Raw genomic sequence first — 57,671 nt, 5'->3', positions numbered from 1 at the left:
CGACCTGCCGGGTGAGCTGCGCCAGCAGCCGTACCGTACGGCCCACGACATCGTCGAGGTCGACGGCGCCGTCCAGGAAGTTCTGGATGGCACGGCGCTCGGGTGAGGACAGCGGCTTGACCCCGGCCAGCTTGTCGACGAAGAGCCGGTAGCCCTTGTCGGTCGGGATGCGTCCGGCGCTGGTGTGCGGCTGGGCGATGAAGCCCTCGTCCTCCAGCACCGCCATGTCATTGCGGACGGTGGCCGGGGACACCCCGAGCTTGTGGCGCTCGGTGAGCGCCTTGGAGCCGACCGGCTCCTCGGTGCCCACATAGTCCTGGACGATGGCGCGCAGCACCTCGAGTCTGCGTTCGCTGAGCATGGCGCACACCTCCAGCTACGGTCGTCGTTCCGGGTCGTTCCGCGGTCGTTCCGGTCCTGATGCTCACTTCTTGGCACTCGCTCACGGGGAGTGCCAACACTCCCCCCGTCAGTGTACGGCCGTGGGGTACGCCCGGAGCAAGGGCGGCCGAACACCGTACCGCCCGATCGCACCGGTCGGCGGCGGCGGTGTTTCCGTAGCGTCCCGTAGCGTCCTGGTATGGACGTCTGTTGGGAAGAACACGGGTGGGAGCGGCTGGCGCCGGGGGTGGGCCGGCGACGGCTGCCGGGCTGGGACGCGACGGCCGGACTGGTCGTCGGAACGGACGCGGTCCTGCTGTACGACACGGGCTCGACGGTCCGTGAGGGCGCCGAACTCCGGGCCCAGGCACGGGCGCTGCTGGGCGGCGGGAACGTGACGCACATCGCACTCAGCCATCCGCACTTCGACCATGTGCTGGGGACGGCGGCGTTCGCCGGGGCGGAGGTCTACGGGCCGGTGGGGATGGCCCGGCTGCTGGCGGCCGCCGGCCCGGAACTGTACGAGGAGGCCCTACGCCTCGGGGCGGACGCGGAGGAGACGGCGCGGTCGGTGGAACTGCTGGTGCCGCCCCGGCACGAGGTGTCGGGGCAGCTCACGCTGGAGCTGGGCGCTGGCCGCCGGGCGGTGCTGGTGAACGCGGGCCCGGGGCACACGGCGCACGATCTGGCGGTGCTGGTGCCGGTCGCGGACGGGGCACCGGGATCGGACGGGGCACTGGGGGCGGAAGGGGCACCGGGGGCAGGAGGGACGGCGGGGGCGCGCACCGTGGTCTTCTGCGGCGATCTGGTGGAGGAGTCCGGTGAGCCGCAGGCGGGTCCCGACGCGATCCCGGCGCGCTGGCCGGCCTCCCTGGACCGGCTGCTGGCGCTGGGCGGCGAGGACGCCGTGTATGTGCCGGGGCACGGGGCCGTGGTGGACGCGGCGTTCGTACGGGCGCAGCGGGACGCGTTGGCCGAGCGGTTCGGGGGGTCGTAGCCGTACGGGCCGGTGCGGCCTATCGTCTTGCGAATGCGTAGCTACAGCCCCGATCTGACGCCGCCGTGGAAGAAGTCCGCGCCCGCGCCCGAGGTCCCCGCGGAACCGGATCCGGATCTGGTGGTCGAGGAGGTGTCGACGGGCTTCTGCGGTGCGGTGGTCCGCTGCGAGAAGACCGCGGAGGGCCCGACGGTCACCCTGGAGGACCGGTTCGGCAAGCACCGGGTGTTCCCGCTGGTTCCCGGCGGGTTCCTGCTGGACGGCCAGGTGGTCACCCTCGTACGCCCGACGGCGGCGGGACAGGCCGGGCCCACCCGTACGGCCTCCGGCTCCGTGGCCGTGCCCGGGGCCCGTGCGCGGGTGGCGCGGGCGGGCCGTATCTATGTCGAGGGCCGGCACGACGCCGAGCTGGTGGAGAAGGTGTGGGGTGACGATCTGCGGGTCGAGGGCGTGGTCGTCGAGTATCTGGGCGGCATCGACGATCTCCCCGCCGTGGTCGCCGAGTTCGGCCCCGCGCCGGACGCCCGGCTGGGGGTGCTGGTCGACCATCTCGTGCCGGGCTCGAAGGAGTCCCGTATCGCGGCGGCGGTGACCGGCCCCGACGTCCTGGTGGTGGGGCACCCGTACATCGATGTCTGGGAGGCGGTGAAGCCGTCCTCCGTGGGCATCTCCGGCTGGCCCTCGGTCCCGAGGGGCGAGGACTGGAAGACGGGCGTCTGCCGCGCGCTGGGCTGGCCCCCCAACACGGGCGCGGCGTGGCAGCACGTGCTGTCCCGGGTACGGACCTACCGGGACCTGGAGCCGGCGCTGCTGGGCCGGGTGGAGGAACTGATCGACTTCGTCACGGCCGGGTGATCAGTCCACCAGGTCCGGGGGATCAGTCCACCAGGTCCCTGACGACCGCGTCCGCGAGCAGCCGGCCCTGGAGGGTCAGGACCGCGCGGCCCTCCTCGTACGGGCCCGGTGCGAGGAGGCCGCCGGCCAGGGCGCGGCGGGCGGCGGCCAGACCGTCCGGACGCAGGAGCGACAGCTCGCAGCCGTCCGCGAGACGCAGTTCCAGCAGGACGCGTTCCACCCGGCGGTCCTCCACCGAGAGGATCTCCCGGCCCGCGCCCGGCGAGCGGCCCTGCGCCAGCGCCGCCGCGTAGGCGCCCGGGTGCTTGACGTTCCACCAGCGCACCCCGCCCATATGGCTGTGCGCCCCGGGCCCCGCGCCCCACCAGTCCGCGCCGCGCCAGTACAGCTCGTTGTGCAGACAGCGGGCGGCCTCCGAGGTGGCCCAGTTGGACACCTCGTACCAGGAGAAACCCGCCTCGGCCAGCACCGAGTCCGCGATCAGATACCGGTCCGCGTGCTCGTCGTCGTCCGTCATCGGGACCTCGCCGCGGCGGATCCGGCGCGCCAGTCCCGTGCCCTCCTCCACGATCAGCGCGTACGCCGAGACATGGTCGGGCCCCGCCCCCACCGCCGCGGCCAGGGAATCGCGCCAGTCGTCGTCGCTCTCCCCGGGCGTGCCGTAGATCAGATCGAGATTCACATGCTCGAACCCGGCCGCGCGGGCCTCCGCCACACACGCCTCGGGCCGTCCGGGGGTGTGCGTACGGTCCAGGATCTTCAGCACGTGCTGCTTGGCGCTCTGCATCCCGAAGGAGATCCGGTTGAAGCCGCCCTCCCGCAGCGCCGCCAGATACGCCGGACCGACGGAGTCCGGATTCGCCTCCGTGGTGATCTCGGCATCGTCCGCGAGCCCGAACTCGTCCCGGACCGCCCCCAGCATCCGCACCAGGTCCCCGGCCGCGAGCAGGGTCGGTGTGCCGCCGCCGACGAACACCGTGCGGACCTGCCGGGGATCGTCCCCCAGGACCTTCCTGGCCAGCCGGATCTCGTCCACGAGTGTCCCGGCGTAGTTGTCACGGGACGCCAGCACGCCCCCCGAGCCGCGCAGCTCGGTCGCCGTGTACGTGTTGAAGTCGCAGTAGCCGCAGCGGGTCGCGCAGTACGGAACGTGCAGATAGAAGCCGAGGGGCCGGTCCGCCGCGCCCGCCAGGGCGTGCGGGGGCAGCGCGCCGGTCTCGGGCATGGGGTCACCGTCGGGCAGTGCGGAAGGCATACCCCCAGTGTCCCGTACCGGACGGGTCGCCCGGACGCGCCCGGACAGGTCGCCCGCCGGTCGGGTGCGGGACACCGGCCGATCGGGTACGGGACACATGCCCGATCGGGTACGGGACACCGGGGTGGGCGTTCCCTCTCCGGTCTCCGGGATCACTCGCCCTGGAGCACCAGGGGTCACTCCGCCTGGAGCACCAGCAGCGCCAGATCGTCCCCCGGCGGTGTGTCCGCGAACTCGTGCACGGTCCGCCGTATGCGCTCCGCGACGCCCTGCGCCGACAGCCCCACGCACTCCGCCAGCGCCCGTGCGAGCCCGTCGCCGTCGTCGAACATCCGCGCCCCCGAGCGCCGCTCCGTCACGCCGTCGGTGACACAGAGCAGGGTGTCGCCGGGCTCCAGCGTGAACGTGCGGCTCTCGTACGCGACGTTCTCCACGACCCCGAGCAGAAGCTGGGGCTCCGCGGCCGGCTGTACCGTCCCGTCGGGCCGCAGGAGCAGGGGCAGCGGATGCCCGGCGCTCGCGAGCGTGCACCGTACGCCGCCTTCCGGCAGGGGCATCAGCTCCCCGTACAGCAGCGACAGGAAGCGCGGCTGACCGCTCTCGGCGGCCCCGGGGACGGCGCCCGGTCTGCCCAGGACGGGACCGGCCGCCGCTGCCGCCGCGACCATCAGGGAGGCCGATTCGGCCGCCTCCGTGGCGTCGTCGAGGAGCAGCCGGTTGAGCCGGTCCAGAACCGCGCCGACGCGGTAGCCCTCGCGGGCGAGCAGCCGCAGCCAGGGACGGGCGAGGCCGGTGACGACCGCCGCCTCGGGGCCGCTGCCCTGGACATCGCCGAGCATGAAGCACCAGCGGTCGCCCGGCGGGCACGGGAAGACGTCGTAGAAGTCGCCGCCCGCGAGGCCCTCGTCGCTCGGCTCGTACACCAGGGAACTGGCCACACCGGGGATCCGCGCGACCTGGCTGGGCAGCAGTCCGCGTTGCAGCACCCGGCTGATGGTGACCTGGCGGCTGTAGCGCCGGGCCGCGCCGATGGCGAGGGCGACGCGTCGCGCGAAGTCCTCCACGAGGGCGGTGACATCGTCGGGGACACCGGTACGGTCCGGCCGGCCGAGCATCAGGGTGCCGAGCACCCGCCCGTTCGCGACGAGCCGGCAGGCGAGCGCCGCGCCCTCCCCCGGCGCACCGTCCGTCCCGGTCTCGGCGTCGGGCCCGGCCCCGGCAGGGGCAGGGGCAAGGGCAGGGGCAGGGGCACCGGCCGTATCGGTGCCGCCCGTATCAGCCGTATCGGTACCGTCCGTCTCTCCCGTACCGCCCGCACCCGTGGCGTACCCCGCGGTCCAGCCACCCGGCCACGGCACCCGCACCGGCCCGCTCCTCGGCAGATCGGGCAGCCGCGGCGGGTCCTTCTCCAGGACCGCGCGCAGTTCCCCGGTCCTGGACTCGTCGGCGTGCCAGACCCGGGCGAGCCGGGGCGCCGTGCCCGTCTGCGCGCTCTCGGCGTCCAGCCAGACCGCGCACCAGTCCGCGAGCCTCGGAACGAGCAACTGTCCCGCGAGCGCGGCGATCAGGTCCTCGTCGAGCTGGCCCGCGAGCAGTTCGGACGCTTCGGCGAGGAAGGACAGCGCGCCCCGGCCGACCCAGTCGGGATCGTCCCGCACGGATCTTCGCGTGGAGGGCGCGAGGATCTCGGCGGCGCGCAGCCCCCGCCGCACGGCGGGTTCGGTCGTCCGGCCGGGCCCCGCCTCCCTGCCTTCGAGCGGCAGCCGGGCCCATACGGTCTTGAGCCCGGAGCGGTAGGTGATGCCCCACCGTTCGGCGAGGGAGGCGACGAGTTGCAGCCCCCGGCCGTACTCCGGGGTGCCGGTGGGCGTCTGGCCCCGCGCGTCGCTCCGTATGGCGCGTGCCGGGTGGTGGTCGGAGATTTCGAGGACCAGGGCGGCCGGCTCCTCCCCCGCCCCCGAGGAGTCCTCGGAGGCCGCCTCGTGGCGGCAGAGCAGCTCCACCGCGGTCCCGGCGTGCACCACCGCGTTGGTGACCAGTTCGCTGACGACGACCACCGCGTCGTCCGCGAGCAGCTCGGTGCTGTGCCGCCCCGGGGGACACCCCCCGTCCCCCTGGCAGAAGGTGCAGGTGGCCAGCTTCCCCTGGCTGGTCCATTCGGCCAGCGTCGCGCGCACGAAGCGGCGCGCGGCGGACGGCGCGAGCGGATTCCCGGGCAGGCTGGTGCGTGATGTCGACCGCGCGTCCTGTCGTAACGGCACCTCGGGTGCCGAACGGTGCAGCGACTCACGCGGCATCGGAATGGGCCCCACTGCGGCTCCTGATCCCGTTCTGGTGTTGTGCCACTTACGATCCCGACAGAGTGACAGACGGAGCGCGTCCATATGCACCGAGTCATCGAAGTGGGCGGATATTTGCAAGGAGTTGGTGAACATCCGCTGTACAGCGGCGCCTTGGCACACGGACGGTATGGCCGAGGACACGGGTTGACAAGCACGAGGGCACGGGTTGACAACACCGCGTCCAAACCCCGGGAACGACGTGCGAAACCGCTCCGGACGGAGCAGTCTTGCCCCCGTCGGCCGACAGCGACGGGCCGAGGGCCGACAAGGAGACCCGATGAGCAGCGCGACAGCCACCGCGGAGCACCCGAGCATCCTCCTCGTGGACGACATGGAGGACAACCTCGTCGCGCTGGAGGCGGTTCTGGGTTCCCTGGACGTGACACTCGTACGCGCCCGTTCGGGCGAGGAGGCGGTGCGGGAGCTGGTGCGGCAGCCCTTCGCGGTGATTCTGCTGGACGTCCGTATGCCTGGTATGGATGGTTTCGAGACCGCCTATCGGATCAAGCGGCTCGACCGTGCCAAGGACATCCCGATCATCTTTCTGAACGGGCCCGAGTCGGACAGCGGTTATGCCTTCCGGGGGTACGCCACGGGCGCGGCGGACTTTCTGACCAAGCCCTTCGATCCCTGGGTGTTACGGGCCAAGGTCGGGGTCTTCCTCGATCTGCACCGCAAGAACAGACAGTTGGAGCGGATGCTGGCGCAGGAGCAGCAGCATCTCGGGGAGATCGCGGGCCGGCTGTCCTCGATCGAGGAGCAGTTGCGGCGCGGCGCGCCGAACGACCTGGAGGCGCTGGGGCAGCAGCTCACGCGCATCAGCGACACCCTGGGCGAACTGCGGCGCGAGCGGGGCCGCTAGGGCCTCTCGGCCCTGTCCGGGCGTGTTTCGAAAGTCCCGCTCTCCGCCCGGACGCCGTCCCCGCCCCGGCCTGCCCGGGCGGCGGGACTCGGGGGCCGCCCCGCCCGGACGTGCCCCGCCCGGACGTGCCCCGCCCGCTCGTACGCTCGGCCAGAGAGTCGCTAGCCCTCCCGGGATCCCTCGTACATCTCCTCGATCAGAGCCTTGTACTCCCGCTCCACCACCGGCCTCTTGAGCTTGAGGCTCGGTGTCAGCTCTCCGTGCTCGATGTCCAGATCGCGCGGCAGCAGCCGGAACTTCTTGATGGTCTGCCAGCGCTGGAGCCCCGCGTTGAGCCGTTGCACATAGCCGTCGATGAGCTTCCGGACCTGCGGGGAGGCGACCACCTCGGCGTACGGCCTGCCGCCCAGGCCGTTCTCGGCCGCCCAGCCGAGGATCGTCGGTTCGTCGAGCGCGATCAGCGCCGTGCAGAAGTTGCGGTCCGCGCCGTGCACCAGGATGTTCGAGACGAACGGGCACACCGCCTTGAACCGGCCCTCGACCTCCGCCGGGGCGATGTACTTGCCCGCCGAGGTCTTGATCAGGTCCTTCTTGCGGTCGGTGATCCGCAGATAGCCGTCGGGGGACAGCTCCCCGATGTCACCGGTGTGGAACCAGCCGTCCGGCTCCAGCACCTCCGCCGTCTTCTCCGGCAGCCCGTGGTATCCGGCCATGATCCCCGGGCTGCGCAGCAGGATCTCGCCGTCGTCGGCGATCCGCACCTCCGTGCCGGGCAGCGGCTTGCCGACCGTACCGGTGCGGTACGCCTCCCCCGGGTTGACGAAACTGGCGGCGCTGGACTCGGTCAGCCCGTACCCCTCCAGGATGTGGATCCCCGCGCCGGAGAAGAAGAAGCCGATGTCGGGCGCCAGGGCGGCGGAGCCGGAGACCGCGGCCCGCAGCCGGCCGCCGAACGCCTCGCGCAGCTTCGCGTAGACGAGCGCGTCGGCGATCCTGTGCTGGGCGCCGAGGGCGAACGGCACGGACGCCGTGCCCGTACGGCGGAAGTTGTCCTGGGAGGTCCTGGCGTGCTCACGGGCGATCCCTGCCGCCCACTGGAAGATCTTGTACTTGGCGGGGCCACCACCGCGCGCCTTGGCCGCGACGCCGTTGTAGACCTTCTCGAAGATCCGCGGCACGGCCGCCATATAGGTGGGCCGGACCACCGGAAGATTCTCGATGATCTTGTCGACACGTCCGTCCACGGCGGTGACATGCCCGACCTCGATCTGCCCCGACGTCAGCACCTTGCCGAAGACATGGGCGAGCGGCAGCCACAGATACTGCACATCGTCCTTGGTGATCAGACCGGTGCCCGCGGTGGCCTTGGCCATGTACGACCAACTGTCATGGGCCAGCCGTACGCCCTTGGGGCGGCCGGTGGTGCCCGAGGTGTAGATGAGGGTGGCGAGCTGGTCGGAGGTGATCGCACCGACCCGCTCCTTGACCGCCTCCGGACGCGTGAGCAGATACTCCGTGCCGCGCGCCTCCAGATCGGCCAGGGAGAGCACCCAGCCCTCCGGATCGCCCTCGGCGGGGAGCGCGTCGGCCGTGTCGATCACGACGACATGACGCAGGTGCGGCAGCTCGTCCCGCCGCTCACGGGCCTTGGCGAGCTGGGCGGCGTCCTCCGCGATCAGAACCCGGCTCTCGGAGTCGGCGAGGATGTACGCGGACTCCTCGGCGTTGGTGGAGGGGTAGACCGTGGTGGTCGCGGCGCCCGCGCACATCACCCCGAGGTCGGCGAGGATCCACTCGACCCGGGTGGCGGAGGCGAGCGCGACGCGCTCCTCCGGCCGCACACCCAGCGCGACCAGGCCGGCCGCGATCGCGTACACCCGTTCGGCGGCCTGGCCCCAGCTCAGCGAGCGCCACTCGTCGGGACCCCGGCCGACGGTACGGGGGACCGGATAGCGGTAGGCCTCCGCGTCCGGCGTGGCCGTCACGCGCTCAATGAAGAGGGTCGCCACGGAGGGCGGCCGGTTCTCGATCAAGTTCTGTGTGTCGCTCACGACATCCTCCGGGCCCGCGCGCAGCGCTGCGTGACTGATCCGACTGACTGGCTGTGACTGTGACTTCGACTCTGACCGTGACTGGTGTGGGGTGTGGGGGTGCGGTGTGAATGGGGGGACGGACGACTGGGGTGTGACGGACGACCGGCACATGACCGGCGAGTAACTAACTGGCGAGTAACTACGAACCAGTGATCAGACTAGAGGCCACCCGGCCGGTGCGTAAGGGGCCGCGGGGGGCCGCTTCATAACGAACCCGTCCGCACGCATCCCGGCCGACGACAACGGGCCCTCACGCCACAGCGTGAGGGCCCGTCGCTCACCGCACATCCCCGCCGCCCCCGCCGGCCGTGTCCGCACGGCGCGGTCGGGCGGGCGGGACGGCTACTTCTTCGCCTTGCCACCACCGGACTCGTCGCTGGACAGCACCGCGATGAAGGCCTCCTGCGGAACCTCCACGCTGCCGACCATCTTCATCCGCTTCTTGCCCTCCTTCTGCTTCTCCAGCAGCTTCCGCTTACGGGAGATGTCACCGCCGTAGCACTTGGCGAGGACGTCCTTGCGGATGGCGCGGATGGTCTCGCGGGCGATCACCCGGGAACCGATGGCGGCCTGGATGGGCACCTCGAAGGCCTGGCGCGGGATCAGCTCGCGCAGCTTGGCGACGAGCCGTACGCCGTACGCGTAGGCCTGGTCCCGGTGGGTGATGGCCGAGAAGGCGTCGACCTTGTCGCCGTGCAGCAGGATGTCGACCTTGACGAGCTGGGCGCTCTGCTCGCCGGTGGGCTCGTAGTCGAGCGACGCGTAGCCCCGGGTCTTGGACTTGAGCTGGTCGAAGAAGTCGAAGACGATCTCGGCGAGCGGCAGGGTGTACCGGATCTCGACCCGGTCCTCGGAGAGGTAGTCCATACCGAGCAGCGTGCCGCGGCGGGTCTGGCACAGCTCCATGATCGAGCCGATGAACTCGCTCGGCGCGAGGATCGTGGCCCGTACCACCGGTTCGTGCACCGAGTCGATCTTCCCCTCGGGGAACTCGCTCGGGTTGGTGACCGTGTGCTCCCTGCCGTCCTCCATCAGCACCCGGTAGACCACGTTGGGGGCGGTGGCGATCAGATCGAGACCGAACTCGCGCTCCAGCCGCTCACGGATCACATCGAGGTGCAGCAGACCGAGGAAGCCGACGCGGAAGCCGAAGCCGAGGGCCGCGGAGGTCTCCGGCTCGTAGACCAGCGCGGCGTCGTTGAGCTGGAGCTTGTCGAGGGCGTCGCGCAGCTCGGGGTAGTCCGAGCCGTCCAGCGGATAGAGGCCGGAGAACACCATCGGCTTGGGGTCCTTGTAGCCGCCGAGCGCCTCGGTCGCCCCCTTGGTGAGGGTGGTGATCGTGTCACCGACCTTGGACTGGCGTACGTCCTTCACCCCCGTGATCAGATAGCCGACCTCGCCGACACCGAGACCGTCCGCCGGGAGCATCTCCGGGGAGTTCGTACCGATCTCCAGCAGCTCGTGCGTGGCGCCGGTGGACATCATCCGGATCCGCTCGCGCTTGTTGAGCTGGCCGTCGATGACACGGACGTAGGTCACGACACCGCGGTAGGAGTCATAGACGGAGTCGAAGATCATCGCGCGGGCGGGGGCGTCCTCGACACCGACCGGGGCGGGGACGTCCGCCACCACCCGGTCGAGCAGGACGTCGACGCCGACACCCGTCTTCGCCGACACCTTGAGGACGTCCTCGGGACTGCAGCCGATGAGATTGGCCAGTTCCTCGGAGAACTTCTCCGGCTGGGCGGCCGGCAGGTCGATCTTGTTCAGCACCGGGACGATGGTGAGGTCGTTCTCCATCGCCAGATAGAGGTTGGCGAGGGTCTGCGCCTCGATGCCCTGGGCGGCGTCCACCAGGAGGATGGTGCCTTCGCAGGCCGCGAGCGAACGGGACACCTCATAGGTGAAGTCCACATGGCCCGGCGTGTCGATCATGTTGAGGATATGGGTCCTGCCCTCGTCCTCACCCGTGCGGGGGGCCCAGGGCAGCCGGACCGCCTGGGACTTGATCGTGATGCCGCGCTCGCGCTCGATGTCCATACGGTCGAGGTACTGAGCGCGCATCTGCCGCGAATCGACGACTCCGGTCAACTGGAGCATCCGGTCGGCGAGCGTCGACTTGCCGTGGTCGATGTGCGCGATGATGCAGAAGTTACGGAGCAGCGCCGGGTCCGTACGGCTCGGCTCTGGCACGTGGGTAGGGGTCGCGGGCACGCAGGGTCCTGATTCTTGAGACGCGCGGCGTCTCGTCTCGGGTGGACTCGGATCGATACGTAGCCTCCATCGTCCCACGGGTACGGGACTGCGCCCGGTTTGGGCGGGTCGGAGGGTGGCTGGTAGCGTGGTGAGCTGTGTCTCGTGCCGTCTCGGCGCGGGACGGGTTCAGTTAGTGATTCATCAAAGCTGAAAAGGCTGTATTAAACGTGGCGAACATCAAGTCCCAGATCAAGCGGAACAAGACCAACGAGAAGGCACGCCTGCGCAACAAGGCTGTCAAGTCGTCGCTCAAGACCGCGATCCGCAAGGCCCGTGAGGCCGCTGCCGCGGGCGACGTCGAGAAGGCCACTGTGGCCGCTCGTGAGGCCTCCCGCAAGCTCGACAAGGCTGCCTCGAAGGGTGTCATCCACAAGAACGCCGCCGCCAACAAGAAGTCGGCGCTGGCCTCCAAGGTTGCTTCCCTCCAGGGCTGAGCCCCTCTGATGTGACCGCCGGAAGGGACTCAGCGGGCCCTCTCTACCGCTCCTGACCGGCACTCCCGAACTCGCACGCGACTGCGTTCGCCACGCGGGTGCGAGTTCACCGATTGACGTCGAGGCCCCGGGCCGTCCTTCCCCAGGACGGGCCGGGGCCTTCGTCGTTCCCGCCCGCGCGTGCCCGCGCGTGCCCGCGTGTCGGCCATGTCAGGCGGACCACGTCAGGCGGACCACATCAGGTGCACCCCAGCGGGTGGACGGCTGAGTCCTGTCAGCCTCGGACGTCAGCCATCGGTGCTCAACCGTCAGCCGTCAGCGCGCGGCCTCGGCCCCGTGGCCTCAGCCCCTTGGCCTCAGCCCGCGCGGCCGGAGCGGGCGGCGCGGGCGATCGCGACGACCGCCTTCTCCAGCGCGTACTCCGGATCGTCGCCCCCGCCCTTGACGCCCGCGTCGGCCTCGGCGACGGCGCGCAGCGCGGTCGCCACCCCGTCCGGTGTCCAGCCGCGCATCTGCTGACGCACCCGGTCGATCTTCCACGGGGGCATCCCCAGCTCACGGGCGAGATCCGCCGGTCTGCCGCCGCGCGCGGACGACAGCTTGCCGATGGCCCGCACCCCCTGGGAGAGGGCGCTGGTGATCAGTACGGGAGCCACTCCCGTCGACAGCGACCAGCGCAGCGCCTCCAGGGCCTCGGCCGCCCTGCCCTCCACCGCGCGGTCGGCGACCGTGAAGCTGGAGGCCTCGGCGCGGCCCGTGTAGTAGCGCCCGACGACCGCCTCGTCGATCGTGCCCTCGACATCGGCGGCGAGCTGGGAGACGGCGCTCGCCAGCTCGCGCAGATCGCTGCCGATGGAGTCGACCAGCGCCTGGCAGGCCTCGGGGGTGGCCGAGCGGCCCAGCGCGCGGAACTCGGAGCGTACGAAGGTGAGCCGCTCCGCGGGCTTGGTCGTCCTGGGGCAGGCGACCTCCCGGGCGCCCGCCTTGCGCGCGGCGTCCAGCAGCCCCTTGCCCTTGGCCCCTCCCGCGTGCAGCAGGACGAGCGTGATCTCCTCGGCGGGGGCGTCGAGATAGGCCTTGACGTCCTTGATCGTGTCGGCGGAGAGGTCCTGCGCGTTCCGTACGACGACGACCTTGCGCTCGGCGAAGAGCGAGGGACTGGTCAGCTCGGCGAGGGTGCCGGGCTGGAGCTGGTCGGAGGCGAGGTCGCGGACATCCGTGTCGGCGTCGACGGCGCGGGCCGCCGCCACCACCTGCTGCACCGCGCGGTCGAGCAGCAGATCCTCCTGGCCCACGGCCAGCGTGAGCGGGGCGAGGAGGTCGTCGGGGGAAGACTTTCTGGTGGCCATCGCGGTCCAGCATCGCACGCACCACCGACAGCCGTGGTCCTCGGCCCGTCCGCCGCATCCGCGGGATCGCCGCGGCGCTACGGCGTCAGTGCGGCTCTTCCCGCCAGCCGTCCCAGTCCGCCACGAACGCGTCCAGCGCCGCGCCGTCCATCCGCTTCTCCGGGTCCTCCACGACCACCAGCCACTGGGCGTCCTCGGCGTCGTCCTCGCCGGCCAGGGCGTCCCGTACCAACCGCGGTTCCTCGGCCACCCCGAACCGCTCGCCGAGCGCCTCCGCCACCTCCTCGGCGGCGTCGCGGTCCGGCAGCACCAGCACATGTCTCACATCGCTCACGGCCGTATTCTTCCAGCCGGTCGCACCGGTCCGGGCCGGGGCAGCGCGGTGGGGGGTGGCGAGGCCGGCCGGTGGTGCGATGAGGTGCGTGCGGCGGGGTGCGTGCGGTGAGGTGCGTGCGGTGGAGTGCGGGTGTTCAGCTCTTGGGAACGATCTGGATATCCATCTCGATCTTGATGCTGGACCCGACGACCGCGATGCCACGCGCCAGCATCGACTGCCAGTTGACGGTGTAGTCCTCGCGGTGGAGTTCGGTGGTGGCGCGGACGGCCGCGCGGGTCTCGCCCTCCATGCCGTTGCCGATACCGAGGTACTGGGCGTCGAGCACGATCGTACGGGTGACGCCGTGGAGCGTGAGCGCTCCGGTGATGGCCCAGTTGTTGCCGCCCCGGTGCGCGAAGCGGTCGCTGTAGAACTCCAGCGTCGGGTAGTTCGCCACATCGAGGAAGTCGGCGGACCGCAGATGGTCGTCGCGCATCTGCACACTGGTGTCGATCGACGCCGCGCCGATGACGACATGCATCGCGGACCGGTCCATCGACTCACCGATCCTGATCGCCCCGGCGAAGTTGTCGAACCGGCCATGGACCCGCGCGAGTCCGATGTGGCGGGCGATGAAACCGATCCGGGAGTGCGCCGGTTCGATCTCCCACTCACCGGCGGTGGGCAGCGGCAGCGAGGGGGCTATCTGAAGTGTGATGTCCCCGAGATTGCCGGAGTCCCCTCCGTCGGTGACATAGGCGCTGCCCCGGTACGGAGCGAAGCTCTCGGCCGAGATCGCCAGCCGGTACTCCCCGAAGGGGACCATGGCCACGATCGTGCCGAACGGGTCGGTCTCGCCGCTCACGATCTTACGGCCGTTGCTGTCGCTCACGGTGAACTCGGCCCGTCCGACCGGCTCGTTGACGGGGTCGAGAACACGGCAGCTCAGCAGACCGGCGCCGGGCGGCACGGACAGCCCCGCGAGTGGGTGGTTTCTCTGCTGAGCGGCCGTACCTCGGCCGAGAAGGCGGCTGATCATGGTGTGTACGTACCCCTGTGCGATCGGGCTCTACGGGGCCGCGCACGGCTGGACGTCCTCGTCGGGGCGGCGACCCTTGACGAGAACGCATTCGACCACCCATGCCCCGTTCGAGGCAAACGTACGGACAGGTAGTGAACTCGGCTGCTCCGCACCGCTACTCCACCCCGCCACCTGGTCCGCCGCGTGGTCCGCCGCGTGGTCCGCCGCGTGGTCCGTCGCGTGGTCCGGACACAGGCCGGTCCCGGGGCACCGCCCTGAGCCCTTCCCCCGCCCCCACCACGGCGATCGCCCCGTCCGTGTCCGTGCGCAGCACCGCCGCGCCGCCTGCCCGGAGCGCCTCCACCGTGCGCGGCGCGGGATGGCCGTACGGGTTGTCCCGCCCGGCCGAGATCAGCGCGAGCCGGGGCCGGACCGCGCGGAGCAGCCCCGGATCCTGGAACGGCGATCCATGGTGGGCCACCTTCAGCAGATCCACCGGCGGGAGCGCCGGATGGTCGCGCAACAGCCCCTGCTGGGCGGGAGGTTCGAGATCTCCGAGCAGCAGCAGCGTGGGGCCGCGGGCGATCCGTACGAAGAGGGTGACGCTGGAGTCGTTCGGCTCCCCCGCGGTCAGGGCGGTGCCGGCCCTCGGCCACAGCACCCGCCAGGTGAGCGGTCCGATCCGCCGCTGCTCCCCCGGCCGGGCGCGGAGTACGGGCACCCGGGCCGCGGCGGCCGTTCTCCGTACGAACGCGGCCTGCTCGGACGGTTCCCCGGAGAGGGTCGTCTGCATCGCGCCGACCGCCCTGCCCCGCAGGACGCCGGACAGCCCGCCGACATGGTCGGCGTGGAAGTGGGTGAGCAGCAGCAGCGGAACGCGGGTGACACCGAGCTCCCGCAGACAGCGGTCGGGCGGCCCCGGTTCGGGGCCCGCGTCCACCACCACGGCCGTATCCTCCCCCGCCGCGAGCACCAGCGTGTCGCCCTGTCCCACGTCGCACATCGCGAACGTCCAGCCGGGCGGCGGCCAGCCGGTGACGAGCCGGGTGAACGGCGGGGGCCGCAGGACGGCGAGCAGCAGAAGGACGGCGCACACCGCGGCCGTCCACGGATGGCGCGGCACACGGCGTACGGCGCACAGGACCAGGACCGTCACCGCCACGAGCAGCAGCCCGCCCCACCAGCCGCCGGGCCAGGCGATCCCCGCGCCGGGCAGCGCCGCGCCGCCGCGGGCGACGGACGCGATCCAGCCCACGGGCCAGCCGGCGCACCGGGCCAGCGCCTCCGCCACGGGCATCGCGACCGGCGCCACCGCCAGGGCGGCGAAGCCGAGAACCGTCGCCGGGGCCACCGCCGCCTCGGCGAGGAGATTGCACGGAATGGCCACCAGACTGACCGTGGCCGCGAACACGGCCACCACGGGCGCACACACCGCCTGTGCCGCGCCGGCCGCGGCGAGCGCCTCGGCGAGCCGGGCGGGCACGCCGCGCCGCCGCAGCGCGTCACTCCACCGGGGCCCGACGGTGAGCAGCGCGCCGGTGGCCAGTACGGAGAGGAGGAAGCCGTAACTGCGCGCCAGCCAGGGGTCGTACAGCACCAGCAGCAGGACGGCGGCGGCCAGCGCCGGAACGAGCGTCCTACGGCGGCCCGTGCCGATGGCGAGAAGGGTGATCAGCCCGCAGGCGGCGGCCCGCAGCACACTGGGCTCCGGCCGGCAGACGACCACGAAGGCGAGCGTGAGCGCCCCGCCGGACAGCGCGGTCCACCGCAGCGAGATCCCCAGCCGTGGGGCGAACCCGCGCCGCTCTGCCCTCGTGGCCAGCCCCGGCGGCCCGATCAACAGGGCAAGCACCACGGTCAGGTTGCTTCCGGAGACGGAGAGCAGATGCGTGAGATCGGTCGCCTTGAACGCGTCGTGCAGTTCGGGTGTCACCCGTGAGGTGTCGCCGACGACCAGCCCCGGAAGCAGGGCGCGGGCATCGGGGCCGAGCCCGTCGGACGCCTCGCGCAGCCCCGCGCGCAGCTCTCCGGCCAGCCGCTGGACGCGGGTCGGCGGCCCGGTCACGGTCGGCGGCCCTTTTCCCTCCACCCGCAGGGCCGCCGCGTACGGGTCGTCCTCGCGCAGCGGGGGCGAGAGGCGCCCGGTCAGCCGCAGCCGGGTGGAGGGCAGCAGCCGCTGCCAGCGTCCGGCGTGCTCACCGGGCCCGGCGATCACCAGTACGGGTGTCCGGCCCAGGGTGGTCCGGCCGTCGGGTCCCGTCACCCGGGTGAGATCCGCGTCGAGCACCAACCCTCCACCGGGCATCCGGCCCCCCGGGACTCGCGGGCGTGTGGGCCGGGGATCGGAGGTGACCGTCAGCTCCGCGGTGACCCGGGCATACCGCTCCGCGAGGCCGGGCACGGGCCCCCGGTGCGGATCCGCGGCGTGCAGCCCGGCGGACGCCGCCCCGGCCGCGGCACACAGCAACGCGCCCGCGGCCGCGACCGCGTTGAGCCGCCGGCTCCGCCCGGCACCGGACCGGGAGCGCGCCAGCAGCAGTCCCGCCGCCGAGAGACAGAGCACCACGCCGACCGCCGTCCACCTCCCCGGAGCGCCCACCGCCAGGGCCGCCGCGGCCCAGGCCGCCACCGCGAGCGGAACCAGCCGCAGATCGGCCGGGCCCTCCTCGCGCCGGACCCCCGGGCCCGTGCCATGGCCCGCCGTCGGGTGCGCCGCGCGGCGCGTCATGGCTGTACGAGCGGCTGGAGGTCCGCGAACCTGCGCGCGCCGATGCCGTTGACCTCGCGGAGTTCCTCGATCGACCGGAACCCTCCGTGCCGGGTGCGGTAGTCGACGATGTGGCGCGCGAGCACGGGCCCGACCCCGGGGAGCGTGTCGAGCTGTTCCACCGTGGCGGAGTTGAGACTCACCGGTCCCGGGGCCCCGGCACCGCTGCCCGCACCCGCGCCCGCGCCCGCACCCGCAGCACCCGAACCGATGCCCGTGCCTCCGGCCGCGCCGGCCCCCGCGTGCGCGGCCCCCGGTGGGGCCGGGCCGCCCACCACCACCTGCTCACCGTCCATCAGCACCCGTGCCCGGTTGAGCCCGGTGATGTCCGCGCCGGGTTTGACGCCCCCGGCCGCCCGCAGCGCGTCGGCGACCCGCGATCCGGTGGGCAGCCGCAGCACTCCCGGCTTCCTCACCTCACCCCCCACATCCACGACGACCCGGCCGGTGCGCGTCGGAGGCAGCTCCCCCGGCAACGCGGACGGGACCGCAGCGGCTCCGGCCGCGCCGACCGTCTCCGGCGCGCGGACGGACCTCGGGCGCCCCGCCCAGAAGTGCTGAGCGGCGAGAAGCACGGCCACGACCAGGACGACGGCGAGTGCCGCGAGCGTTCTGAGCTCAAGACCGGATCTGAGCTGGAGCCACATCGGCAGCCGCTCACGCAGCGCGAGCCGCGTCCGCCGACGCCTGCCGTCTCTCTCGTCTCCCCCGTGGGGCGCGGCCGGTGGATCCGATAACGCCGACGACACCGACACCGGCACCGACGTCGGCGCCGACACCACGGCCACCGGCGGAGGGCCGCCGAAAAGGGCATCCGCACGGCGGCGCGGATGACGGGCACGGACGTCGGAGCCCGGAGCACGGCCGGGCCCGCTGGTTACGGAGCGTGTTCGTAGCGTCATGCCACAGCACGCTAGGCACTCCCGCCCGGCCTCGCTCAGCAGCCCGAATTCCCGTGGACAACGAGCCCCTTGTGGACAACCCGGTCACCCGTACGAGTGAACGAACAGCCGCTGTCCCCAGGCCGTTCCGGCACCCCGCCCCACTCGCCGGGCCGTCCCCGGGACCCCGCCACCCGCCACCCGCCACCCGCCAAGCCATTGCCAGGCACGCGTTCCCCCGCTGGACCGCCCCCGGGCCCGTACCGTCCGCGTCACCCGCCGGGCCGCCCCCGGGCCCGTACCGTCCACGCCACCCGCTCAGCGCGGCGAGATCACCGCTCCCAGCAGTCCCGGCCCCGTGTGCGCCCCGATCACCGCGCCCACCTCGCTCACATGCAGATCCACCAGCCCCGGCACCCGCTCACGCAGCCGCTCGGCGAGCGTCACGGCCCTCTCGGGCGCCGCGAGATGGTGCACGGCGATGTCCACCCGGCTCATGCCCGCGCGCTCGGCCACGATCTCCTCCAGCCGCGCGATCGCCTTGGAGGCCGTACGGACCTTCTCCAGCAGTTCGATACGCCCGTCCTCCAGCTGCAACAGCGGCTTCACCGCGAGCGCCGAGCCCAACAGCGCCTGCGCGGCGCCGATACGGCCGCCCCGGCGCAGATAGTCCAGGGTGTCGACATAGAAGTACGCGGACGTGCCCGCCGCCCGCTTCTCCGCGGCGGCGACCGCCTCGTCCAGCGTCCCGTCCCCCGCCGCGGCCTCGGCGGCGGCCAGCGCGCAGAACCCGAGGGCCATGGCCACCATCCCGGTGTCCACCACCCGCACCGGCACGGACGCGTTCTTCGCCGCGAGCACGGCGGCGTCGTACGTCCCCGAGAACTCGGCCGAAAGATGCAGGGAGACGATCCCGGTGGCACCGGCCTCCACCGCCTTGCGGTACGCGGCGGCGAAGACATCGGGGCTGGGCCGGGACGTGGTCACGGAACGCCGCTTCTGGAGCGCCAGGGCCAGCGAACGGGCCGAGATCTCGGTGCCCTCCTCCAGCGCCCGGTCGCCGAGCACCACGGTCAGCGGCACCGCTGTGATGCCGTGCCGCTCCATCATCTGCGGCGGCAGGTAGGCCGTGGAATCGGTGACGATCGCGACATGGCGGGACATGAGCGGGAGGTTACCCGTCGTCGCCCCCGGTCGGCAGCCCGGCCCCGTCCCAATGATCGATTCCGTTCCGGCCGTTGTCCATTCCGCCCGGTCCGGTCAGTTCGTGGTCTCCGGCCTGGCCTGGCCTGTCCGCTTCTGCCACGGGTACGCGATCCGCTGCCGAGGGTCGGGCGGCTCGATGGCCTGCGCCGAGCCAGGCCCCTGTCCCTGCCCCTGCTGTCCCTGTCCCTGCTGTCCCTGTCCCTGCCCCTGCCGTCCCGGTCCCTGCCCCGAGGCCGACCCGTGCCCCTGACGCTCGTCCGTCAACCGGGGTCCGTCCTCGGGCGCGGCCTCCGGCTCGGGCCACACCACACGCTGCTCGGGCCGCTCGGCCCGCTCCCGCTCCGCCGTCGGCGACCAGTGCCGCAGCGCTCCCGACTCCACATCGATCTGCGCGCTCAGCGACGACAGATCGTCCTCCGCGAACTTCCGCGCCCTGTCCCGGGCCGCCCAGCGCAGCGAATCCGCCGAATGGGTGATCCGCTCCGTGCGCTCGCGCAGCTCCTGAAGGTGTTCCGACACCCTCGCCCGGTCCGGATCACGCTCAAGCCGCCGCAGGTCCTCGTCCAGCTCACTGCCGTGCACGCTGAGCCGCTGGAACAGGGCGACCGACTCCGACAGCGAGGCGTCCTCCGCCATCCCGGCCTGGAGCACGTCCTGCGTCGCCCGCATCGAGGTGCGCAGCTTCAGCCGGAGCTGTGCCAGCTCCCCGGCCACTCCCACCTGCCCGATGCTTCTCGCCCGCAGGGTGGTGTCCTCGACCGTGCGGCGCGCGTGCGTGATCGTACGGTCCACGCCGCGCTTGGCCGCGCCCACCGCCTTCACGCTCACATACACACCGAGCGACACGAACGCGACGAAGAGCAGCGCCAGAATCAGGATGACGGCCTCCATGGGCGCCCCTTCGTTGTCGGTTTACGCTCCTTCCACCGTAAACGGAACAGGCGGGTTAAGGGTTCCTGAGGAACCCCCAACCCGCCCGTAAGGAATGACGCACCGCACCGCCCGCCGAGGCCGCACCGCCCGCCGGGGCCGCCCTTGTCCGCCGGGGCCGCCCCGCCCGCCGGGCACATCGCTGTCCCGGCCCGCCCGCTTACGCGGGAACGATGTTCACCAGTTTCGGCGCCCGGACGATCACCTTGCGGATGCCCGCGCCGCCCAGCGCCGCGACCACCGCCTCGTCACTCAGCGCCAGCGTCTCCAGCTCCTCGTCCGTGATCGAGGGGGAGACCTCCAGCCGCGCCTTGACCTTGCCCTTGACCTGCACCACACACGTCACGGCCTCGTCCACGACATACGCCGGGTCCGCGACCGGGAAGTCCTGGTACACGACCGAGTCGGCGTGGCCCAGCCGGTGCCACAGCTCCTCGGCGATATGTGGGGCCAGCGGCGCGATCAGCAGCACCAGCCGCTCGGCGACCGAACGCGGCACCGGACCGCCCACCCTGGTGAGCTGGTTGTTCAGCTCGGTGATCTTGGCGATGGCGGTGTTGAACCGCAGCGTCGTCATGTCCTGGGTGACCCCGTCGACCGCCTTGTGCAGCGCACGCAGCGTCGCTTCGTCGGGCTCGGCGTCCACGACGGTGACCTCACCCGTCGTCTCGTCGACCACATTGCGCCACAGCCGCTGGAGCAGCCGGTACTGCCCGACCACGGCGCGCGTGTCCCACGGCCGCGAGACGTCCAGCGGCCCCATCGCCATCTCGTACAGCCGCAGCGTGTCGGCTCCGAACTCGGCGAAGATCTCGTCCGGAGTGACCGCGTTCTTCAGGGACTTGCCCATCTTGCCCAGCACACGGCTGACCTTCTCGCCCTGGTACCAGTACCCGCCGTCCCGCTCCTCGACCTCGGCGGCCGGCACCGCGATCCCGCGGCTGTCCCGGTAGACGAAGGCCTGGATCATGCCCTGGTTGTACAGCTTGTGGAACGGCTCGACCGATGAGATGTGCCCCAGGTCGTACAGCACCTTGGACCAGAAGCGCGCGTACAGCAGATGCAGTACGGCGTGCTCGGCACCGCCCACGTACAGATCGACACCGCCGTGCGGCTGCCCCTCGCGGGGGCCCATCCAGTACTGCTCGATGGCCGGGTCGACCAGCTTCTCGCTGTTGTGCGGGTCCAGGTAGCGCAGCTCGTACCAGCACGAACCCGCCCAGTTCGGCATCGTGTTGGTCTCGCGGCGGTAGCGCCTGACGCCCTCGCCCCGGCCCAGGTCCAGCTCGACCTCGACCCACTCGGCGTTCCGCGACAGCGGGGTCTCCGGCTGGGTGTCCGCGTCGTCCGGATCGAACGTGCGCGGCGAGTAGTCGTCGACCTCGGGCAGCTCCAGCGGCAGCATCGACTCGGGCAGCGCGTGCGCGGTGCCCTCCTCGTCGTAGACGATGGGGAAGGGCTCGCCCCAGTAGCGCTGACGGCTGAACAGCCAGTCGCGCAGCCGGAAGTTGACCGTGCCCTCGCCGATGCCCCCCTCCGCCAGCCACTCGGTGATCTTGGCCTTGGCCTCGGTCACCGTCAGGCCGTCCAGTGAGATGTCCGCGCCCGTCGAGTTGACGATCCGCGCGTCGTACGAGGCGAACGCGTCGTCCCACTCCGCCGGGTCGGTGGAGCGGCCGTCGGACGGCTCCACCACACAGCGCATCGGCAGCTCGAAGGCGCGCGCGAACGCGAAGTCACGGCTGTCGTGCGCCGGTACGGCCATGATCGCGCCCGTGCCGTACCCCATCAGCACATAGTCGGCGATGAAGACGGGTACCTGCTCACCGCTGACCGGGTTGGCCGCGTAGGCGCCGGTGAAGACACCGGTCTTGTCCTTGGCCTCGGCCTGCCGCTCGACATCGGACTTCGACGCGGCCTGCTTGCGGTACGCGCCGACGGCGTCGGCGGGGGTCGCGTGACCGCCCGTCCACACCTCGTGCGTGCCCTCGGGCCAGACAGCCGGAACGATCTTGTCGACCAGGTCGTGCTCCGGCGCCAGCACCATGTAGGTCGCGCCGAACAGGGTGTCCTGACGGGTCGTGAAGACGGTGATCGCGCCCGCGTCCCCGACCGGGAAGTCGACCCGCGCGCCCTCGCTCCTGCCGATCCAGTTGCGCTGCTGGAGCTTGATGGCCTCGGGCCAGTCCAGCGCGTCCAGATCGTTCAGCAGCCGGTCGGCGTACGCCGTGATCCGCATGTTCCACTGGCGCAGCTTCGCCTTGAACACCGGGAAGTTGCCGCGCTCGGAGCGGCCGTCCGCGGTCACTTCCTCGTTGGCCAGCACGGTGCCCAGGCCCGGACACCAGTTGACGGGCGCGTCGGAGGCGTACGCCAGACGGTACCCGCCCAGGACGTCGGCGCGCTCGGCGGCGCTCAGCGCACTCCAGGGGCGCCCGTCCGGTGTGGCACGCCGCCCGCTCTCGAACTGCTCCACCAGCGTCTCGATGGGACGGGCCCGGTCGGCGTCCTCGTCGTACCAGGAGTTGAAGATCTGTACGAAGATCCACTGGGTCCACTTGTAGTAGTCCGGGTCGATGGTGGCCACGGACCGGCGCTTGTCGTGTCCCAGACCCAGTCGGCGGAGCTGGCCCTTCATGTTGTCCATGGCGGCCTCGGTCGACACCCGGGGGTGCGTACCGGTGGCGACCGCGTGCTGCTCGGCGGGCAGGCCGAAGGCGTCGAAGCCCAGGGTGTGCAGGACGTTGTGCCCGGTCATGCGCTGGTGGCGGGCGAACACATCGGTGGCGATATAGCCCAGCGGATGCCCGACGTGCAGACCGGCGCCGGACGGGTAGGGGAACATGTCCATGATGAACTTCTTGGGCTGGGCGACCCGCGCCGGGTCGCCGGCCAGCTCACCCGACGGGTTCGGCGCCTCGTACGTGCCCTCGGCGTCCCAGAAGTCCTGCCAGCGTGCCTCGATGTCGGCGGCCAGGGCGGCCGTGTAGCGGTGCGGCGCTGTCTGCTCGGCGGCAGCGGAATTCGTCTCGCTCATGATCCTCTGAAGCTCCATCGATCGTCTCTGCCGGCGGTTCGGCCGTGCCGCGCCAGTCGGCGAATGACCGCGCCGGCCGGTGAACGAAAAAGACCCCTCGCACAGGAGGGGACGCCGCGCCGATTCCGACCGGATTTCTCATCCGTCGGGACTGATCAGCGCGGCCCGTTAAGCAGAAGGCGTACGGCTCGCATGGCGTCAGGGTACCGCAGGGCCCCGACGGCCCGCACGGACCACAGGACCACAGGGCGACAGGGCGACAGCAGCGGACCGGACGGCGACAGCACACGGGCCGGAGACCGGACAGGCGCGAGCGGGACGCCCGGCGGACACGGGCCGGAGGCCGGACGCTCAGGGCCGCGGAGCCGAGAAGTACACAGAACCACGGGAAAGGCACAGGAGCGACACCGAAGACACACGGGAAGAACACCGGACAAGCACGAGAGAACCACAGGAGGACCACGGGAGAGCCATGGAGGGTGGCACGGGAGGGACGCGAAACGATCGTGGAGCGACCGGGGGAGGAACCCGTTACCCGGCGTATCGGCCCGTTCCAGGGCATCTCCCGGGCCGACGAGAGTCGGGTAACTCACCTTCCCGCGATTAAACCTGCAAACCGGGTACTGCCTGGTATGGCTCCACTTAGCATGCGGCAACGGGACCGCTTTCCCGAGCCCTTCGGAGTTGCCCCCTTATGAACCCTCAACGCAAGTTCAGCTCGTCGCTCTCCCCGGACCGCGGCATGAGCCGACAGGTACAGGGCGGACTCACGGTCGCCGCGCTGGTACTGGTACCCCTGCTCGCCGTCGCGGGAGGTGACGCCTTCCGTGCCGCACTCGACTTCACCACCGGAGTGCTGTCTCTGCTGTCCCTCACCGGAGCCGTCGCCTGGGGCCTGATAGCCACCGACCGGGTGCTGCTCTCCCCGCGCCACCGGCTGCTGGCCCAAGGCGTCCACCGGGCGACGGCGGTGGCCTCGCTCGGCTTTCTGCTGCTGCATGTCACCGTCAAGGTCAGCCTCGGGCATGTGGCGCTGCTCGGCGCGCTCGTGCCCTTCGGCCTCGGCGTCAGCGGTACGAACGGTCTCATCGGCTTCGGTTCACTCGCCGGGCTGCTGATGGTCGTGGCCGCCACGACCGGTGCGATGCGCAGCGCCTTCGCCGTCCCCGGCCGGTTCGCGGGCCGCTGGCGAGCGATGCACATGGTGGCCTACCCGGCCTGGTGCTTCGCGCTCGTACACGGTCTGTACACCGGCCGCCCGGCCGCGACCTGGGTCGTCACGCTGTACTGCCTGGCCCTCCTCGGAGTCGCCGCGGCCGTGTCGACACGGCTTCTGCCCCGCCCGCTCAAGCGCCGCCTCGCCGATCGCATCCTGGAGCTGACCGGGGGCGTCCGTGAGACCCCGGAGCCCGAGCAGAACCGCCGCGACCTCGCGTCGGACCCGCTCCCCGGAGCGACGGGCATCCCGGCACAGCCCGACTACCGGCAGCGGACGCTGCGCGAGCCCGTCGTCGCGGCCCCGCCGCTCGGAGCGGCGCTGGGCCGGCCGCGTACCCCGCCGCGGCTCACCGCCCCGGCCCCGCCTCTGTACGAGGCGACACGGTCGGCCACGGAGTCCTACCCTCCGCCGGAGTCCGTCACCGGTACGGGTATCTCCGCCGGATATCGCGCGGTCTCCCAGGGGAACGAGGCGACCACCCGCATACCGACCGGCGAGATACCCCTCGCCGAGCGCGTTCCCCTCACCGAGGAGCTCCCGGTCATCTCCGACGAGCCCGCGAACAGACCGGGCTCCTGGCCCGCGCCCTCCCCTCCCCCACCCGGGCAGGCCTTCGCCCCGCCCGTGTCGACCCCGTACGACACCGGCTCGGTCCCCACCTACGGCCCGAGCGCGCCCTCCCCGTACGACACGGGCGCGAACCCGTCCTACCCGGCGGAGGGCACGACGCCCTCCCCGTACCCCACCGGCGGCGCCGGCACCCCCGTCTACGGGCCCGACGCCCCCTCCCCGTACGACACCGGCGCGGTGCCGGCCTACGACACGGGCTCCGTCCCCACGTACGGCACGGGCTCCGTCCCCACGTACGACGCCGGCTCACTCCCCACGTACGACACGGGTTCCATGCCCGCCTATGGCACCGGCTCCGTCCCGGCCTATGACACCGGTGCCATCCCCCCGTACGACACGGGCGCGGTCCCCACCTATGAGGGCTCGGTCTCCCCGCCGCCGTCCTCGGCCGCCCCGTCCCCCGCTCCCTCCGTGACCTCGTCCGCGCCCTGGGACGGAACCGAGGCCCCGCCCGGTCCCCTCTATCCGCCCCCGGCTGGAGAGCCCTGGCAAGCACCCGCAGGAGACCGACCGTGAACACCCCCCTCCCTGATGTCCCCGAAGTCCGAGTCGTCGGGCTCCCCCAGCTCACCCAGGGATTCGACCTGGTCGAGCGGCTCGACCTCCCCATGCATCTCAAGGTGCACGGTCCGCTGGAACCGGTGACCGGGGAACGGCTGGCGCAGCTCGCCGAGAACATGTCCCTGACCGGCCGCGGCGGCGCCGGATTCCCCTTCGCCAAGAAACTGCGCGCGGTGGCCACGGCCGCGATCCGCCGCGGTGTACGTCCCGTCGTCGTGATCAACGGCAGTGAGGGCGAGCCCGCCTGCCGCAAGGACACGGTGCTGCTCAACCGTGCCCCCCATCTGATACTCGACGGCGCGCTGCTGGCCGCCGAGGCGCTCGGCGCCCGCACGCTGGTCGTCGCCGTCACCCGTAACTCCACCGAGGTCTCGATCCGCGCGGCGCTCGCCGAGCGCGGGCTCTCCGACCGGCGCGGCCAGCAGTTGCGCGCACGGGTGGTCCGTACGCCGGAGCGCATGGTCTCGGGCGAGGCCTCGTCCGTGATCCGCGCCATCGGCGGCGGTCCCGCCCTGCCGCCGGGCCGCCGTGAGCGCGCCGCCGAGTCCGGTGTCGGCGGTCTTCCGACGCTGCTGTCCAACGCGGAGACCTTCGCCCAGCTCGCCATCGGCGCCCGGATCGGCGCCCGCCGCTACGCCCACACCGGGCTCGACACCGAGCCGGGCACCGTCATGCTCACCATCTCGGGCGCGGTCGCCCGTCCCATGGTGGTCGAGGTGCCGACCGGTGTGCCGCTGCGCTACGTCCTCCAGATGGCCGGCGCCCCGCCGCTGCCGCAGGGCGTGCTGACCGGCGGCTACCACGGCAACTGGATCGACTCGGTGGCCGCCCACGAGGCCGTCGTCTCCAAGGAGTCCCTCGCGTCCTTCGGCGGCGCGCTGGGCGCGGGCGCGATCCTGCCCATCGGCCCCGAGACCTGTCCGCTGGGTGAGGCGCTCCGGGTCGCCAACTGGCTCGCGGCCGAGACCGCCGGCCAGTGCGGCCCCTGCAAGCTCGGACTGCCCGCCGCGGCGGGCGGTCTCTCCGACGTCATCAACGGCGGCGGTCCCGCCGCGCTGGAAGCGCTGCGCGCGGTGACCCAGGCGGTCAAGGGCCGGGGCGCCTGCAAGCATCCCGACGGATCCGCGCGCTTCTTCGCCTCCACCCTCTCGGCGTTCACCGACGACCTCGCCGCGCATGTGCTGGACGGGGGCTGCGGACGCCGGACCACCGGTGTGCTGCCGCTGCCGGGCCCCGGCTACCAGGACGCCGAGGAGTCCATCCCGAGCGGCGAGAAGCTCGCCGTGGACTGGACGCTCTGCCAGGGACACGGCCTCTGCGCCGACATCGTCCCCGAGCTGATCAGGCTGGGCCCCGACGGCTATCCGGCGCTCGCGGACGCGTCGGTCCCCATGCATATGCGCGGACGGGCCCAGCGCGCCGTGCGCAGGTGCCCCGCGCTCGCCCTCCGTATCGAGCAGCCGGCGCCCGAGCGCCCCGCGCGCGCGGCGCTGCCGCCCGGCGGTGGCCGCAAGGCCCTGGGTCCCGGGCGCGGTTGAGCACACGGGCGGGCGGGGCCTCCGGGTCCCGCCCGCCGGTCTCCCGGCCCGCTCCGCGCCCCGCGCACACGAAGAAGCGGGCCATCCGATTCGGATGGCCCGCTTCTTCCGTCGCCCGACATCCGGACAACCACGGTGGAGCTAAGGAGAATTGAACTCCTGACCTCCTGCATGCCATGCAGGCGCTCTACCAACTGAGCTATAGCCCCGTGCTGTGCACCGCCCCTGAGCTTCCCTTCTGGGCTTCCCCTTGGCGGCGTCGCCAACATTACACGGTCCCTCCGCCCGATCACCAAATCGTTTCTGGTCTGTACCGATTTGCCCGGTACTGTCGCCCTTCGTGACTGCTCCCGTATTTGTGCGGCTCGTCCGGAAGCGCGACCGGCGCCCCTCCCCCCGGGGTGCGCTTCTGGTCGCCGCCTCCGTCTGTCTGGTCTCCTTCGCCGCGTTCTGGACCGCGCAGCGCGCCGCCGGGGTGTCGATGATCGATCTGACGGTCTACCGCGCCGAGGGCCGTACGGTGCTCGACGGGCTGGACCTCTACGCGATGCGCGCCACCCATGCCCGGCTTCCCGCGACGTATCCGCCCTTCGCCGCGCTGCTGTTCACCCCGCTCACCCTGCCCGGTGTGCCGGTGCTGCGCACCCTCGCGACCGCCGGGAATCTGCTGCTGTTCGTCGTGTACGTACGGCTCTCCCTCCGGCTCGTCCTCCAGGGAAGGACACGCCCTCCTAAGGAGGCGTCACGGAGGACGCCCCGGCCGTGGATGGCGACGCCGTGGGTGGCGACGCTGTGGGTGGCCGCGTTCGCCGTCTGGTGCGAACCGGTCTGGACGACGCTGCGGTACGGGCAGATCAACCTGCTGCTCGCGGTGGCGGTGCTGTGGGATCTCACACGGGAGCCCGCACGGGGGCCCTGGCACCGCTGGGCGGGCGCCGGCATCGGTTTCGCCGCCGCCGTCAAGCTCACGCCCGCGCTCTTCGCCGTCCTGCTGCTGCTCGTCGGACTGGTGCGGGCCCGCCGGGCGGGCCGGAAAGCGGGCTGGAGGGCGCGCTGGAACCCCTGGCTGCGCCAGGCCGCGACGGCCGCCGCGGTCTTCGTCGTCGCGACGCTCCTGGCCGCCGTCGTCCTCCCCGGGGACTCACTCCGCTTCTGGACCGGAGCCGTCTTCGAGGCCGGCCGCGCGGGCCGCGCCGAGGACCCCGCCAACCAGTCGCTGCGCGGGGTGCTGGCCCGGCTGCTGCACACCGGCGACCCCACGCCCTGGTGGCCCGTGGCCGTCGCCCTGGTGGCCGTGGCGGGGCTCGTCGCGGCGGTCGCGGCGGCGCTGCGCGAGGAGCGCGCCGGGGCGGTGGCCGCCTGCGCGGCGACGGCGCTGCTGATCAGCCCGGTCTCCTGGTCGCACCACTGGGTGTGGTGTGTACCGATGGTGCTGTACGTCGCGGTGCGCCGGGGAGCCGGGTGGGCGGCGGCCTTCTGGCTGATCTTCTGTTCGTATGCCCTGTGGTGGGTGCCGTACGAGCCCGGCGGCCCCGAACGGGCCCAGGGCGCCCTGGAGATGGCGCTCGCCGCGCTCTGTCCGCTGGCGGCCCTGGCCCTGATCGGTTCTCTGCTCGGGGACGCCGTCAGGGCCCGGCGCCCCGGGGACACGGTCAGGCCGTGGCGAACGAGTAGAACCGCTTGAGCGTGCAGTGCTCGTCCAGGAGACGGCCGTAGATCGGCTCGCCCTCCAGTTCCCGGTAGGTCTCGATGGGGTCGCCTTTTATGATCAGCGCCCGCGCGCACTCCTCGCACCAGTACTGGAACTCGGGGTTGATCGGGTCCATGTCACGGACGATCGGCGTACCACTGCCGCACCAGTCGCATTTACGCCTGTGGGCACCCATCAATCAGCTCCAACAGTGGCCGCAGGCCGTACACACGTAGGAAATCCCGCCGTTGTCACCGAGCACTTGAGCCACCTGGGACGAACCGCACGAGGGGCAACTGAGGCCGGCGAGCGCCTCCGCCGGGGCAAGCAGGTCATCGGGCTCCTCGACGCTGCTGGCGGACAATACGGCTCTCCCTTCCGGTCCGGCCCGTCGTCCCCTCCGGTCGTCCGATTCTGCCACGCCGGAGCCCGGTGAGCAGCCGGAAAAAGCCGCCCTCTAAGGGCTGATACCGGACGCCTTCGAGTGAGGGAACGCCTGATCGTGCCGACAGGAGCTGCCGACACGCCCGGGATCGCGGCACCGGCGGGCGCGAGCCGCGCACACAGGAGGGCGTCGGCCGGCGCGTGGAGCGGCCCGCCACCGCGTGCGGAGCGGCGCCGTGGCGGACCATCGCCGCACAGCAGAAATCCCGCCCCTGGACAGGGACGGGATCCGGATTGTGGAGCTAAGGAGAATTGAACTCCTGACCTCCTGCATGCCATGCAGGCGCTCTACCAACTGAGCTATAGCCCCGCGTGTTCTTCGCGCTCCGCGCTGCGAACAAGAAGAACTTTAGCCTGCGACCTGCCGGAAAGTGAAATCCCGGTCCCGCCGCCGTCCGGAGCGCTCAGTCGTCGTCCGGAGCGCTCAGTCGTCGTCGCCGAGGACCGGTTCGGGGAGGGTTCCCGCGTTGTGCTCCAGCAGCCGCCAGCCGCGCGCGCCCTCGCCGAGGACCGACCAGCAGCAGTTGGAGAGCCCGCCGAGGCCCTCCCAGTGGTGTGCCTCCAGGCCCAGCAGCCGGCCGATCGTGGTGCGGATCGTGCCGCCGTGGCTGACCACCACGAGCGTGCCGTTGTCGGGCAGCTTCTCGGCGTGGTGGAGGACGACGGGCGCGGCCCGGTCGGCGACCTCCGTCTCCAGCTCGCCGCCGCCGCGCCGTACGGCCTCGCCGCGCTTCCAGGCCGCGTACTGCTCGCCGAACCGCTCGACGATCTCCTCGTGCGTCAGCCCCTGCCAGGCGCCCGCGAAGGTCTCCCGGAGGCTCGCGTCGTACGAGACGTCCAGCCGGGTGATCGCGGCCAGCTCGGCGGCGGTGGCGGCCGCCCGCTGAAGGTCCGACGAGATGATCGCGTCCGGCTTCAGGGAGGCCAGCAGCCGCGCCGACCGCCGCGCCTGGGCGACGCCGGTGGCGGCCAGCTCGATGTCCGTGGAGCCCTGGAAGCGGCGCTCGACGTTCCAGGCGGTCTGGCCGTGCCGCCACAGGACCACCCGGCGGCCCCTGCCGCCCTTGCTGCCGTTCAGCGCAGCTCACCGTCCGCGCCACCGGCGGCCCCGGCGACTCCGGCGTGCTCCGCGGCCTTGCCCCGGGTCTTGACGGCGTCCTCGGGCAGCGGCAGCTCGGGGCAGTCCTTCCACAGCCGCTCCAGGGCGTAGAAGACGCGCTCCTCGCTGTGCTGCACATGCACCACGATGTCGACGTAGTCCAGCAGGATCCAGCGGGCGTCGCGGTCGCCCTCGCGGCGCACCGGCTTGGCGCCCAGCTCCTTCTGGAGCCGCTCCTCGATCTCGTCGACGATCGACTTGACCTGGCGGTCGTTGGGCGCGGAGGCGAGCACGAAGGCATCGGTGATCGACAGCACATCGCTGACGTCGTACGCGATGATGTCGTGCGCGAGCCGGTCGGCGGCCGCCTGGGCGGCGGCGTTGACGAGCTGGATGGAACGATCGGTAGCGGTCACAAGCAGGCTTTCGTCGACGGTCATGGAGACATCCAGGATCTCACGCTCCACCGCTCCCCGGCACAGGCATTCTCCGCGGCCCGGCCCCGCCGCCGTTCCGCCCCCGCCGTGCCCCCGTCCCGCCCTCAGGACCGGCCCGGACGAGGGCCGGTCCTGAGGGCGGGATCCTGAGGGCGGATCCCGGGGGCGGGGTCCTGAGGGCGGGATCCTGAGGGCGGGATCCTGAGGGCGGGATCCTGAGGGCGGGATCCTGAGGGCGGGATCCTGGAGGCGGAAGGTGTCTCAGTTGACCTTGTAGTCCCCGCCCAGGACCACGGAGACATCGGCGTTGGCGGCGGGAGTTCCCTTCTTCACCGCGCTCGTCGGGAGCCCCAGCGTCTTGGCGACCTCGACCGCCTGCGGCTTGTTCGCGTCGTCGCCATAGCTGACCTGCGAGGACGTCTGCGCCAGACCGGTACCGGCGTCCACGAAGCCGTATCCGCCGTTGACCAGCGAGATCCGGGCCGACTCCGCCGCGTCCTGGTTGCCGCTCGCGTTCTTCACCCCGACCCGTACGGCCGCGCCCTGCTCCGGAGCGCTGACCGAGCCGCCCAGGACGTCCTTGACGAGCGTGTCGGCCGTCTCCTCGCTGAGCGCGCCGTCCGCTTCGACGGGCAGCACCGCCGTCCGGTAGTCGCCCACCTTCGCGTGCTCGGCGAGGTTGGCGAGCGAGGCGCCCAGATCCTTCTCGGGAAGCGACGGATCGAGGATCTGCCCGAGCGTCTCCACCGTGATCGTCGCGGCCTGCGGATCGTCCGACATCTTCCGCAGCACGCCCTGGAGCACCTGGCCGAACCGCTGGAGCTGCTTCGCCTCCGGCTCACCCGGCGCGCGGTAGGTGGCGTAGGCGACGGCCATCCGCCCACTGAGCGTCTGGTTCTCGCCCTTCCGCACCACCGGCGTCTCGCCCTTCTTCGCGGCGGGTACCTCGGTGTCGGTGGTCAGATCGATGGTGCCGACCAGCTCGACGAGATTGTCCAGATACGGGGTGTCCAGCCGCCAGGTTCCGGTGATCTTGGTGCCGAGCAGGGTCCCGATGGCCTCACGGGTGCCCTCGGAGCCGTCCTCGTCGACGGACTTGCCGAGCGTGGTGGACGTGCCGTCGTCATTGGGGACGGCGAGGGAGTTGGGCAGCAGGACGGTGGTCCCCCGGCCGGTCGTGGCGTTGTTGACCAGCAGCGCCGTGGACGTGCCCTTCTGCTTGGTGTTGTGCAGATGCACCACGATCACATCGCGCTTCTGCGGTCCCGTGGCCGTGCCCTGCTTCTCCTGCGCCGCGGACAGTCCGGGCAGCTTGCCCGCGTACCAGAGATAACCGACGCCTCCGGCGATCGCCAGGGCGAGGACGACGACCAGCGCCACCACCCGGTTACGGCCGCGGCGCCGGGCCTCCTCGCGCCGCTCGGAGCGGCTCTCGGTGAACGCGAGCCAGTCGATGACGTCTTCGGAGTCCTCGTCCGGCTCCTCGATGAAGGAGAACTGCTCGGTGCGGTGGTCGGGGTCCTGGGAATCGGCGCGCCGCTGCCCGGGTACGGCGGGCTGCTCGGGCGCCGGCTCCTCCACCACGCCGGGCACGGACGACTGTTGGCGCGACTCGTGCTCATGCTGCTGCTGTGGTGGTTGCTGCTGTTGTTGTTGCTGCTGGTGCTGCTGGGAAACGTGCTGTTGCTCCGGCGCATGCTGCTGGGCATCGTGCTGCTGGGGCGTCTGCTGCTGCGGGATGCTCCACTGCTGGGTCGCGTCGGCCTGGGTGGTGTCGACCGCGACGGGAGGCTGCCGGCCCGTCTCGTAGCCCTGCTGCTGCCCGGTGTCGTAGCTGTCGTAGCCGTATCCGTCGTAGCCGTATCCCTGCTGCTGGGCATAGGGGTCGTAGTGCCCCTGGGGCGGCGGCTGTTGGGGCTGCTGGGACTGCGGAGGCCCCTGGGCGTACGGGTCGTAGCCGTACCCCTGCTGGTCCTGCGATTGCTGCTGTTGTTGCTGTTGTTGCTGCTGCTGGTGGTGATGCTGCGGCTGCTGGTACACCGGCTGCCCGTACTCGTCGTACCCGACGAGCTGGGGCTGCGTGTAATACGGGTCGTACGGATCGTACGGCTGCTGCTGGTCGTTCACCGGTGCCCCTCTCCGTGGCTCAGTCGCTCATGCGCCGCGGTACAACTGCCGCTTGTCGATGTAGCGCACCACACCGTCGGGCACCAGGTACCAGACCGGATCGCCCTTCGCGACTCTCTCCCGGCAGTCGGTCGACGAGATCGCCAGCGCCGGCACCTCCACCAGCGACACCCCGCCCTTGGGCAGTCCGTCGGCCGACAGATCATGGCCCGGCCGTGTGACACCGATGAAGTGGGCGAGCGAGAACAGCTCTTCGTGATCCCGCCAGCTCAGAATCTGGGAGAGCGCGTCGGCTCCGGTGATGAAGAAGAGGTCCGCGTCGCCGTGGAGGGACCGAAGATCCCGCAGCGTGTCGATCGTATAGGTCGGGCCGCCGCGGTCGATGTCGCTGCGGCTGACCGAGAACTGCGGATTGGACGCCGTGGCGATGACCGTCATCAGATAACGGTCCTCGGCAGGGGAGACCGCCCGCTGGCTCTTCTGCCACGGCTGCCCGGTCGGCACGAACACCACCTCGTCGAGATGGAACAGGGCGGCCACTTCACTGGCCGCCACCAGGTGTCCATGGTGGATCGGGTCGAAGGTCCCGCCCATCACGCCGAGTCGGCGCCTGCCGCGGTCCGCGGCGGGGCCGGATCCATGACCGGTCACCGGGCCGGTTCGACCGCTCACCGGGCCGGTTCCGGCGCCGCTGGACGCTTGCTGCTCTCCCATGCGTCCAGAGCCTACTTGCACCGGGTTACGGGGCGGGATCAGCGGTCGCGGTTGAAGCGGGTGGTGATCCACAGCAGCAGAAGCAGCCCGAACAGCGCGCCGCCACCGATGAGGTAGGGGTTGAGGCTTTCGTGGTTGCCGCCGTGTTCGGCGCCCTCGGCGAGCATGACCAGGTTGGCGGCGGTGCCGGTGAGGCTCATCTTCAGCAGGCCCTATCGATCGTGTCGGAGCGGAGACTTCGCGCACATCGTATGCGGGGGCCTCGGGCACCCTCACGCCGACTCAGTCGTTGTGGTCGTTGTCGCGGTATCCGCGCAACAGGAACCAGGCGAGCAGGACGGCTCCGACCATGGAGGCGGCCAGCACGATCCGGAGCGTGTCGCCCGGTCCCTGCTGATCGGCTGCCGCGGCGAGCAGTGTGGCGGTATCCGGCATGTCGGTTGTGCTCCTCGGTCTCTCCGGCCGGCGCCCAGGGCCCTTCCCCGGGAAACACACGGCCGCGGCCCCCCGCCACACGGTAGCCCCAGGCCCTTAGTCTGGGGCCGTCAGGGGGACGAGGCCCGGACTCGTAGGAAGCGGGGACATCCATGACCGAAGCCGAAGACCACCACGGGGACGCACTCCACAAGAACGTGCCGAGCAGACAGCGCAAGCGCTTCCCGGGCATCTCGTCACGGGCGTACGAACACCCCGCGGACCGCTCGGCTCTGGTCGCTCTGCGCAAGCTCAGCGGGTTCGACACCGTCTTCAGGGCGATGAGCGCCTTGCTGCCGGAGCGGAGCCTGCGGCTCCTCTTCCTCTCGGACTCCGTACGGGTCGGCGACGCGCAGTTCGCTCATCTGCACGCCATGCTGCGGGACGCCTGTTACATCCTGGACCTGGAGAAGGTCCCCGCGATGTATGTGACGCAGGACCCGAAGCCCAACGCGATGTGCATCGGTCTGGACGAGCCGATCATCGTGGTCACCACCGGGCTGGTGGAGCTGCTCGACGAGGAGGAGATGCGGGCGGTCGTCGGCCATGAGGTGGGCCACGCGCTCTCCGGTCACTCCGTCTACCGGACGATCCTGCTGTTCCTGACCGGTCTGGCGCTCAAGGTCGCCTGGATCCCGCTGGGCAATGTCGCGATCATGGCGATCGTGACGGCGCTGCGCGAGTGGTTCCGCAAGTCGGAGCTGTCGGCGGACCGGGCCGGTCTGCTGGTCGGGCAGGACGCACGGGCGTCGATGCGCGGTCTGATGAAGATCGCGGGCGGCAACCATCTGCACGAGATGAATGTGGACGCGTTCCTGGAGCAGGCCGCGGAGTACGAGGCGGGCGGGGATCTGCGGGACTCCGTGCTCAAGATCCTGAACGTGCTGCCGCGTTCGCATCCCTTCACCACCGTGCGCGCCGCCGAGCTGAAGAAGTGGGCCGAGAGCCGTGACTTCCAGCGGATCATGGACGGCCACTACCCGCGCCGCGAGGAGGACAAGGACACCTCCGTCACGGACTCCTTCCGTGACTCCGCCGCGCATTACGCGGACACGGTCCGGGGCAGCAAGGACCCGCTGATGAAGCTGGTGGGCGATATCGCGGGCGGCGCGGGCGACCTCGGCGGGAAACTGCGCGGTGTCTTCACCGGCGGCAACGGCGGCAATGGCGGAAGCGGCGGAGGCGGTGGCACGGCCGACGGGAGCGGCAAGGGCAACGGCGACACCGGCACCGGCCCCGGCCCCGGCCCCGGCGACAAGAGCTGACCGCCCGCTGCCCCCCGAGGGCAGGTGCGAGCAGGTGCCACCCGAGGGCCGGGCGCGCCCCGGACCGCTGCCACCCGGGGGCGAGGGCCGCGCGCACCCCGCCCCCGGGTGACCGGGTGCACGTCCCCCCGGGTGGCCGGGCGCGGGGCCTCACCCGCCCTCAGGGCGCCGGGCTCGACGGGCTCGGGCTCCGTCGGGCCGGGGGCGGGCTCTGCCGGGTCGGGCTCGGCTGTGCCGTGCGGGCCAGCGTGCCGCACAGCGCCGTATCGGCCGGTCCCGCCGAGTAGGGGTCGGTACCGGCCGGATCGCCAGGCTTCGCCCGCTCACCGGCCAGCAGGGGCCGCAGCGTCGTCGGCGCCCGCGCCGAGCAGGCCTGCGGGCCCGCCAGGACCTGGCTGCTCACCACCTGCGCACGGTGCTTGATCAGATCCTCCACGTCGAACCGGAAGCGCATCTCGCGCCGGACGGTGAACAGCGACGCGTCGCGCACGGGCCGCCCGGCCGACTGCTCGGCGGCCCCGGCCGGCCGCAGCGCGTACACGAAGACATGGTCCGAGGTGATCTCCAGCGTCCCGGCCGAGGTCTGCTCGTAGCGCAGTGTGCCGCGCGCGCGTACGGCGCCCGCCGACGCCACCTTCGCCGGGTCGAACCGTACGAGCCAGCCGGCCGGGGTGTGCCGTCCGTCGTCGGCCGGGGCGGCGAAGCTGCGGTCGAACTGGTCGAGCTGGTCGGGTTCCAGCAGCACCCGCACCGGCCGCACCGTATGGCCCGTCAGTACGTCGGGATCCATCGAGGACGCCACGAGATAGTCCTTGACAGTGGTCAGCGCGGCCATCACCTGGCCCTCCGAGAAGTCCCCGGTCTCCCGCGCCGGGGGCAGCGCCACCCCGTCCGCGCCCTCCTGGAACTGCGCTGCCGGGCTGCGCTCGAAGAGATCGTCGGGTGCGCCGCCCGGCACCGGGTCCCTCGGGGCCAGCGGGACCACCGACATCCGCAATTGCGCCGCCGTACCGCCGATCGGGGGACGGTAGGGGTTGCGCAGGCCCAGATACACCGCCGTGCCGAAGGCCAGGACGATCACCAGGAAGAGCAGCAGCACCCGCCGGGGGCCGTGCCGGAGCCAGGGATGTCTCGGCCGTTTTCTCGGCGGGGGCGGCGGGACCCGCCGCACGGCGTGGGTGTGGTCCTTCATCCGCTCCTTGGCCGAGGCCTCACGGAGCCGGGCAGCGCGGATGAACGATTCGTCGAAGTCGACGGACCCGTATTCGTCGTCACCTCCGCCGGGGAGCCCCTCAGGTCCCCCTTCGGGTGGGTCTCCACGCCCTGCCATACCTTCAGAGTAGGTCGGCGGGGGCGATCGTAAACGCTCGGGCGACCGTCACGTACTGGTGCGGCACCCTTCCGCCATCCGGGTGAAAACCTGGGAATCCAGAGGACTTTCGGCAGGATCTCCGCGCGGCCCGAGCGCGGCCCGGCAGCGGGTCCGCACGGGCCGACGACGGGGTCCGCGCGGGCCGGCGGCGGGTCCGCGCGGGCCGGCGCCCGGGTCAGGGGGAGCGCGGAACCGCGGAGAGCGGGGGCCCCGAGGGGACCGCCGAGGCCCCGGGACCGATCGGCCCCGGCTTGTCGATCCCGGTCCTGACGGGCTGTGGGACCTGGTCGTCACGGCTGCTGGAGGCGCCGCGGTAGACGGCCGTGAAGGCGAGCGCGACCATCCCGATCCCCATCAGCAGCGCGAGCAGCCAGGCCACCGGGCGGTGCCAGCGGGCGCTGCCGCGGTACGGGCGCAGAGCGCCGCCGTGGCGTCCGTACGGGCCCAGGACCGCGTCGGGGTCGTCGGGATCGCACTCGTAATAGTCGGGACCGTAGACGCCGTCGCGGCCGTACAGCTCCTCGTACAGCTCGTCCTCGGGTGGTCCCCCGCCGGCCCTCGCCCGTGCCGCCTCGGCCTCGGCGCGCGCCTGCGCGGCGGCCAGCAGCCGCTCCACGGCGGAGGGTTCGTGCACGGTGGCCGACCGGACGAAGTCCTCGTCGAACACCACGGCGGCGAACTCCTCGTCCGCTCCTCCGCGGTCGTCGTCGGGCTCCCAGCCGTCCGGGAACGGCCTGCCCCCCACGTCGTCCGGCACCTCTTCAGAGTAGACCTGGGCGGTCGTTTTGGGCAGGCGGAGTCCGAACTCTCCCGGCTTCGTTCACAGTGCCCCCCGCCCGTGCCAGCGGGGTCCTTCCGCCCGTCCACCGTCCGTGAACGGGCCCCTACCTAACGGATATGGCCGTCGCCGGTGACGATGTACTTCGTCGAGGTCAGCTCGGGCAGCCCCATGGGGCCCCGCGCGTGCAGCTTCTGCGTGGAGATCCCGATCTCGGCGCCGAAGCCGAACTGTCCCCCGTCCGTGAACCGCGTGGACGCGTTGACGGCGACGGTCGTGGAATCGACCAACTGGGTGAATCGCCGGGCCGCCGCCTGCGAGGTGGTGACGATCGCCTCCGTATGGCCGGACGACCAGAGCCGGATATGGGCGACGGCCGCGTCCAGCGAGTCCACGACGGCGGCGGCGATGTCGTACGAGAGGTACTCGGTCTCCCAGTCCTCCGCGGTGGCCGCCACGACCTTCGCCTTCGCCCCCTCCGCGTACGCCAGCACCCGCTCGTCGGCGTGGACCGTGACCCCGGCGTCGGCGAGGGCGTCCAGCGCGCGGGGCAGGAAGGCCGCCGCGATGTCCTGGTGGACCAGCAGCGTCTCGGCGGAGTTGCAGACACTGGGCCGCTGCGCCTTGGAGTTGATCAGGATCTCGACGGCCATGTCGAGATCGGTCTCGGCGTCCACATAAACATGGCAGTTGCCGGTGCCGGTCTCGATGACGGGCACGCTGGACCCCTCGACGACCGTACGGATCAGGGAGGCACCGCCGCGCGGGATCAGCACGTCGACCAGCCCGCGCGCCCGCATCAGCTCCTGCACGGAGTCCCGGCCCTCGCCCGGCACGAGCTGGACGGCGTCGGCGGGCAGCCCCGCCCCGCCGACGGCGTCGCGCAGCACCCGGACGAGCGCGGTGTTGGAGGAGAGCGCCGAGGACGAGCCCCGCAGCAGCACGGCGTTGCCGGACTTCAGACAGAGGGCGGCGGCGTCCACGGTGACATTGGGGCGCGCCTCGTAGATGATCCCGACCACACCGAGCGGCACCCGCACCTGACGCAGGTCGATGCCGTTCGGCAGCGTGGAACCGCGGACGACCTCACCGACCGGGTCGGGCAGCGCCGCCACGTCCCGTACGTCCGCGGCGATGGCCCGCACCCGTTCCGGCGTCAGGGTGAGCCGGTCGACGACCGCCTCGCTCGTCCCCGCCTCCCGGGCACGGGTGACGTCCTCGGCGTTGGCCGTGACGATCTCGTGCGTACGGACCTCCAGCGCGTCCGCGATCGCCAGCAGTGCGTCGTCCTTGGCCGCGCGCGGCAGCGGCGCGAGGTCACCGGCGGCGGCACGGGACCGGTAGGCGGCCCTGGCGACCGGGGAGAGGTTGTCGTACGGCGAGAGGGAGGTCATGCCCGCAGGGTAGTGCGCCTCCTGCGGGCATTCCGCCCCTATTCCGTACTCCGAGACACTTCCGGGGGGGATGCCGGACCGCCCGGCCCCGGCCGGAAGCCGGAGCTGGGCGGAGTCGTTCTCGGAAGGCGGAAGGGCCGGAGCCGGTCTCAGAAGGGATGGACGCCCACGGGGGCCGCCGGGGGCGGTCCGTACCCCTCCGCGATCCGCTGGTGGTACGTCTCACGGTCGATGACTTCGAGACCCACGATCTCCCACGGCGGCAGCTTCGCGCTCGACCGGTGCTCGCCCCAGAGGCGCAGGGCCACCGCGGCGGCGTCGTGCAGATCCCTGGCCTCTTCCCAGTAGCGGATCTCCGCGTGGTCGTTCGCGTACCGGCTCGTGAGCAGAAATGGATGGTCGTGGGCAAGCTGTTCCAAGCCACGGCGGACCTCCGTCAGCGGAGTTTCGGCACCCGAGACGCTCAGCGTGATGTGCCACAACTTCGACACCGCACGGCCCTCCCGGCGCGCGTCCCTTCTCGATCCCGCCTCCCGCTGTCGCTCCTCGTCGAAGTCTTCCCCCGCTTCGACGCTGGTCAGGGCCCGTTCTTCCGCCATGGCCCGGCGGGCATGGGCGCTGCCCCCGGTCCCTCGGGGCACCGCCCCTGGGCGCGCTCGTCTCACCAGCGGCCTCCTGTTGTTGCGTCGTCGTGCTGTTCCCCCGCGTGTACCCCTGAGACAAAGTTGACCAGTCCCGGGCGGGGCATGGGGTGGTTTTGGTAAAGGTCCCCGTTAAAGGCAGTGGTTTCGGCCGTTTCCGGAACGAGGTCAGGGACGCAGGATGACCAGATCATCCCTGTGTACGACCTCGCGCTCGTAGGCGGGACCCAGCTCACGCGCCAGCTCACGGGTGGAGCGGCCGAGGAGCTGGGGGATCTCCTTGGCGTCGAAGTTGACCAGCCCGCGGGCGACGGCCCGGCCCTCGGTGTCCCGCAGTTCGACCGGGTCCCCGGCGCTGAACTCACCCTCCACGGAGGCGATTCCGGCCGGCAGCAGCGAGGTGCGCCGCTGGACGACGGCCCGTACGGCGCCGTCGTCCAGGGTCAGCGCGCCCTGCGGGGTGGAGGCGTGCGCGAGCCAGAGCAGCCGGCCCGTCGAGCGGCGCCCCGTGCGGTGGAAGTACGTACCGGTGTCGCGTCCCGCGAGCCCGTCGGCGGCGTGGCTCGCCGAGGTCAGCACCACCGGGACACCGGCGGCGGTGGCGATCGCGGCGGCCTCGACCTTGGTGACCATGCCGCCGGTGCCGAGACCGGCCTTGCCCGCGCTGCCGAGGGAGACACCCGCCAGATCGGCGGGGCCGCGCACCTCCGCGATCCGGGAGGTGCCCGGTCTGCTGGGGTCGCCGTCGTACAGCCCGTCGACGTCCGAGAGCAGGACGAGCAGATCGGCCCGGACGAGATGGGCCACGAGAGCGGCCAGCCGGTCGTTGTCGCCGAACCGGATCTCGTCCGTGGCGACCGTGTCGTTCTCGTTGACGACGGGCACGGCGCCCATGCCCAGCAACTGGTCGAGGGTGCGGTAGGCATTGCGGTAGTGGGCCCGGCGGCTGGTGTCGTCCGTGGTGAGGAGCACCTGCCCGACCCGGACGCCGTACCGGGCGAAGGACGCGGTGTACCGGGCGACCAGCAGTCCCTGCCCCACGCTGGCCGCGGCCTGCTGGCGGGCCAGGTCCCGGGGGCGGCGGACCAGTCCGAGCGGGGCGAGTCCGGCGGCGATGGCGCCGCTGGACACCAGGACGATCTCCTTCTCACCGCCGCTCCTGACCTGGGCGAGCACATCGACGAGGGCGTCGACACGGTCGGCGTCGAGCCCGCCGGAGGCGGTGGTGAGCGAGGACGAGCCGACCTTGACGACGATCCTGCGGGCCCGCGCCACCACCTCGGCGCGCCCGGCCGGCTCCGGCACCTCCGCCGGCACCGACGCCTCCGCCGGTTCCGGCCGGCCCGTCCGCTCCGGCCGGTCCACCGGGTCCGGGCGCCGCACCGGCTCGGGCCGTCCCGCCGCGCCGGTCCGCTCCCCCGGGTCCGGCCGTCCCGCCGCGTCCCGTTTCCCCGCCGCGTCCTGCCGTGCCGCTGCCACGTGCTCTGCCTCTGCTCTCACTGCGCTTCTCGCCGCGCATCGTGCCGCGCCCGCCGTCGGGGGCTCACCGTCGGGGAGCCTCCCGACCGGTCAGCGTACGCGGGCCACGCCCGGGGACGGCGCGTCTTTTCAGTGGGTGGGACGGGGGGCGCGCACCCGCTTTCACGACCCAATCCGCGCCCCCGCACAACCGGATGCCGGTGACAGCAGTCTGTCAGGTGTGACAACGGTGGGGAAACATCGCTCTCCGGGCGGGGATAGGCTGACGGTCGGCAGCGCCCCTCGCTTCACCGACGGCGGCGCCTCTTCCCCCCGTGTAGCACGCCGGGCAATCACACACGAGATGGGCCACCAGCAATGCCAGTAAAAGTGAGCGTCGTCATTCCGGTTTACAACCCCGGTAAATACATCGATCCCTGCATCGATTCACTGCTGGCCCAGACCCTGCCGGCGGCCGATTTCGAGGTGCTGTTCGTCGACGACGGTTCGACCGACGACACCCCCGGCCGGCTGGACAAACTGGCGGAGGAGCATCCGCACTTCCGGGCGATCCACATCCCCAACTCCGGCTGGCCCGGGAAGCCCAGGAACATCGGCGTGTCCGAGGCGAAGGGCGAGTACGTCCAGTTCGTCGACCAGGACGACCACCTGGCCTCCGACGCCCTGCGACGGCTGTACGAGATGGGCCACCGCAACGGCTCGGACATCGTGATCGGCAAGGTCGCGTCCAATTTCCGCGGCGTTCCGCACGGCGTGTTCAGGACGAACCGCGAGAAGTGCGATCTCACCAATGCCCCGCTCTACGACAGCCTCACTCCGCACAAGATGTTCCGTACGGAGTTCCTCCGCGAGAACAACATCGCGTACCCCGAGGGAAAGCGGCGCCTCGAGGACCAGCTCTACATGATGCAGTCGTATTTCCCCGCGAAGGTCGTCTCGATCCTGGGGAATTACACCTGCTACTACTACTCGAAGCGGGACGACGGACAGAACGCGGGTTCGGCCAAGCTGGTGCCGTCCGGGTACTACGGCAACCTCCGCGAGGTCCTCCAGGTCGTCGTCGACAACACCGAACCGGGTGAATTCCGGGACCGGTTGCTGCGCCGCTTCTACCGGGTCGAGATGCTCGGCCGGCTGAGCGAGCCGGGTGTGCTCAACTTCACCCCGGAGTACCTGGAGGAGATGTGCGACGCCATCCGCCCGCTCGCCGACGACTTCATGAACGACGCCGTGCACGAGGGGCTGGGCGCGCTGACCCGGCTGCGCTCCACCCTGCTGCGGTCCGACGACCGCGAGGGGCTGATGAGGCTCGCCCGGCTCGCCTCCTCGATCAAGGGCGCCGCCCGCCTGGAGGACTTCGCCTGGGAGTCCGACGGCAGGATCGCGCTCACGCTGACAGGCCGGCTGGTCCACGGCGAGAACAAGGAACCACTGCGTCTCGTCCGCCGCGACGACCGGTACTTCCTGCACCCGGGGATCACCGAGGGGCTGCTGCCCGCCGGTGAACTCCTCGATGTCACCGACGACATGGACGGCTTCAAGGGCGAACTGTCCCTGCGCAACCGGGAGACCGCCGTCGAGTGGGCCTGCCCCGTCGACTACACCTCCGAGATCGCGAAGCTGGACGGCGACACGTACGAGGTCGTGCTGCGCGGCCGGGGCCATGTCACCAGCGAGGCGGTCAAGGGGCGCGGCCGGGTCTCCCGCGGTTTCTGGGACATCTGGGTGCCGCTGCGCGGACTCGGGCTCGTACGGAAGGCACGGCTCGGCGCCGACCGCGATCCGCGCGTGGACGCCGCGTGCCTGCCCGCCGTGCTCGGTTCACCCGCGCGCGTCGTCATTCCGTACTTCACCGACCCGCACGGCAATCTCACCCTCGATGTCGCGGGCCGCGCCAAGAAGCTGGCCACCTATCTGGCGGACCGGCCGGTGCGGCGGATGCCCGGCAGCCGGCCCGAGCTGCGTCTCGATGTGTTCACCGGCCCCAAGTCCGGCTCCCGGGCAGTCGAGCTGATCGTGACCGCCGCGGACGGCAGCGTCCGTACGCTGCCCGCCACCCTGCGCCCCGACCACGGCCGGGCGCATCTCGCCGTCCCGGCGCGCGTGCCGGATCTGCCGGCCGGCCCGGCGCGGCTGTCGGCGCGGCTGGACGGCCCCAAGGGTCCCGAACTGCCGCTCTGCGAGGTGCCCGTGGGCGCCGGCGGCCGGATCAGGCTCGACCACAGCGACCTGGCCGTGGTCGACGCCGCGCTCGTACGGGTGGTCACGGTGCAGCGCCGCAGGGCGACCCTGCGCCGGGTGCTGCGCTCGGCGGGCGGGCCGATCGTACGGCGGCTCCCCTCCGCGGCACGCAAGCGGGTGCGCCGTCTCGCGGCCCGTTTCTGAGGCCCCGGCCCCGACCCCGACGCGGCCCGACCCGCCCGCGTCTTCCCCGAGCGATACGCGCGGTGCGACCAGAACACCGTGCGACAAGACCGTGCGACAAGAACAAGGACGTGATCACATGCGGCAGCTCTCCGTCGAAGGCGCCTGGGTGCAGGAACCGAAGGTCTTCCCGGACAGCCGTGGCAGCTTCCACGAGTGGTTCAAGGCCTCCGACTTCACCGGGGCGGCCGGCCACTCGCTGCGTCTCGCCCAGGCCAACTGCTCCGTGTCCAGCCGTGGCACGCTGCGCGGTGTCCACTTCGCCGATGTGCCTCCCGGCCAGGCCAAGTATGTGAAGTGTGTGCGCGGCGCGGTGCTCGATGTCATCGTGGACATCCGCGTGGGCTCCCCGACGTACCGTCAGTGGGAGGCCGTACGGCTGGACGATGTGGACCATCACGCGGTCTATCTCGCCGAGGGGCTCGGCCACGCGTTCATGGCGCTGACGGACGACGCGACGGTGGTCTATCTCTGCTCCGAGGGGTACGCCCCCGGGCGTGAGCACGGCATCAATCCGCTGGACCCGGCGCTCGGCATCGAGTGGCCCCAGGGCATCACCCCGCTGCTCTCCGACAGGGACGCACAGGCCCCGACCCTCGCGGAGGCCGAGGCCCAGGGCCTGCTGCCCTCGTACGAGGAGTGCCGGGCGTACTACACGGAGCTGGCCGCCCGGAGCTGACCGGCCGCCTGCCACCCACGGACAGCGGCACAGGAACGGCACAGAAGAGGGGCCCGAGCGATCCTGGATCGCTCGGGCCCCTCTTCCATGACTCCTCCGCGGCTCCGGTGGCCGCGGTGCGCGCGTCAGCCGGAGACCGCTTCGATCTGCTTGCGCAGCGGCGCGAAGGCCGACCGGGGACGGCGCAGATTACGGGCCCGCGCCAGCGCCGGCCAGAAACCGGCCCCGAGCAGCGCCTCGGGCCGCACCGCGTTCTTGCGGACCAGCACCTCGTCGGGCACGTTCTGCGGGTCCGGTACGACATACTCCTCGATGATCTTGTCGTACGCGTCCTTCAGCACCGTGCTCTCGGGGTTCGCGCCGAAGATGGCCACCACCCCGGTCGGCTCGGTGTCGACATCGACGACCAGCAGATCGGGGCGGAACCGCCGCAGCACCTGGGCGACCTTGTAGACGTCGCCGGCCCAGAACTTGGTGTGCCGGTCACGCGCCGCCTCGTCGACATCGCGCGGCAGCATGTCGTCCAGGACGATCACGCTGGACCAGCGGGAGTGCTTCTCCACATTCATGAAGTCGCGCAGCGCGAACTCGAACAGGTGCATGCCGTCGATGAACGACAGCTCCAGCTTCGGGTCGCCGCCGAGAAGATTGACCGGGTCCCGGCGGGCCAGCGCACGGAACGGATTACGGCCGTTGCGCAGATGGATCAGAGGATCCTTGCGCGCGAAGAAGTCGTCACTGGTGGCCTTGACCAGATGGACATCACAACTGATGTCCGTGACAACCCGGAACGCCGGGTCGACGGCCACCGACGGAACCCGGGACAGTGCCAGGCTGCGCCCGTCATTGACCCCGATTTCCAGATAGTTGCGGGGTTTGTACACACGGTGCAGTTGGCGCAGGAAGCCGTGGCGATCCACGTAAGGGCCCTTCACTGAGAATCAAAAACTGGGGATTGATTCTCAGTGAACTTAGTGGGCCCAGAGGTTGTACGTAAACATCTACTGGTCAGTAACACCCGTTTGGCGCTCCGCCGCCACCAGGGCGGGAAATGCCTCTCCGAGCGCCGCGCGCCAGTCCCTGATCGGGTCGATCCCGGCCCGCTTCCACCCCTCGTGTCCCAGCACGCTGTACGCGGGCCGGGGCGCGGGCCGTACGAAGGCCGCACTGGTGGTCGGACGGACCCGCTCCGGGTCCGCGCCGAGCAGCCGGAAGATCTCCCGGGTGAAGCCGAACCAGGTCGTCTCACCGCCGCTGGTGCCGTGGTAGATCCCCGGCTCGGCCGCCCCTTCCAGCGCCGCCCCGCCGAGCCGCACCAGCAGGTCCGCGAGATCGGCGGTCCAGGTCGGCTGGCCGCGCTGGTCGTCCACCACGTCCAGGGTGTCCTTGACGGACTCCAGTTTGATCATCGTACGGACGAAGTTCCCGCCGCCCGCTCCGTACAGCCATGCCGTACGGACCACGTAACCGGTCTCCGGGAGGGTGTCGAGCACCGCGCGCTCCCCGGCCAGCTTGGTGCGGCCGTAGGCGCTGCGCGGGCCGGTGGGGTCGTACTCCCCGTACGGCGTCCGCCCCTCCCCGTCGAAGACATAGTCCGTGGAGACCTGGAGCAGGACGGCGCCCGACCCCGCGCAGGCCTCGGCGAGGACCCGGGGGCCGGTGCCGTTGACCGCGAGCGCCTCGGCCTCCCTGGCCTCGGCGTCGTCCACGGCCGTCCAGGCGGCGCAGTTGACCACCACGGCCGGTGAGTGCGCCGCCAGGGCCGCGCGCACCGCGGCGGGATCGGTGATGTCCAGCGCGGTACGGTCCAGGCCGACCGCGCGCTCCCCCGCGGCCCCGAGCCGGTCCAGCAGGTCCTGGGCCAGCATCCCGCCGCCGCCGGTGACGAGCCAGCCGCCGCTCACAGCGCCGCACGCCCCTTCAGCGGCTCCCACCAGGCGCGGTTGTCGCGGTACCACGCCACGGTCTCCGCGAGGCCCGTGGCGAAGTCCTTACGGGGCTCGTACCCCAGCTCCGTACGGATCTTGGCGCAGTCGACGCTGTAGCGGCGGTCGTGGCCCTTGCGGTCGGTGACGTACTCGACGCTGGTGTCCCAGTCGGCTCCGCAGGCCTCCAGCAGCAGCCCGGTCAGCTCCTTGTTGGACAGCTCCGTACCGCCGCCGATGTTGTAGACCTCGCCGGCCCGGCCCTTCGTACGGACCAGTTCGATGCCCCGCACATGGTCGTCGATGTGCAGCCAGTCACGGATGTTCCCGCCGTCGCCGTACAGCGGGACCTTCTTGCCGTCCAGCAGATTGGTGATGAAGAGAGGGATGACCTTCTCGGGGAAGTGGTGGTGCCCGTAGTTGTTGGAGCAGCGGGTCACCCGCACATCGAGGCCATGGGTGCGGTGGTAGGAGAGAGCGATCAGATCGCTGGACGCCTTGGCCGACGAGTAGGGCGAGTTGGGCTCCAGCGGATGGGTCTCCGGCCAGGAGCCCTCGTCGATCGAGCCGTAGACCTCGTCGGTGGAGATGTGCACGAAGGTCTTCACACCCGCGCGGTGCGCCGCGTCGATCAGGGTGTGGGTGCCCACCACATTCGTCCGGACGAACTCGGCGCCGCCGTCGATGGAGCGGTCGACGTGCGACTCGGCGGCGAAGTGCACCACCTGGTCGTGCTCGGCCATCAGCTTGGCGACCAGCTCCGCGTCGCAGATGTCGCCCTGGACGAAGGCGAATCCGGGATGGCCCCGGACCTCGTCGAGGTTGGCCGGATTGCCCGCGTAGGTGAGCTTGTCCAGCACCGTCAGTTCGACGTCGCCGGGGCCCTGGGGCCCCAGCACCGTACGGACGTAGTGCGAGCCGATGAAACCGGCACCGCCGGTCACGAGAATCCTGTGGGTCATGAAGAGATCTGCACCTTGCTGTGGTCGCCGAGGACGAGTCGGTGGGCGGACGGGTTGCGGGGAGCGGGGGTGATCTCGACATCACGGCCGATCAGCGACGCCTCCACCCGGCGCACACCGGTGAGGGAGGAGCCCCGCAGGACGATGGAGTACTCGATCTCGCTGTCCTCGATCCGGCAGCCCTCGGAGACCGACGTGAAGGGACCGATGTAGGCGTCGCTGATCACCGTGCCCGCGCCGATGATCGCGGGACCCACGATCCGGCTGCGGGTGACCCGCGCGCCCGCCTCGATCCTGACCCGCCCTATGATCTCCGTCGCCTCGTCGACCGATCCGTCGCGGGACGGCTCGACGGTCTCCAGCACCGAGCGGTTGACCTCCAGCATGTCGGCGACGTTGCCGGTGTCCTTCCAGTACCCGGAGATGGTCGTGGAGCGGACGTCGCGACGCTGGTCGATCAGCCACTGGATGGCATGGGTGATCTCCAGCTCGCCCCGCCAGGACGGCTCGATGGAGCGCACGGCCTCGTGGACGGCCGGGGTGAACAGATAGACACCGACGAGCGCGAGATCGCTCTTGGGTTCCTTCGGCTTCTCCTCCAGGGCCACCACCCGGCCCTCGGAGTCGAGTTCGGCCACCCCGAACGAGGTCGGGTTGGGGACCTTGGTCAGCAGGATCTGCGCGTCGGGGCGCTCCGCGCGGAAGCCGTCGACCAGTCCGCTGATGCCGCCGACGATGAAGTTGTCGCCGAGGTACATCACGAAGTCGTCGTCGCCGAGGAAGTCACGGGCGATGAGCACCGCGTGCGCCAGTCCGAGCGGCGCGTCCTGCTGGAGATAGGTGACCTTTATGCCGAACTTGGACCCGTCGCCGACCGCCTCGCGGATCTCCTCCGCGGTGTCGCCGACGATGACGCCGACCTCGGTGATGCCCGCCTCGGCGATGGCTTCGAGGCCGTAGAAGAGCACGGGCTTGTTGGCAACGGGCACGAGCTGTTTCGCGGAGGTGTGGGTAATGGGCCGCAGACGGGTGCCTGCCCCGCCGGACAGTACGAGAGCCTTCACATTCCCTATCCCATGCTGAGATTCCGATGCTGTCCGGGCGTCGCCCGACAGCATGATTTTACCTACGATTTCCGGCACGGCCCGTCGTTGGACACCTTGAGCGAACCATTCCGGCCCCCCGGGGTGTGCGGTTGTACGCCCCGGGGCTCATGTGTGCGCGGGCGCTCCCGGGGCGGACGCACCCCCGGACGGACGCACCCGGGCCGAGGAGCGCACCCGGGCCGGTCGGCGCGCCCGGCGCGACGGAGGCACCCAGGCCCTGTCCGCTAGGACGACGTCAGCGCGTACCGGGTCCTGAGCTGTGTACGCACCCGCCGCGCCACCCGGAGCAGCAGTGATCTGCGTCTGCGCGCGGCCCGGGGCGCCTCGATGCGCTCCAGGCCCGGTCTGCCCACCCAGTCCGGCACGGTGACCTCGTACGAGGCGTCCGGGATACCGCTCCCGCGGTCCCCGAAGTGCGGGAAGGCGAGATACGGCGTACGGGCGCGGCCCCTGCGGACCACCTCGGGTCTGGTCTCCGCCTTGATGAAGTCGAGCATGTCGCGGAGCAGATCGAGCCGCCCCAGGGCCACGCACTCCAGCCGCAGCCGCTCGGCGACCTTGATGCGGCGGGCCACCGAGGGCGTCCAGTGACGGGCCATCAGCGGCGCGGCCAGTTCCAGCTTGTGCCGCTGGATCTCCTCCGGCTGCTTCATGAGCCCGTGCGCGAACTGCTGGATCAGCCCGACCGTGAACGGTCTGACCATCAGCCGGTCGCGCTTCGGTCCCGCCGGCACCAGTTCGGCGATCAGATCCATGAGAGCGCCCGCGGCCTCGAACCGCAGCGTGTAGCTGCCGCTCTTGGTCACATGCTTGCCGTCGTCCCGGCCGACGAGGTAGTAGCAGGTGTAGTCGGCGATCACCGAGACACCCCTGCCCCGGATGTACGCCTCCATGGTGAAGAGCGCGTCCTCCCCGGTCTTGAAGGTCTCGTCGAACCGCAGCCCGAGCCGTTCGAGCAGCTCACGCCGGAAGAGCTTCTGCGCGCTCAGCGTGAAGATCACCTGAGAGCTGTAGATGTCCACGCGCTCGGCCGTCCGGTGCCACATGGAGCCGGGAGCGCCCCTGTTCACCCCCACGACCTTGCCGAGCACCACATCCGTACCGGCGCGGTCGGCCATCGTGACCATCCGCTCCAGCGCTTCCTCGCCGAAGTAGTCGTCCGCGTCGAGGAAGAAGACATAGCGCCCTCTGGCCAGTCCCAGACCCACATTGCGCGGTCCGCTGGGACCGCCCGAATTGGCCTGGCGCACCACCCTGGTCGGGATGGCTGTCCGTGCCGCGAATTCCTCCAGATACTCCCCCGTGCCGTCGGTCGAGCCGTCATCGATGGCGACGATCTCGATTCGGTCGGCCCCCAGCGTCTGGGCCTCCACCGATTCCAGGCAGCGAATCAGATAAGGCATCGCTTCATACGCCCCGACGATCACGCTAACGTCAGGAACTGGAATTTCGTTCATCAGAATTCAAGACAATCGGCATCGGATGTTGGTTGTCTTGTCACGATCTTCAGTATCCGTGATGCGCGTCACAGTGGGCGACCGCCGCGCCGTAACGGCGTATCAACTCCCTTACGGAAAAGGCCCGGCGGCGCGTCCGAGGACGCACCGCCGGGCCTGGCGAGCCCTAGGGGACTCAGCCCCGTACCGGGGAGTCCAGATCCGTGCTCTCGGGAGCGGAGTCGTCCGGCGCCGCGGCCTCCTCGGGCGCCCCGAGACGCTGCTCCACCGCCACATTGCGCGCCTGGGCCCGCGCCGCCAGCGCGTGCGCCGCCGCGTTGAACTGCTCGATCGACGACGGCTCGTCGGGCCCCAGCAGATACCGCTTCAGCTCACGCCGGCCGGCCGCCAGCGGGTCGGCCGACGGATCGGCCACCGCGGCGAGCAACTGGTCCAGCTCCCGCGCGCTGTTGGAGAGGATCACGGCGGCCCGTACGGCGGTGTTCTGCCGCTTGAACTCCTCCGGGCCCAGAGCCGCCGAGTCGCTGACCGCGTACGGCTTGCCGCTGGCGATGAAGTCCGACACCACGCTGGAGATGTCCGAGACCATCGCGTCCGACTCGTTGAAGCAGTCGTACAGCCGCGGCTCGGCGCCGGTGATGACCCGGTGCTCCCACCAGCCGAAGGAGCGCCAGTACGCGCTGTTCCACTCGTCCCGCAGCCGTGTCAGCTCCGCCTGCCGCGCCGGGTCGGCCTTGGCGTCGCGCGACTCCTCCGCCTCGTCCCTGCTCGCGTCCGCCACTCCGGACAGCGTGGACAGCCGCGCCTCGATCCGGGCCAGCTCGACCCGGGCCGCGCCCTGTCCGTCGCGCAGCGCCGCCCGCTGCTCCGCCCAGCGGGCATCGGTGACGCGTTCGGCGGCGGCCTTCTCCACCAGCGCCACGATCCGCTCGTGCACGGCCTTCGCCTTGGCGCTGCGGGTCCCGGTGAAGGGGTGCGGCTTGTACAGCACCCGGACGGGCGGCTCCGCCGTCAGCAGCTTCTTCACGATGTTCTCGCCGGCCAGCAGCAGCGAGGTGTTGCCGGGGTTGTCGTCCCAGCCCTCCCAGGTGGGGGCGTACAGCACCGTCGGGACGGGATTGCGGGTGGTGCCGCTCGCCGCCTCGATCGGGGCGAGCTGCGGACGGCCCACCTCGACGATGTCCTCGTCCCGCACCCCGACGTCGGCCAGCGCGTAGCGGTCGCGGCCGGCCCGGCCCGCGGTCCACACCTCGTCGTACGCCTTGCTGAACGGATTGACGCTGGCGAGCTTGTCGCTGTCGCCGTGCCCGATGAAGACATGGCGCATGGTCGGGACGCGCAGCATATGGATGTTCTTGCCGACGTTGGCCGCGTACAGCGCGACCCGCACGGTCGACAGGTCCAGGTTCATGAGGTGCACCCCGCCGGGGACACAGAGCACCGGCACGGCCGTCGGGGCGAGCTGCTGCGCTATGACGCGCTCGCGCAGGACGATCAGCGGGCGCCCCTCGATCTGGTCCATCGTCTCCAGCCACATGTTGACCTGGTACGCGGACTCCTTGGAGCCGGAGAAGTACAGCATCACGGTCGGCCGGTAGTCGGCCAGCCAGCCGTCGACCGCCTTCAGCACCTTGTCGGCGGACGGTACGAGCCGGCTCGGGCGCAGATACGGCAGCAGGGCCGCGATATAGCCGACGGCGAGGAGCAGCGAGAGGCCGAGGCCCGCGAAGCCGTAGAGGTTGTCCCGGGTCTGGAGGGTGATCAGCACCCCCACCATGGCGAAGACGTCCAGATGGAGCATCTTCTCGGCGGAGCGGTTGAGCAGCCACGGCGGCGGGGCGTCCGGGATCCGGAGGGCACCGAGATCGATGTTGCGGGTGACCACGGGCAGCCTGCGGCGCAGCCTGAGCAGGGTGACGATCGCGCCGTGCGGTGCCTGGAGCCCGTAGAACACCAGCACCGCGACCACGGTCACATAGAAGATCCGGTCCTCACCGAGTCCCGAGCGCGCGACCAGCAGCACCAGCAGCATCTGCCGGATCAGGAAGCGGATCGACAGACCGGCGCGCACCTTGGCCAGCCGGTTCACCAGATAGCTGCCGCGCCGGTGCAGGAAGGTGTCCGCGAGATAGGTCACGGCGGCCGCCGCCGCGAAGAGCCAGAGATGGGGAATTATCGCGGCGAGCATGACGCACGGGAATGCGATTCCCAGGAGTAGTGCGGCTGCCAGCTCTGATCCGCTGCCCACACGGGCCACGCGAATGGCTGTCGAAATCACGGAAAACCTGCTCCAGACCGTGCCTGCTGTTGACCTTGCAAGGAAATTGTGAAGACGGGACTTCACGAACTCGGGCCTCCGTGATTCGCACAGCGGCGACCACAGAGGCCCAGATCAGAGATTGTCAGGAATTATTACACATCTCCCTGACGATCCAGTACGGCGGCGAGCGCCTGCTCGAAGTCGGACGCCTCGGAGGCACCGCGGGTCGGGTCCTGCTGGCGTACGTCGATGACATGGCCGGTCAGCTCGGAGAGCAGGACGTCGAGCGAGGTCCTGGCGACGGCCTCGGAGGAGAGCAGCGACCCCTCGGGCTCCTGGCCGAACGCCTTGGTGCGCATCGGGGTGGCCGTGCGCTCGGGATTCACGCAATTGACCCGGATCCCGTCGCCCGCCCATTCGTCGGAGAGGGCCTGGGTCAGATTCACCATGGCGGCCTTCGTGGACGAGTACAGGCTGTACTCGGCACGGCCGCGTGTGTAACTGCTGGAGGTGTAGAGCAGAAGCTGGCCCTTGGTCTCGGCCAGATACTTGTACGAGGCGCGGGCGATCTGCACCGGCGCGAGATAGTTGACGTTCAGCGCTTCCTGAATGGTCGTGTTGTCCGTCTCGGCCAGCTTGCCGATACGCAGCACGCCCGCGGTGTTGATCACGTAGTCGATACGGCCGGTCTCGCCGTAGGCGCGCGAGAGCGCGTCGTCGACGTGCTCCGGGTTCTCGACATGCGTACCGGTCGTGGAGCGTCCCAGCGCGTACACCGTGGCGCCGAAGCCCTCCGCGAGCCGGGCGATGTCCGCGCCGATCCCGTACGAGCCGCCGAACACGACCAGCGTCTTGCCGGCCAGCAGCTCACGGTAGGAGTCGTCGGAGGACTGCTGGGGCGCGGCGGCGGAGGCGAGCTGGAAGAGCTTGTCGGCGATGAAGACATCGACCGGCTGGGTCACCTTCATATTGAACTCGTCGCCCGCCACGACATGGATCGGCACGTCCGGCAGATACTTCAGCACCACCGAACAGTCGTCGGTCGCCTGGAAGTTGGGGTCGCCCGCGGCGATCTCGTACGCCCTGCGGATGGTGGAGAGCTTGAACGCCTGCGGGGTCTGGCCGCGACGCAGCCGGGAGCGGTCGGGCACGTCCGTGATGAACTCGCCGTCCTCGCCGTGCGTACGGGTCACGATGATCGTGTCCGCCGACGGGATCGCCACGTCCACGGCCTGGTAGCGCTCCAGCGCGTCCACACAGTCCTTGATCACATGCTGCGACAGCAGGGGACGCACCGCGTCGTGGAAGAGGACATTGCGGTCCTCCCCCTCCGCCAGACCCTCACCCAGGAGCGCGATGGCGCGCTCGGTGGTCTCGTTCCGTGTCGCGCCGCCCTCGATGACCCGGCTGACCTTGGTCAGTCCGGCCTTCGCGACGATCTTCTCCACGTCGGGCACATAGCCCGGGGCCATCAGCACGATCACATCGTCGATCGAGTCGCTGCGCTCGAAGATCGACAGTGTGTGCTCGATGACCGCCTTCCCCGCGATCTTCAGCAACTGCTTCGGGATCGACAGGCCCACACGCTGACCGGTGCCGCCCGCCAGGACGACAGCGGTGGTACGGGGCTTCGCGGGCGGCACGGAAGTTGCAGACACAGAACTGACCTACCTTGCGGGCTCAGAGGATGAGGCGATGGTCCCACCCACGGCAATCCTGTTGCAAGGTGGACCACAGCCCAGCGACATCGGCACGCAACCCCTGATTCACCTGGGAACACTAGTACACCTGAGGTACCGCGCCGGGCGCCGGACGTGAAGGACACCACACAAGATTCACTTCGGAGCGGGGCCCGTCCCACATGAGAGCGTACGGACCGCGACCCGCCCGTCACCGACCGCGACACCGCGCACGGACAGCGAAGGGGCGGTCACGGCAGAACGCCGTGACCGCCCCTCGGTGAACCGTTCCGCCCGGCCCCGCGCGAGCCGGATGCCGGTTCCGGTGCGGGTCCCGGGCCCGGCAGGACCTGGAAATCCCGGCCCGACAACGCCTAGAAGGGCTCGAACTCGTCGTACTCCTGCTGTGCCTCGTCCCGCTCCGCGTCCCGGTCCCTGCGCCGCTGCGCGGCCGGACGCGGCGCTTCGAGCCGGTGGTCCTCACCACGGCGGCCGAGCATCTCCGCGCCCGCCATCATCGTGGGCTCCCAGTCGAAGACGACCGCGTCGTCCTCGGCCCCGATGGCGACCCCGTCGCCCGCCCGCGCCCCGGCCTTCATCAGCGCGTCCTCGACACCGAGACGGTTCAGCCGGTCCGCCAGATAGCCCACGGCCTCGTCGTTGTTGAAGTCGGTCTGACGCACCCAGCGCTCCGGCTTCTCGCCGCGCACCCGGTAGATCCCGTCGTCCTCCAGGGTGACGGTGAACCCCGCGTCGTCGACGGCCTTCGGCCGGATGACGATCCGGGTCGCCTCCTCCTTCGGCCGGTCGGCACGGGCCTTGGCGACAACCTCCGCGAGCGCGAAGGACAGCTCCTTGAGCCCCGTACGGGCCACGGCCGAGGCCTCGAAGACCCGGTAGCCGCGCTGTTCGAGATCGGGCCGGATCATCTCGGCGAGATCCAGGCCGTCCGGGATGTCGATCTTGTTGAGGACGACGACCCGCGGCCGGTCGCCCAGGCCGCCGTACTGCTTCAGCTCCTCCTCGATCACATCGAGGTCGGTGAGCGGGTCACGGTCGGACTCCAGGGTGGCCGTGTCCAGCACATGGACGAGCACGGAGCAGCGCTCGACATGGCGCAGGAACTCCAGCCCCAGACCACGGCCCTGGCTGGCGCCGGGGATCAGTCCGGGGACGTCCGCGATGGTGTAGACGGTCGATCCCGCCGTGACCACGCCCAGATTGGGCACCAGGGTGGTGAACGGGTAGTCCGCGATCTTCGGCTTGGCCGCCGAGAGCACCGAGATCAGCGAGGACTTGCCGGCGCTCGGGTACCCCACGAGCGCCACATCGGCGACCGTCTTGAGCTCCAGCACCACATCACCGGCGCGGCCGGGCTCACCGAGCAGCGCGAAGCCGGGAGCCTTGCGGCGGGCCGAGGCCAGCGCGGCGTTGCCGAGGCCGCCACGGCCGCCCTCGGCGGCCACATAGGTGGTGCCCTCGCCGACCAGGTCGGCGAGGACCGTGCCGTGCTTGTCCAGGACGACCGTGCCGTCGGGCACCGGCAGGACCAGGTCCTGGCCGTCCTTGCCCGAGCGGTTGCCGCCCTCGCCGGGCTTGCCGTTGGTGGCCTTGCGGTGCGGCGAGTGGTGATAGTCCAGCAGGGTCGTCACCGACTGGTCGACGACCAGGATGACATCGCCCCCGCGGCCGCCGTTGCCGCCGTCGGGGCCGCCCAGCGGCTTGAACTTCTCACGGTGTACGGAGGCGCAGCCGTGGCCTCCGTTACCCGCGGCGACATGCAGCTCGACGCGGTCCACGAAGGTGGTCATGGGGGTTGCCTCCAGTACATACGGAAATGTCTTCTGTGGAACAAGCGAAGGGCGGACCCGCTTCCCGGCCGGGAAGTGAGGTCCGCCCTCGCGAGGAAAACCGCTCTACGGGTGCCTGATTACTGGGCGACCGGAACGATGTTCACGACCTTGCGGCCACGGCTGGTGCCGAACTCCACCGCGCCGGCGTTCAGCGCGAACAGCGTGTCGTCGCCGCCGCGGCCGACGCCGGAGCCCGGGTGGAAGTGCGTGCCGCGCTGGCGGACGAGGATCTCACCGGCGTTGACGACCTGACCGCCGAAGCGCTTCACGCCGAGCCGCTGAGCATTCGAGTCGCGCCCGTTCCGAGTGGACGATGCGCCCTTCTTGTGTGCCATGTCTCCTCAGTCCCTTACTTCGCAGCCGCGGGGATACCGGTGACCTTGATCGCCGTGTACTGCTGACGGTGACCCTGGCGACGGCGGTAGCCGGTCTTGTTCTTGTAGCGAAGGATGTCGATCTTCGCGCCCTTGTGGTGGTCCACGACCTCGGCCGTGACCTTGATGCCGTCCAGCACCCACGGGTCGCTGGTCACGGCGTCGCCGTCGACCACGAGCAGGGTCCTGAGCTCCACTGTGTCGCCGACCTTGGCGGTGGAAATCTTGTCAACCTCAACGATGTCGCCGACAGCAACCTTGTGCTGGCGACCACCGCTGCGCACGATGGCGTACACGCGGATCTCACTCTCGCTCGGAACGGAACCCCTGATGCCAGCCGCTCGCACAGGCCGGGGGCCCATGGCGATCCTGACAGGACGAGCGGCCTCCCCCGGAAGTCCGGGAGGTGGGTGCTCAGGAGTGGGCGCGCATTGGAACACGCCGAAGGTTTAGAGTACGGGGCCGCTGTCCAGGGGGTCAAACCAGCTCCCCCGCTCCGGACGGTGCTCCGGACGGGCCGGGGAACCTGCCCGTCCGGCGGCCGGGCACGGCCGGTGCCGGCCCCGGGTCACCCGCGGCCGGCCCCGGCCCCCGGTGGTCCCGGGGGCCGGGGCGCCCTACTCCTCCGTGGAGGCCGTGACGCCGGAGGGCGTCTGCTGCTCGGCCGCCGCGGTCTTCTTCGCCGTCGACTTCGCGGCGGTCTTCTTGGCCGTCGCCGTCGACTTCGTGGCCGTCTTCTTGGCCGTCGTCGTCTTCTTCGCCGCGGTCTTCTTGACCGTCGCCTTCTTGGCGGCCGTCTTCTTCGCGGGCGCCTTCTTGGCGGCGGTCTTGCGTGCCGTCTTCTTCGCGGGCGCCGTCTCCTCCGAGGCCTCCGAGGCGTCCTGACCGTCCTGGACCTCCTGGACGGACGTCGCTGCGGTCTCCACGGCTCCGGCGGGCTCGTCGGCCTTCACCGACGATGTCCCCGAGGCCACCACGACGACCGCCGCGTCCTCGGCGCCCGAGGGCGACCCGGCCGGCGCGGTGACCTTGCGGGTCACCCGGCGGCGCGCACGCGGCGGCGCCGCCACGGGCACCTCCTGCGGCGCCGGCTCCCCGGCCTCGGCCGGCTCGGCCGCGCGGGGCTCGGGCACGGCCTCGGGCTCGGCCCGCACGGGCACCGGCTCGGACGCGGGCACGACCACCTCGGCCGCCGCCGCCTCGTCCCCGGCCTTCGGCGAACCGGCCGGAGCCGTCGCCTTGCGCGTGGCCCGGCGGCGCGTACGGCCCTTGGGCGCCTCGTCCTGAACGGCCTCGGCCCGGGGCTCCGCCGCCACGGGCTCGGTCACCGGGGACTCCGCGGCCACGGACTCCGCGACAGGAGTCGCCACGGCCGCCTCCGGCGCCTCCGGCTCCACGGCCCGCACCGCCCTCGGCGAACCCGCCGGAGCGGTGGCCTTGCGCGACGCACGGCGGCGCGAACGTCCCCGTACGGACGCCTCGGCCTCCGCGACGCTGCTGAACAGCTCCTCGTCCGGGGCGAACGCGGGCTCCGCGAGAGCGGCCGGAACGGCCACCTCCGCGGCGACCTCCGCCTCCGTCTCGTCCTCGGCCCCGGTCTCCGCCACGATCTCGATCTGCTCGTGGTCGTGCTCGTGCTCGTGGTCCGTACCGGCCGCGCCGCCACGGCCGCGCTTCTTCGAGCGCTTGCCGTTGCCACCGCCACCGGCCGTCGTCGGCTGTTCCATATGGACGATCACACCGCGGCCGTTGCAGTGCACACAGGTCTCGGAGAACGACTCCAGCAGCCCCTGGCCGACCCGCTTACGGGTCATCTGGACCAGACCCAGCGAGGTCACCTCGGCGACCTGGTGCTTCGTACGGTCCCGGCCCAGGCACTCCAGCAGCCGCCGCAGCACCAGATCCCGGTTGGACTCCAGCACCATGTCGATGAAGTCGATGACGACGATCCCGCCCAGGTCGCGCAGGCGCAACTGGCGCACGATCTCCTCGGCCGCCTCCAGGTTGTTCCTGGTGACGGTCTCCTCGAGATTGCCGCCCTGCCCGGTGAACTTCCCGGTGTTGACGTCGACCACGACCATGGCCTCGGTCTTGTCGATCACCAGCGA

General features: G+C 71.2%; 46 protein-coding genes and 2 tRNA genes (2 of these 48 cut by a window edge). 10 read left to right on the top strand and 38 right to left on the bottom strand.

Annotated elements, in window-relative coordinates:
• Nucleotides 1-361: the beginning of a heat-inducible transcriptional repressor HrcA gene (hrcA, locus tag ACFYYH_RS07570; RefSeq protein WP_388547191.1), read on the bottom strand. Its footprint begins 656 nt before the window's first position; 361 of the gene's 1,017 nt are visible here — the first part of the coding sequence; it begins with the start codon at nt 359-361; the stop codon falls past the left edge of the window.
• A 219-nt stretch (nt 362-580) separates the two neighbouring features.
• Here hrcA and ACFYYH_RS07565 point away from each other — a divergent pair, with 219 nt between their 5' ends.
• Both ACFYYH_RS07565 and ACFYYH_RS07560 read left to right on the top strand, forming a co-directional pair.
• Nucleotides 581-1,378 (top strand): MBL fold metallo-hydrolase, encoded by a 798-nt coding sequence (locus tag ACFYYH_RS07565; RefSeq protein WP_388547189.1) that lies wholly within the window; start codon nt 581-583, stop codon nt 1,376-1,378.
• Between the two features lie 33 nt (nt 1,379-1,411).
• Nucleotides 1,412-2,233: a DUF3097 domain-containing protein gene (locus ACFYYH_RS07560; protein ID WP_388547186.1), complete on the top strand. Its 822-nt coding sequence runs from the start codon at nt 1,412-1,414 to the stop codon at nt 2,231-2,233.
• 22 nt (nt 2,234-2,255) lie between these two features.
• Here the strand turns inward: ACFYYH_RS07560 and hemW are convergent, their stop codons facing one another.
• Together hemW and ACFYYH_RS07550 are read right to left on the bottom strand one after the other, a co-directional pair.
• Entirely contained in the window at nt 2,256-3,488 is a 1,233-nt protein-coding gene (gene hemW / locus ACFYYH_RS07555) for a radical SAM family heme chaperone HemW (protein ID WP_388547184.1), read from the bottom strand.
• Between the two features lie 176 nt (nt 3,489-3,664).
• Nucleotides 3,665-5,785: a SpoIIE family protein phosphatase gene (locus tag ACFYYH_RS07550; protein WP_388547288.1), complete on the bottom strand. Its 2,121-nt coding sequence runs from the start codon at nt 5,783-5,785 to the stop codon at nt 3,665-3,667.
• A 322-nt stretch (nt 5,786-6,107) separates the two neighbouring features.
• On the opposite strand from ACFYYH_RS07550, the gene ACFYYH_RS07545 reads away from it, so the two are divergent.
• Nucleotides 6,108-6,692, top strand: a complete 585-nt coding sequence (locus ACFYYH_RS07545; protein ID WP_388547181.1) for a two-component system response regulator — start codon at nt 6,108-6,110, stop codon at nt 6,690-6,692.
• A 161-nt stretch (nt 6,693-6,853) separates the two neighbouring features.
• Here ACFYYH_RS07545 and ACFYYH_RS07540 read toward each other — a convergent pair whose 3' ends face one another.
• Entirely contained in the window at nt 6,854-8,743 is a 1,890-nt protein-coding gene (locus ACFYYH_RS07540) for an AMP-dependent synthetase/ligase (RefSeq protein ID WP_388547179.1), read from the bottom strand.
• A 384-nt stretch (nt 8,744-9,127) separates the two neighbouring features.
• Nucleotides 9,128-10,999: a translation elongation factor 4 gene (gene lepA, locus ACFYYH_RS07535; RefSeq protein ID WP_388547177.1), complete on the bottom strand. Its 1,872-nt coding sequence runs from the start codon at nt 10,997-10,999 to the stop codon at nt 9,128-9,130.
• 209 nt (nt 11,000-11,208) lie between these two features.
• On the opposite strand from lepA, the gene rpsT reads away from it, so the two are divergent.
• The gene (rpsT, locus tag ACFYYH_RS07530) at nt 11,209-11,475 is read left to right on the top strand and encodes a 30S ribosomal protein S20 (protein WP_388547174.1); all 267 of its coding nucleotides are present in this window, start codon (nt 11,209-11,211) and stop codon (nt 11,473-11,475) included.
• A gap of 356 nt (nt 11,476-11,831) precedes the next feature.
• Here rpsT and holA read toward each other — a convergent pair whose 3' ends face one another.
• The 8 genes from holA to leuS all read right to left on the bottom strand — a co-directional run bounded on the left by holA (nt 11,832) and on the right by leuS (nt 22,982).
• Nucleotides 11,832-12,824 (bottom strand): DNA polymerase III subunit delta, encoded by a 993-nt coding sequence (holA, locus tag ACFYYH_RS07525; protein ID WP_388547171.1) that lies wholly within the window; start codon nt 12,822-12,824, stop codon nt 11,832-11,834.
• 85 nt (nt 12,825-12,909) lie between these two features.
• Nucleotides 12,910-13,158, bottom strand: a complete 249-nt coding sequence (locus ACFYYH_RS07520) for a hypothetical protein (RefSeq protein WP_388547168.1) — start codon at nt 13,156-13,158, stop codon at nt 12,910-12,912.
• A gap of 136 nt (nt 13,159-13,294) precedes the next feature.
• Entirely contained in the window at nt 13,295-14,179 is an 885-nt protein-coding gene (locus tag ACFYYH_RS07515; RefSeq protein WP_388547165.1) for a YceI family protein, read from the bottom strand.
• A gap of 157 nt (nt 14,180-14,336) precedes the next feature.
• Nucleotides 14,337-16,889, bottom strand: a complete 2,553-nt coding sequence (locus ACFYYH_RS07510) for a ComEC/Rec2 family competence protein (protein ID WP_388547162.1) — start codon at nt 16,887-16,889, stop codon at nt 14,337-14,339.
• Entirely contained in the window at nt 16,886-17,575 is a 690-nt protein-coding gene (locus ACFYYH_RS07505; protein WP_388547159.1) for a helix-hairpin-helix domain-containing protein, read from the bottom strand. The genes ACFYYH_RS07510 and ACFYYH_RS07505 overlap by 4 nt, the downstream gene beginning before the upstream one ends.
• 552 nt (nt 17,576-18,127) lie before the next feature.
• On the bottom strand, nt 18,128-18,973 hold the full coding sequence (locus ACFYYH_RS07500; RefSeq protein WP_388547156.1) for a DegV family protein: 846 nt from the start codon (nt 18,971-18,973) through the stop codon (nt 18,128-18,130).
• 96 nt (nt 18,974-19,069) lie between these two features.
• The gene (locus ACFYYH_RS07495) at nt 19,070-19,906 is read right to left on the bottom strand and encodes a hypothetical protein (protein ID WP_388547153.1); all 837 of its coding nucleotides are present in this window, start codon (nt 19,904-19,906) and stop codon (nt 19,070-19,072) included.
• A 199-nt stretch (nt 19,907-20,105) separates the two neighbouring features.
• Complete coding sequence (gene leuS, locus ACFYYH_RS07490; protein ID WP_388547150.1) at nt 20,106-22,982, bottom strand: leucine--tRNA ligase; 2,877 nt, start codon at nt 22,980-22,982, stop codon at nt 20,106-20,108.
• A gap of 742 nt (nt 22,983-23,724) precedes the next feature.
• Here leuS and ACFYYH_RS07485 point away from each other — a divergent pair.
• On the top strand, nt 23,725-25,347 hold the full coding sequence (locus ACFYYH_RS07485) for a hypothetical protein (protein ID WP_388547147.1): 1,623 nt from the start codon (nt 23,725-23,727) through the stop codon (nt 25,345-25,347).
• The gene (locus ACFYYH_RS07480) at nt 25,344-26,930 is read left to right on the top strand and encodes a ferredoxin (protein ID WP_388547144.1); all 1,587 of its coding nucleotides are present in this window, start codon (nt 25,344-25,346) and stop codon (nt 26,928-26,930) included. The genes ACFYYH_RS07485 and ACFYYH_RS07480 overlap by 4 nt, the downstream gene beginning before the upstream one ends.
• A gap of 136 nt (nt 26,931-27,066) precedes the next feature.
• On the opposite strand, the gene ACFYYH_RS07475 is transcribed toward ACFYYH_RS07480, so the two are convergent.
• Nucleotides 27,067-27,139 (bottom strand) — tRNA-Ala (locus tag ACFYYH_RS07475).
• A gap of 131 nt (nt 27,140-27,270) precedes the next feature.
• Here ACFYYH_RS07475 and ACFYYH_RS07470 point away from each other — a divergent pair.
• Nucleotides 27,271-28,614, top strand: a complete 1,344-nt coding sequence (locus tag ACFYYH_RS07470) for a glycosyltransferase 87 family protein (protein WP_388547141.1) — start codon at nt 27,271-27,273, stop codon at nt 28,612-28,614.
• On the opposite strand, the gene ACFYYH_RS07465 is transcribed toward ACFYYH_RS07470, so the two are convergent.
• The 8 genes from ACFYYH_RS07465 to ACFYYH_RS07430 all read right to left on the bottom strand — a co-directional run bounded on the left by ACFYYH_RS07465 (nt 28,583) and on the right by ACFYYH_RS07430 (nt 33,876).
• Nucleotides 28,583-28,816, bottom strand: a complete 234-nt coding sequence (locus tag ACFYYH_RS07465) for a hypothetical protein (RefSeq protein WP_028797521.1) — start codon at nt 28,814-28,816, stop codon at nt 28,583-28,585. The genes ACFYYH_RS07470 and ACFYYH_RS07465 overlap by 32 nt on opposite strands.
• A 485-nt stretch (nt 28,817-29,301) precedes the next feature.
• Nucleotides 29,302-29,374 (bottom strand) — tRNA-Ala (locus tag ACFYYH_RS07460).
• 114 nt (nt 29,375-29,488) lie between these two features.
• Nucleotides 29,489-30,142: a histidine phosphatase family protein gene (locus tag ACFYYH_RS07455; RefSeq protein ID WP_388547285.1), complete on the bottom strand. Its 654-nt coding sequence runs from the start codon at nt 30,140-30,142 to the stop codon at nt 29,489-29,491.
• Nucleotides 30,139-30,579 (bottom strand): ribosome silencing factor, encoded by a 441-nt coding sequence (rsfS, locus tag ACFYYH_RS07450; protein WP_388547283.1) that lies wholly within the window; start codon nt 30,577-30,579, stop codon nt 30,139-30,141. The genes ACFYYH_RS07455 and rsfS overlap by 4 nt, the downstream gene beginning before the upstream one ends.
• A 282-nt stretch (nt 30,580-30,861) precedes the next feature.
• Nucleotides 30,862-32,727: an LCP family protein gene (locus tag ACFYYH_RS07445; RefSeq protein ID WP_388547139.1), complete on the bottom strand. Its 1,866-nt coding sequence runs from the start codon at nt 32,725-32,727 to the stop codon at nt 30,862-30,864.
• 27 nt (nt 32,728-32,754) lie between these two features.
• Nucleotides 32,755-33,441, bottom strand: a complete 687-nt coding sequence (gene nadD / locus ACFYYH_RS07440) for a nicotinate-nucleotide adenylyltransferase (protein WP_388547136.1) — start codon at nt 33,439-33,441, stop codon at nt 32,755-32,757.
• A 38-nt stretch (nt 33,442-33,479) separates the two neighbouring features.
• Nucleotides 33,480-33,641 (bottom strand): hypothetical protein, encoded by a 162-nt coding sequence (locus ACFYYH_RS07435; protein WP_169922600.1) that lies wholly within the window; start codon nt 33,639-33,641, stop codon nt 33,480-33,482.
• 82 nt (nt 33,642-33,723) lie between these two features.
• Complete coding sequence (locus ACFYYH_RS07430) at nt 33,724-33,876, bottom strand: hypothetical protein (protein WP_388547133.1); 153 nt, start codon at nt 33,874-33,876, stop codon at nt 33,724-33,726.
• Between the two features lie 152 nt (nt 33,877-34,028).
• Here ACFYYH_RS07430 and ACFYYH_RS07425 point away from each other — a divergent pair, with 152 nt between their 5' ends.
• Entirely contained in the window at nt 34,029-35,180 is a 1,152-nt protein-coding gene (locus ACFYYH_RS07425; protein ID WP_388547130.1) for a M48 family metallopeptidase, read from the top strand.
• Nucleotides 35,181-35,340: 160 nt separating this feature from the next.
• Here ACFYYH_RS07425 and ACFYYH_RS07420 read toward each other — a convergent pair whose 3' ends face one another.
• From ACFYYH_RS07420 to proB, 5 genes are all read right to left on the bottom strand, one after another.
• Entirely contained in the window at nt 35,341-36,510 is a 1,170-nt protein-coding gene (locus ACFYYH_RS07420) for a hypothetical protein (protein WP_388547127.1), read from the bottom strand.
• 217 nt (nt 36,511-36,727) lie between these two features.
• A complete protein-coding gene (locus ACFYYH_RS07415; RefSeq protein ID WP_388547125.1) occupies nt 36,728-37,309 on the bottom strand; it encodes a hypothetical protein in 582 nt (193 codons plus the stop codon).
• A 131-nt stretch (nt 37,310-37,440) separates the two neighbouring features.
• Complete coding sequence (locus ACFYYH_RS07410; protein ID WP_388547122.1) at nt 37,441-38,724, bottom strand: glutamate-5-semialdehyde dehydrogenase; 1,284 nt, start codon at nt 38,722-38,724, stop codon at nt 37,441-37,443.
• A 149-nt stretch (nt 38,725-38,873) separates the two neighbouring features.
• Nucleotides 38,874-39,389, bottom strand: coding sequence for a hypothetical protein (locus tag ACFYYH_RS07405; RefSeq protein WP_388547119.1), 516 nt, complete (start codon nt 39,387-39,389; stop codon nt 38,874-38,876).
• A gap of 144 nt (nt 39,390-39,533) precedes the next feature.
• The gene (gene proB / locus ACFYYH_RS07400; RefSeq protein ID WP_388547281.1) at nt 39,534-40,640 is read right to left on the bottom strand and encodes a glutamate 5-kinase; all 1,107 of its coding nucleotides are present in this window, start codon (nt 40,638-40,640) and stop codon (nt 39,534-39,536) included.
• Between the two features lie 573 nt (nt 40,641-41,213).
• Here proB and ACFYYH_RS07395 point away from each other — a divergent pair.
• Together ACFYYH_RS07395 and rfbC are read left to right on the top strand one after the other, a co-directional pair.
• Nucleotides 41,214-43,229, top strand: a complete 2,016-nt coding sequence (locus ACFYYH_RS07395; RefSeq protein WP_388547117.1) for a glycosyltransferase family 2 protein — start codon at nt 41,214-41,216, stop codon at nt 43,227-43,229.
• A 118-nt stretch (nt 43,230-43,347) separates the two neighbouring features.
• The gene (gene rfbC / locus ACFYYH_RS07390) at nt 43,348-43,947 is read left to right on the top strand and encodes a dTDP-4-dehydrorhamnose 3,5-epimerase (RefSeq protein ID WP_388547114.1); all 600 of its coding nucleotides are present in this window, start codon (nt 43,348-43,350) and stop codon (nt 43,945-43,947) included.
• Nucleotides 43,948-44,072: 125 nt separating this feature from the next.
• Here rfbC and ACFYYH_RS07385 read toward each other — a convergent pair whose 3' ends face one another.
• From ACFYYH_RS07385 to ACFYYH_RS07335, 11 genes are all read right to left on the bottom strand, one after another.
• The gene (locus ACFYYH_RS07385; RefSeq protein WP_388547111.1) at nt 44,073-44,867 is read right to left on the bottom strand and encodes a class I SAM-dependent methyltransferase; all 795 of its coding nucleotides are present in this window, start codon (nt 44,865-44,867) and stop codon (nt 44,073-44,075) included.
• 81 nt (nt 44,868-44,948) lie between these two features.
• Nucleotides 44,949-45,851 carry a dTDP-4-dehydrorhamnose reductase gene (gene rfbD / locus ACFYYH_RS07380; RefSeq protein ID WP_388547108.1) on the bottom strand — a complete coding sequence of 301 codons (903 nt, stop codon included), beginning with the start codon at nt 45,849-45,851 and terminating at the stop codon, nt 44,949-44,951.
• Nucleotides 45,848-46,834: a dTDP-glucose 4,6-dehydratase gene (gene rfbB, locus ACFYYH_RS07375; protein WP_388547105.1), complete on the bottom strand. Its 987-nt coding sequence runs from the start codon at nt 46,832-46,834 to the stop codon at nt 45,848-45,850. Before rfbB ends, rfbD begins: the two co-directional genes overlap by 4 nt.
• Nucleotides 46,831-47,898: a glucose-1-phosphate thymidylyltransferase gene (locus ACFYYH_RS07370; RefSeq protein WP_388547102.1), complete on the bottom strand. Its 1,068-nt coding sequence runs from the start codon at nt 47,896-47,898 to the stop codon at nt 46,831-46,833. Before ACFYYH_RS07370 ends, rfbB begins: the two co-directional genes overlap by 4 nt.
• Nucleotides 47,899-48,164: 266 nt before the next feature.
• The gene (locus ACFYYH_RS07365; RefSeq protein ID WP_388547099.1) at nt 48,165-49,343 is read right to left on the bottom strand and encodes a glycosyltransferase family 2 protein; all 1,179 of its coding nucleotides are present in this window, start codon (nt 49,341-49,343) and stop codon (nt 48,165-48,167) included.
• Nucleotides 49,344-49,572: 229 nt separating this feature from the next.
• Nucleotides 49,573-51,585, bottom strand: coding sequence for a hypothetical protein (locus ACFYYH_RS07360; RefSeq protein ID WP_388547096.1), 2,013 nt, complete (start codon nt 51,583-51,585; stop codon nt 49,573-49,575).
• A gap of 224 nt (nt 51,586-51,809) precedes the next feature.
• The gene (locus tag ACFYYH_RS07355; protein WP_388547094.1) at nt 51,810-53,315 is read right to left on the bottom strand and encodes an SDR family NAD(P)-dependent oxidoreductase; all 1,506 of its coding nucleotides are present in this window, start codon (nt 53,313-53,315) and stop codon (nt 51,810-51,812) included.
• Nucleotides 53,316-53,710: 395 nt separating this feature from the next.
• Nucleotides 53,711-55,147: a GTPase ObgE gene (gene obgE / locus ACFYYH_RS07350; RefSeq protein ID WP_388547091.1), complete on the bottom strand. Its 1,437-nt coding sequence runs from the start codon at nt 55,145-55,147 to the stop codon at nt 53,711-53,713.
• Between the two features lie 119 nt (nt 55,148-55,266).
• On the bottom strand, nt 55,267-55,524 hold the full coding sequence (rpmA, locus tag ACFYYH_RS07345) for a 50S ribosomal protein L27 (protein ID WP_388547088.1): 258 nt from the start codon (nt 55,522-55,524) through the stop codon (nt 55,267-55,269).
• A 14-nt stretch (nt 55,525-55,538) separates the two neighbouring features.
• Nucleotides 55,539-55,859 carry a 50S ribosomal protein L21 gene (gene rplU, locus ACFYYH_RS07340; RefSeq protein WP_046498608.1) on the bottom strand — a complete coding sequence of 107 codons (321 nt, stop codon included), beginning with the start codon at nt 55,857-55,859 and terminating at the stop codon, nt 55,539-55,541.
• 321 nt (nt 55,860-56,180) lie between these two features.
• Nucleotides 56,181-57,671, bottom strand: the 3' end of a protein-coding gene (locus tag ACFYYH_RS07335) for an Rne/Rng family ribonuclease (RefSeq protein WP_388547086.1). It continues 2,751 nt past the right edge of the window; only the last 1,491 of its 4,242 coding nucleotides appear in the window; its start codon lies off the right edge, out of view; it ends in the stop codon at nt 56,181-56,183.

It is taken from the genome of Streptomyces sp. NPDC002018 (genome assembly GCF_042890865.1).
GTDB lineage: Bacteria > Actinomycetota > Actinomycetes > Streptomycetales > Streptomycetaceae > Streptomyces.
Note: the sequence above shows the minus strand (reverse complement) of the source record. Positions and strands in the feature narration are given on the sequence as shown.

What these genes read in the sequence shown, in the direction of transcription:
- ACFYYH_RS07365 (WP_388547099.1), bottom strand. Translation starts at nt 49,343, where the DNA reads ATGCCTTATCTGATTCGCTGCCTGGAATCGGTGGAGGCCCAGACGCTG.
- ACFYYH_RS07410 (WP_388547122.1), bottom strand. Translation starts at nt 38,724, where the DNA reads ATGACCTCCCTCTCGCCGTACGACAACCTCTCCCCGGTCGCCAGGGCC.
- ACFYYH_RS07550 (WP_388547288.1), bottom strand. Translation starts at nt 5,785, where the DNA reads ATGCCGCGTGAGTCGCTGCACCGTTCGGCACCCGAGGTGCCGTTACGA.
- holA (WP_388547171.1), bottom strand. Translation starts at nt 12,824, where the DNA reads ATGGCCACCAGAAAGTCTTCCCCCGACGACCTCCTCGCCCCGCTCACG.
- ACFYYH_RS07510 (WP_388547162.1), bottom strand. Translation starts at nt 16,889, where the DNA reads ATGACGCGCCGCGCGGCGCACCCGACGGCGGGCCATGGCACGGGCCCG.
- rfbC (WP_388547114.1), top strand. Translation starts at nt 43,348, where the DNA reads ATGCGGCAGCTCTCCGTCGAAGGCGCCTGGGTGCAGGAACCGAAGGTC.
- nadD (WP_388547136.1), bottom strand. Translation starts at nt 33,441, where the DNA reads ATGGGAGAGCAGCAAGCGTCCAGCGGCGCCGGAACCGGCCCGGTGAGC.
- ACFYYH_RS07560 (WP_388547186.1), top strand. Translation starts at nt 1,412, where the DNA reads ATGCGTAGCTACAGCCCCGATCTGACGCCGCCGTGGAAGAAGTCCGCG.
- ACFYYH_RS07420 (WP_388547127.1), bottom strand. Translation starts at nt 36,510, where the DNA reads ATGGCAGGGCGTGGAGACCCACCCGAAGGGGGACCTGAGGGGCTCCCC.
- ACFYYH_RS07360 (WP_388547096.1), bottom strand. Translation starts at nt 51,585, where the DNA reads ATGCTCGCCGCGATAATTCCCCATCTCTGGCTCTTCGCGGCGGCGGCC.
- ACFYYH_RS07435 (WP_169922600.1), bottom strand. Translation starts at nt 33,641, where the DNA reads ATGAGCCTCACCGGCACCGCCGCCAACCTGGTCATGCTCGCCGAGGGC.
- rpmA (WP_388547088.1), bottom strand. Translation starts at nt 55,524, where the DNA reads ATGGCACACAAGAAGGGCGCATCGTCCACTCGGAACGGGCGCGACTCG.
- hemW (WP_388547184.1), bottom strand. Translation starts at nt 3,488, where the DNA reads ATGCCTTCCGCACTGCCCGACGGTGACCCCATGCCCGAGACCGGCGCG.
- ACFYYH_RS07430 (WP_388547133.1), bottom strand. Translation starts at nt 33,876, where the DNA reads ATGCCGGATACCGCCACACTGCTCGCCGCGGCAGCCGATCAGCAGGGA.
- leuS (WP_388547150.1), bottom strand. Translation starts at nt 22,982, where the DNA reads ATGAGCGAGACGAATTCCGCTGCCGCCGAGCAGACAGCGCCGCACCGC.
- ACFYYH_RS07515 (WP_388547165.1), bottom strand. Translation starts at nt 14,179, where the DNA reads ATGATCAGCCGCCTTCTCGGCCGAGGTACGGCCGCTCAGCAGAGAAAC.
- ACFYYH_RS07425 (WP_388547130.1), top strand. Translation starts at nt 34,029, where the DNA reads ATGACCGAAGCCGAAGACCACCACGGGGACGCACTCCACAAGAACGTG.
- ACFYYH_RS07485 (WP_388547147.1), top strand. Translation starts at nt 23,725, where the DNA reads ATGAGCCGACAGGTACAGGGCGGACTCACGGTCGCCGCGCTGGTACTG.
- ACFYYH_RS07465 (WP_028797521.1), bottom strand. Translation starts at nt 28,816, where the DNA reads ATGGGTGCCCACAGGCGTAAATGCGACTGGTGCGGCAGTGGTACGCCG.
- ACFYYH_RS07545 (WP_388547181.1), top strand. Translation starts at nt 6,108, where the DNA reads ATGAGCAGCGCGACAGCCACCGCGGAGCACCCGAGCATCCTCCTCGTG.
- ACFYYH_RS07500 (WP_388547156.1), bottom strand. Translation starts at nt 18,973, where the DNA reads ATGTCCCGCCATGTCGCGATCGTCACCGATTCCACGGCCTACCTGCCG.
- ACFYYH_RS07565 (WP_388547189.1), top strand. Translation starts at nt 581, where the DNA reads ATGGACGTCTGTTGGGAAGAACACGGGTGGGAGCGGCTGGCGCCGGGG.
- ACFYYH_RS07495 (WP_388547153.1), bottom strand. Translation starts at nt 19,906, where the DNA reads ATGGAGGCCGTCATCCTGATTCTGGCGCTGCTCTTCGTCGCGTTCGTG.
- ACFYYH_RS07505 (WP_388547159.1), bottom strand. Translation starts at nt 17,575, where the DNA reads ATGTGGCTCCAGCTCAGATCCGGTCTTGAGCTCAGAACGCTCGCGGCA.
- rfbB (WP_388547105.1), bottom strand. Translation starts at nt 46,834, where the DNA reads ATGACCCACAGGATTCTCGTGACCGGCGGTGCCGGTTTCATCGGCTCG.
- obgE (WP_388547091.1), bottom strand. Translation starts at nt 55,147, where the DNA reads ATGACCACCTTCGTGGACCGCGTCGAGCTGCATGTCGCCGCGGGTAAC.